The 40,899-nt window shown below is 44.0% G+C and carries 37 protein-coding genes and 3 tRNA genes (1 of these 40 running past the window's edge); 26 read left to right on the forward strand and 14 right to left on the reverse strand.

The features are described 5' to 3' along the window. The 7 genes from H0W44_03355 to H0W44_03385 all read left to right on the forward strand — a co-directional run. Positions 1-451, forward strand: partial view of a F0F1 ATP synthase subunit alpha gene (locus tag H0W44_03355; protein MBA3581473.1) — the 3' portion only. Its footprint begins 1,091 nt before the window's first position; the window shows 451 of its 1,542 coding nt (coding positions 1,092-1,542); its start codon lies off the left edge, out of view; the stop codon is at positions 449-451. Positions 452-479: 28 nt separating this feature from the next. After that, positions 480-1,346, forward strand: coding sequence for a F0F1 ATP synthase subunit gamma (gene atpG, locus H0W44_03360; protein MBA3581474.1), 867 nt, complete (start codon positions 480-482; stop codon positions 1,344-1,346). A gap of 91 nt (positions 1,347-1,437) precedes the next feature. Beyond that, complete coding sequence (gene atpD, locus H0W44_03365; GenBank protein MBA3581475.1) at positions 1,438-2,814, forward strand: F0F1 ATP synthase subunit beta; 1,377 nt, start codon at positions 1,438-1,440, stop codon at positions 2,812-2,814. Positions 2,815-2,883: 69 nt separating this feature from the next. Further along, on the forward strand, positions 2,884-3,303 hold the full coding sequence (locus H0W44_03370; protein ID MBA3581476.1) for a F0F1 ATP synthase subunit epsilon: 420 nt from the start codon (positions 2,884-2,886) through the stop codon (positions 3,301-3,303). A 145-nt stretch (positions 3,304-3,448) separates the two neighbouring features. Further along, entirely contained in the window at positions 3,449-4,834 is a 1,386-nt protein-coding gene (gene glmU, locus H0W44_03375) for a bifunctional UDP-N-acetylglucosamine diphosphorylase/glucosamine-1-phosphate N-acetyltransferase GlmU (GenBank protein ID MBA3581477.1), read from the forward strand. Positions 4,835-4,836: 2 nt separating this feature from the next. Beyond that, on the forward strand, positions 4,837-6,657 hold the full coding sequence (gene glmS / locus H0W44_03380) for a glutamine--fructose-6-phosphate transaminase (isomerizing) (protein ID MBA3581478.1): 1,821 nt from the start codon (positions 4,837-4,839) through the stop codon (positions 6,655-6,657). A gap of 55 nt (positions 6,658-6,712) precedes the next feature. After that, a complete protein-coding gene (locus H0W44_03385; protein MBA3581479.1) occupies positions 6,713-7,456 on the forward strand; it encodes a protein kinase in 744 nt (247 codons plus the stop codon). A 15-nt stretch (positions 7,457-7,471) separates the two neighbouring features. On the opposite strand, the gene H0W44_03390 is transcribed toward H0W44_03385, so the two are convergent. The 3 genes from H0W44_03390 to H0W44_03400 are packed head-to-tail and all read right to left on the reverse strand — an operon-like array spanning position 7,472 to position 10,749. Continuing rightward, entirely contained in the window at positions 7,472-8,272 is an 801-nt protein-coding gene (locus H0W44_03390; protein MBA3581480.1) for an arylamine N-acetyltransferase, read from the reverse strand. Positions 8,273-8,275: 3 nt separating this feature from the next. Beyond that, on the reverse strand, positions 8,276-9,577 hold the full coding sequence (locus tag H0W44_03395; GenBank protein ID MBA3581481.1) for a S41 family peptidase: 1,302 nt from the start codon (positions 9,575-9,577) through the stop codon (positions 8,276-8,278). Positions 9,578-9,591: 14 nt separating this feature from the next. Next, complete coding sequence (locus H0W44_03400) at positions 9,592-10,749, reverse strand: peptidoglycan DD-metalloendopeptidase family protein (protein MBA3581482.1); 1,158 nt, start codon at positions 10,747-10,749, stop codon at positions 9,592-9,594. Positions 10,750-10,958: 209 nt separating this feature from the next. On the opposite strand from H0W44_03400, the gene H0W44_03405 reads away from it, so the two are divergent. Genes H0W44_03405 through H0W44_03420 form a run of 4 tightly spaced genes read left to right on the forward strand, consistent with a single transcriptional unit; the run spans position 10,959 to position 13,198 of the window. Then, positions 10,959-11,378 (forward strand): rhodanese-like domain-containing protein, encoded by a 420-nt coding sequence (locus H0W44_03405; protein MBA3581483.1) that lies wholly within the window; start codon positions 10,959-10,961, stop codon positions 11,376-11,378. Positions 11,379-11,400: 22 nt separating this feature from the next. Further along, a complete protein-coding gene (gene grxC / locus H0W44_03410) occupies positions 11,401-11,667 on the forward strand; it encodes a glutaredoxin 3 (GenBank protein MBA3581484.1) in 267 nt (88 codons plus the stop codon). A gap of 34 nt (positions 11,668-11,701) precedes the next feature. Further along, a complete protein-coding gene (gene secB / locus H0W44_03415; protein MBA3581485.1) occupies positions 11,702-12,181 on the forward strand; it encodes a protein-export chaperone SecB in 480 nt (159 codons plus the stop codon). A 3-nt stretch (positions 12,182-12,184) separates the two neighbouring features. After that, positions 12,185-13,198 carry an NAD(P)-dependent glycerol-3-phosphate dehydrogenase gene (locus tag H0W44_03420; GenBank protein ID MBA3581486.1) on the forward strand — a complete coding sequence of 338 codons (1,014 nt, stop codon included), beginning with the start codon at positions 12,185-12,187 and terminating at the stop codon, positions 13,196-13,198. 77 nt (positions 13,199-13,275) lie between these two features. Here H0W44_03420 and H0W44_03425 read toward each other — a convergent pair whose 3' ends face one another. Beyond that, positions 13,276-14,442, reverse strand: a complete 1,167-nt coding sequence (locus H0W44_03425; protein ID MBA3581487.1) for an autotransporter outer membrane beta-barrel domain-containing protein — start codon at positions 14,440-14,442, stop codon at positions 13,276-13,278. 205 nt (positions 14,443-14,647) lie between these two features. On the opposite strand from H0W44_03425, the gene H0W44_03430 reads away from it, so the two are divergent. The 12 genes from H0W44_03430 (at position 14,648) to H0W44_03485 (ending at position 28,018) form a co-directional block, all read left to right on the forward strand. Then, positions 14,648-17,755 carry a cadherin domain-containing protein gene (locus H0W44_03430; protein ID MBA3581488.1) on the forward strand — a complete coding sequence of 1,036 codons (3,108 nt, stop codon included), beginning with the start codon at positions 14,648-14,650 and terminating at the stop codon, positions 17,753-17,755. 27 nt (positions 17,756-17,782) lie between these two features. After that, on the forward strand, positions 17,783-18,490 hold the full coding sequence (locus H0W44_03435; GenBank protein ID MBA3581489.1) for a FecR domain-containing protein: 708 nt from the start codon (positions 17,783-17,785) through the stop codon (positions 18,488-18,490). Between the two features lie 117 nt (positions 18,491-18,607). Further along, positions 18,608-18,681: transfer RNA gene (locus H0W44_03440), tRNA-Gly, on the forward strand. A 25-nt stretch (positions 18,682-18,706) separates the two neighbouring features. Beyond that, positions 18,707-18,835 (forward strand): entericidin, encoded by a 129-nt coding sequence (locus tag H0W44_03445; GenBank protein MBA3581490.1) that lies wholly within the window; start codon positions 18,707-18,709, stop codon positions 18,833-18,835. Positions 18,836-18,871: 36 nt separating this feature from the next. Next, entirely contained in the window at positions 18,872-19,942 is a 1,071-nt protein-coding gene (gene thiO, locus H0W44_03450) for a glycine oxidase ThiO (GenBank protein ID MBA3581491.1), read from the forward strand. Positions 19,943-20,002: 60 nt separating this feature from the next. Next, positions 20,003-20,078, forward strand: a tRNA-Thr gene (locus H0W44_03455). Positions 20,079-20,348: 270 nt separating this feature from the next. Further along, a complete protein-coding gene (locus H0W44_03460) occupies positions 20,349-20,912 on the forward strand; it encodes a GspH/FimT family pseudopilin (GenBank protein ID MBA3581492.1) in 564 nt (187 codons plus the stop codon). Continuing rightward, complete coding sequence (gene pilV, locus H0W44_03465) at positions 20,903-21,388, forward strand: type IV pilus modification protein PilV (GenBank protein MBA3581493.1); 486 nt, start codon at positions 20,903-20,905, stop codon at positions 21,386-21,388. Before H0W44_03460 ends, pilV begins: the two co-directional genes overlap by 10 nt. After that, positions 21,385-22,389, forward strand: coding sequence for a PilW family protein (locus tag H0W44_03470; GenBank protein MBA3581494.1), 1,005 nt, complete (start codon positions 21,385-21,387; stop codon positions 22,387-22,389). Before pilV ends, H0W44_03470 begins: the two co-directional genes overlap by 4 nt. Positions 22,390-22,413: 24 nt before the next feature. After that, a complete protein-coding gene (locus H0W44_03475; GenBank protein MBA3581495.1) occupies positions 22,414-22,953 on the forward strand; it encodes a hypothetical protein in 540 nt (179 codons plus the stop codon). A 20-nt stretch (positions 22,954-22,973) separates the two neighbouring features. Beyond that, positions 22,974-27,587: a hypothetical protein gene (locus H0W44_03480; protein ID MBA3581496.1), complete on the forward strand. Its 4,614-nt coding sequence runs from the start codon at positions 22,974-22,976 to the stop codon at positions 27,585-27,587. A 14-nt stretch (positions 27,588-27,601) separates the two neighbouring features. Further along, complete coding sequence (locus tag H0W44_03485; protein MBA3581497.1) at positions 27,602-28,018, forward strand: prepilin-type N-terminal cleavage/methylation domain-containing protein; 417 nt, start codon at positions 27,602-27,604, stop codon at positions 28,016-28,018. A gap of 11 nt (positions 28,019-28,029) precedes the next feature. Here H0W44_03485 and ispH read toward each other — a convergent pair whose 3' ends face one another. The 5 genes from ispH to murJ form a co-directional block, all read right to left on the reverse strand. Next, positions 28,030-28,974 carry a 4-hydroxy-3-methylbut-2-enyl diphosphate reductase gene (gene ispH, locus H0W44_03490; GenBank protein MBA3581498.1) on the reverse strand — a complete coding sequence of 315 codons (945 nt, stop codon included), beginning with the start codon at positions 28,972-28,974 and terminating at the stop codon, positions 28,030-28,032. A gap of 7 nt (positions 28,975-28,981) precedes the next feature. Next, on the reverse strand, positions 28,982-29,485 hold the full coding sequence (locus H0W44_03495) for a lipoprotein signal peptidase (protein MBA3581499.1): 504 nt from the start codon (positions 29,483-29,485) through the stop codon (positions 28,982-28,984). Continuing rightward, on the reverse strand, positions 29,478-32,321 hold the full coding sequence (gene ileS, locus H0W44_03500) for an isoleucine--tRNA ligase (GenBank protein MBA3581500.1): 2,844 nt from the start codon (positions 32,319-32,321) through the stop codon (positions 29,478-29,480). Before ileS ends, H0W44_03495 begins: the two co-directional genes overlap by 8 nt. Before the next feature lie 60 nt (positions 32,322-32,381). After that, positions 32,382-33,329 carry a bifunctional riboflavin kinase/FAD synthetase gene (gene ribF, locus H0W44_03505; protein ID MBA3581501.1) on the reverse strand — a complete coding sequence of 316 codons (948 nt, stop codon included), beginning with the start codon at positions 33,327-33,329 and terminating at the stop codon, positions 32,382-32,384. A 70-nt stretch (positions 33,330-33,399) separates the two neighbouring features. Next, entirely contained in the window at positions 33,400-34,962 is a 1,563-nt protein-coding gene (gene murJ / locus H0W44_03510) for a murein biosynthesis integral membrane protein MurJ (protein ID MBA3581502.1), read from the reverse strand. A 193-nt stretch (positions 34,963-35,155) separates the two neighbouring features. Between murJ and rpsT the strand changes: the two genes are divergently transcribed. After that, positions 35,156-35,419 carry a 30S ribosomal protein S20 gene (rpsT, locus tag H0W44_03515; GenBank protein MBA3581503.1) on the forward strand — a complete coding sequence of 88 codons (264 nt, stop codon included), beginning with the start codon at positions 35,156-35,158 and terminating at the stop codon, positions 35,417-35,419. A gap of 83 nt (positions 35,420-35,502) precedes the next feature. Here rpsT and H0W44_03520 read toward each other — a convergent pair whose 3' ends face one another. The 5 genes from H0W44_03520 to rplU all read right to left on the reverse strand — a co-directional run bounded on the left by H0W44_03520 (position 35,503) and on the right by rplU (position 38,688). Next, complete coding sequence (locus tag H0W44_03520; protein MBA3581504.1) at positions 35,503-35,790, reverse strand: hypothetical protein; 288 nt, start codon at positions 35,788-35,790, stop codon at positions 35,503-35,505. 69 nt (positions 35,791-35,859) lie between these two features. Beyond that, positions 35,860-36,993, reverse strand: coding sequence for a glutamate 5-kinase (locus tag H0W44_03525; GenBank protein MBA3581505.1), 1,134 nt, complete (start codon positions 36,991-36,993; stop codon positions 35,860-35,862). After that, the gene (obgE, locus tag H0W44_03530; protein MBA3581506.1) at positions 36,990-38,021 is read right to left on the reverse strand and encodes a GTPase ObgE; all 1,032 of its coding nucleotides are present in this window, start codon (positions 38,019-38,021) and stop codon (positions 36,990-36,992) included. The genes H0W44_03525 and obgE overlap by 4 nt, the downstream gene beginning before the upstream one ends. A gap of 76 nt (positions 38,022-38,097) precedes the next feature. Continuing rightward, entirely contained in the window at positions 38,098-38,361 is a 264-nt protein-coding gene (gene rpmA, locus H0W44_03535; protein MBA3581507.1) for a 50S ribosomal protein L27, read from the reverse strand. A gap of 15 nt (positions 38,362-38,376) precedes the next feature. Next, positions 38,377-38,688 carry a 50S ribosomal protein L21 gene (rplU, locus tag H0W44_03540; protein MBA3581508.1) on the reverse strand — a complete coding sequence of 104 codons (312 nt, stop codon included), beginning with the start codon at positions 38,686-38,688 and terminating at the stop codon, positions 38,377-38,379. A 208-nt stretch (positions 38,689-38,896) separates the two neighbouring features. Here rplU and ispB point away from each other — a divergent pair, with 208 nt between their 5' ends. Then, the gene (gene ispB, locus H0W44_03545) at positions 38,897-39,865 is read left to right on the forward strand and encodes an octaprenyl diphosphate synthase (GenBank protein ID MBA3581509.1); all 969 of its coding nucleotides are present in this window, start codon (positions 38,897-38,899) and stop codon (positions 39,863-39,865) included. A 49-nt stretch (positions 39,866-39,914) separates the two neighbouring features. Beyond that, positions 39,915-39,991, forward strand: a tRNA-Pro gene (locus tag H0W44_03550). The last annotated feature ends 908 nt before the right edge of the window (positions 39,992-40,899 follow it).

Genomic DNA, 40,899 nt, shown 5'->3' on the forward strand with positions numbered 1-40,899 from the left:
CCGTCCCGCTATTAACGCAGGTTTATCAGTATCACGCGTCGGCGGTGCTGCGCAAACCAAAATTATTAAAAAATTAGGCGGTGGTGTGCGTTTGGCATTAGCGCAATATCGTGAATTGGCTGCATTCTCACAATTCGCATCGGATCTTGATGAGTTTACGCGCAAGCAATTAGATCGCGGTCAACGCGTAATGGAATTGATGAAACAAAAACAATATGCGCCTTTATCTATTGCTGATATGGCTATTTCATTGTTTGCTGCGAACGAAGGTTTCTTAGACGACATCGAAGTGAAAAAAGTTGGCGCTTTTGAAAGCGCATTGCACAGTTATTTCCAAGCAAATGCTGCAGCATTGCGTACCAAGATAAATGATTCAGGCGATCTTAATGCGGAGATTGAAGGCGCATTGAAAAAGTTACTGACTGAATTTAAAGCCAATGGCGTTTACTAAAGTCCACGGAACTCGAGTGATTTAACGAATGGCAGCTGGTAAAGAAATTCGCGCAAAGATTGGCAGCGTAAAAAACACGCAGAAAATCACTAAAGCGATGGAGATGGTTGCGGCAAGCAAAATGCGCCGTGCGCAAGAACGTATGCAAGCGTCGCGTCCTTATGCACAAAAAATTCGTAATATTATTGGCCACATTGCGCATGCCACTCCGGAATATCGCCATCCCTATATGGAAGTGCGCAAAACCGTAAAAGCCGTTGGCTATATTGTTGTTTCTTCTGATAAAGGTTTGTGTGGCGGTTTAAACGTCAACGTCTTTAAAGCCCTTATTCAAGACATTAAAAAATGGCGCGACCAAGACGTTAACATTCAATTGTCTTTGGTTGGCCGCAAAGCCAATGCTTTTTTCCGTCGCGTCGGCGGCAAGGTTGTTTCTAGTGTTAGTGATTTAGGTGACGCGCCACGCTTGGAAGATGTAGTTGGCTCGGTAAAAGTTATGTTAGATGCTTATAAAAGCGGTGAAATTGATCGTTTGTTTATTGTGAATAGTCGTTTTATTAATACGATGACGCAGCGCCCCGAAGTAATGCAGTTATTGCCGTTGGCGTCTGATAACGAAGAAAAAGAATTGCAATATCACTGGGATTATATTTATGAACCTGATGCGCAAACAGTGCTCGAAGGTTTGTTAACCCGTTATATAGAATCACAAACCTATCAAGGCGTAGTAGAAAGCGTGGCGTCTGAAATGGCAGCACGCATGGTCGCTATGAAAAGCGCGAGTGATAATGCCGGTACACTTATTAAAGAATTGCAATTGATGTACAACAAACAGCGTCAAGCAGCGATTACCCAAGAGCTGTCAGAAATTGTGGCAGGCGCGGCAGCCGTTTAAATTAGGTTAAGTTAAACCACACCTTATTAATAATGCACGTGTGATGCGTGCAGAAGAAACAGATTAAATTTACTGGTAGAGGAATCAAGAAATGAATACCGGAACAGTTGTACAAATCATTGGCGCGGTGGTGGATGTTGAATTCCCTCGTAATGCAGTGCCTAAAATTTATGATGCATTAAAACTAGAAGAAAGTGGTTTGACTTTAGAAGTACAAGGTCAATTAGGCGATGGCGTAGTGCGCACTATTGCCATGGGTACTTCTGATGGTTTGCAGCGTGGATTAAAAGTTAAAAATACAGGCGCGCCGATTTCTGTGCCAGTAGGCAAAGGTACTTTAGGCCGCATCATGAATGTCTTGGGCGAGCCGATTGATCATGCCGGCCCAGTAGAAGCAAATGAGCATTGGGCGATTCATCGTAAAGCACCGAGCTACGATGAACAATCAGGCGCAACTGAAGTATTAGAAACTGGTATTAAAGTAATCGATTTATTATGCCCGTTTGCAAAAGGCGGCAAGGTTGGTTTGCTCGGCGGTGCTGGCGTAGGCAAAACCGTTAATATGATGGAATTAATTCGTAACATCGCGATTGAACACAGTGGTTATTCAGTGTTTGCGGGTGTTGGCGAACGTACTCGTGAAGGTAATGACTTCTATCACGAAATGAAAGATTCAAATGTACTCGACAAAGTAGCGCTCGTGTATGGTCAGATGAATGAACCGCCGGGCAATCGTTTGCGCGTCGCATTAACCGGTTTAACGATGGCGGAATTTTTCCGTGATGAAGGCCGTGACGTATTATTATTTATCGATAATATTTATCGTTACACCTTGGCAGGTACCGAAGTATCGGCATTGTTAGGTCGTATGCCTTCTGCTGTAGGTTATCAACCTACCCTCGCTGAAGAAATGGGCGTATTGCAAGAACGCATCACCTCGACCAAAAAAGGTTCTATTACTTCTATTCAAGCGGTTTATGTTCCCGCCGACGATTTGACCGATCCATCACCTGCAACGACTTTTGCGCACTTAGACGCAACCGTTGTATTGTCGCGTCAAATTGCTGAGTTGGGTATTTATCCGGCGGTAGATCCATTGGATTCTACGAGCCGCCAATTAGATCCTTTAATTGTTGGTGAAGAGCATTATCGTACGGCGCGTGATGTGCAAAATGTATTACAACGTTACAAAGAATTACGCGACATTATCGCTATTTTAGGTATGGATGAATTGTCGGAAGACGACAAACGTGCGGTTGCACGCGCCCGTAAAATTCAACGCTTCTTCTCACAACCGTTTTTCGTTGCGGAAGTATTCACCGGCAGCCCTGGCAAATACGTTGCACTGAAAGATACCATTCGCAGCTTCCGTGCCTTGGTTGATGGCGAATACGATCATTTACCGGAACAAGCCTTTTATATGGTTGGCGGTATTGATGAAGTGATTGAAAAAGCCAAACAAATGTAATGTGCAAAGGCTTGCTTGAGGCAAGCCTTGCAACATATAAAACATTCAGCAAAAGGTTCACAAAGTAATATGGCAAGCACATTTCATGTTGATATCGTAAGCGCAGAACAAGCCGTATTTTCTGGCGTGGTGGAAATGTTAGTTGCGCCTGCGATCAACGGTGAGTTGGGCATTATGCCGCGCCATAATCAGTTAATTGCGCAGCTCAAGCCGGGCGAAATTCGGCTTACCTTGCCTAATCAAACTGAAATTCAGTCTATCTATGTTTCGGGTGGCGTATTAGAAGTGCAGCCACATGTGGTCACAGTATTGTCCGATACGGCCGTGCGTGCGCATGATTTGGACGAAGCCGCCGCGAGCGAAGCAAAACGTCACGCGGAAGATGCGTTGAATAATAACAATGCGGATATTGATTATGCGAAAGCGCGCGCCGAATTGGCTGAAGCGGTAGCGCAATTGGATTTAATCAAGAAATTTCGCGGCAAATAAAAACGTCATCAAGATATCCCCTGCTCTTACGCCTCTGCTTGGCGGAATTCCCTGTTAGAATCGACTCGCGTAAAATTGATATATTAAATTTACAAAGAACCTGCTGACGACATAAGCTGGTCGTTAATCAGATGAGGATATTCATGTGAGTTTAGCCGTCGTAATTCTAGCTGCTGGCAAGGGCACGCGCATGCGTTCCCAGCAACCCAAAGTATTGCATAAACTGGCGGGTCAGCCATTATTGCGTCATGTGTTGACTACCGCGCAATTATTAAATCCTGAAAAAATCATTATTGTTATTGGTCATGGTGCTCCGCAGATTCGCGCAGCTTTTGCTGATGAGCCTAACATTCAATGGGTAGAACAAACTCAACAATTAGGTACTGGCCACGCGGTGCAACAAGCGTTGCCGTTTATTTACGAGAGTCAAAAAACTTTAGTGTTATACGGCGACGTACCTCTGACGAATGTTGAAACCCTAAAAGCCTTAGTCGCAGATTGTAGTGAAAAACATCTGGCCTTATTAACCGCGGTTTTAGATGATGCAACCGGTTATGGCCGCATCGTCCGAGATGCACAAAATCAAGTGCAACGTATTGTCGAACAAAAAGATGCGAGTGCCGCTGAATTAGAAATACGCGAAATTAACACGGGTATATTAGTAGCGGCATCTACTTTATTAAAGCAACAACTCCCTTTATTAAAAAACAATAACGCGCAAGGCGAATATTATTTAACCGATTTAATTGCTGCAGCCGTTGTGCAAAATGTTGATATTAAAACCACCTTTGCTAAACGCCCACAAGAAATTACCGGCGTAAATTCGCGCAGTCAATTGGCGGCTTTAGAGCGCGTGCATCAGCGCGAATTAGCAGAAGCTTTAATGGACGCGGGCGTGACTTTGGCAGATCCTAATCGCATCGATATTCGCGGCGCATTAAGCAGTGGTGAAGATAGTTTTATTGATGTTGATGTAGTGATTGAAGGTAACGTCACGTTAGGACGAAATGTTCGCATAGGGCCTTTTGTGCATCTTATTAATTGCAGTATTGCGGACAATAGCGAAATAAAATCGCACAGCGTAATCGAATCTGCCGTGATTAGTGAGCATTGTACGGTCGGACCTTTCGCGCGCCTGCGGCCAGGCACACGCTTAGCGGATCATGCAAAAATTGGAAATTTTGTTGAAACCAAACAAGCCAATATTGGCGAGCATTCTAAAATTAATCATTTAAGTTATGTCGGCGATGCGTTGGTAGGGCGTGATGTGAATATCGGTGCAGGCACGATTACGTGCAATTACGATGGCGCAAATAAACATCAAACCATTATTGAAGATGGGGTTTTTGTTGGCTCGGATACGCAACTCATTGCACCCGTAAAAATTGGCCGCAATAGCACGATAGGTGCAGGTTCAACGATCAATAAAGATACAGCAGAAAATAGTTTAACGTTATCTCGCGTCAAGCAACGTAGTATTGATGATTGGCAGCGTCCTCAAAAAAAACCTGACACAAACAAAAGCGATTAATTATGTGCGGCATTATTGGTGCAATAGCAGAACGTGACGTTACGCGAATCTTAATTGAAGGTTTAAAACGCCTTGAATATCGTGGTTATGATTCTGCGGGATTAGTCGTGTTAGATGACAGTAATCAATTACAGCGCTTGCGCGCCACCGGTAAAGTATCAGTGTTAGCAGATTTGCTCGCCAACAATCCGGTGCGCGGTTCTATTGGCATTGCACATACACGTTGGGCAACCCATGGTGCACCGGCAGATCGTAACGCGCACCCCCATATGTCTGCTGGCCGAGTTGCGGTTGTGCATAACGGCATTATCGAAAATCATGAAGTCTTACGCGAACGCTTAATTAAAGACGGTTTTGTTTTTGAATCAGAAACTGACACCGAAGTGATTGTGCATTTAATTGAACAGCAGTTACGACAATCGGTAGATCTAGTAACAGCGATTAGAAAAACCATAGTTGAATTAAAAGGCGCTTATGCGATTGGCGTAGTTTCTAGTTTATTTCCTGAGCAATTAATTGCCGCCCGTAAAGGCAGCCCGCTCGGCATTGGATTAGGTATAGGCGAACATTTTATCGCGTCCGATGTAAATGCTTTATTGCCCGTCACCCGCCGTTTTATTCATCTAGAAGACGGCGACATTGCGATTTTGACGCGCAATGAAATTCAAATCCAAAACACGCAAGGTCAGCGCGTTGAGCGACGTATTAATGAATCGAGCTTAAATAGTGACGCGGTTTCCAAAGGTGAATATCGTCACTTCATGGAAAAAGAAATTCACGAACAAGCAGAAGCGATTAGTTCTACGCTCGAAGGTCGTTTAGGTGAAACGCGAATCGATCCGGCTATTTTTGGTTTAAAAGCCAATGAATTACTTAAAGACGTGCAGCATGTCCACATAGTTGCATGCGGTACTAGTTATCACGCGGGCATGGTGGCTAAATATTGGATAGAAAAATTAGCTGGTTTGCCTTGCCAAGTAGAAGTCGCATCTGAATATCGTTACCGCGATGTGGTGGTGCCGAAAAATACTTTATACGTAACGATCTCGCAATCGGGTGAAACTGCGGACACATTGGCAGCTTTGCGCTTCGCAAAAACCTTAGGTTATCGCGCGCAGTTAGGTTTGTGTAATGTGCCGGAATCTTCCTTAATGCGCGAAGCAGACCTTAATTTATTAACGCGCGCCGGCCCGGAAATTGGCGTGGCTTCTACTAAAGCCTTTACTACACAGTTAACCGCCTTATTATTATTGACCTGTGTGTTAGCGGATAAAAATCCCAAAATACATGAAATTATCGAACAGCTACGTGAGTTGCCAAGTTTAATTAATGCCACCTTAGCAGTTAATAAAACCATCGAAAAAGTCGCGGAACGTTTCGTACAGAAAAATAACGCACTATTTTTAGGTCGCGGCGTCATGTATCCGATTGCGTTAGAAGGCGCATTAAAATTAAAAGAAATTTCCTATATTCATGCCGAAGCTTATCCCGCAGGCGAATTAAAACATGGACCACTAGCTCTGGTTGATGAAGAAATGCCGATAGTCGCCATTGCGCCGGCCGGTGATTTGTTGGAAAAATTAAAATCAAACTTACAAGAAGTTCGCGCACGTGGCGGTCAGTTATTCGTGTTTGTTGATAGTGAAAGCGATTGGAAGGCAACCGAAGGTATTGAACTAACGGTTATACCGCATTGCGGTGAATGGATAGCGCCGATTATTTATACCTTACCGTTACAGTTATTGTCGTACCACGTTGCGGTATTGCGCGGCACCGATGTGGATCAACCGAGGAACTTAGCAAAGTCAGTAACAGTTGAATAATTTTTACAGTGATAGCATTATGTTTTGATTGCATCAATCAACATTTAGGCTTTTTATGGCAAAAGCAATTCCTGCCCCTCATGTTTCAGTATTTAATCTCCGTCCCGGCCGAAAAATTGGCCGCATCTATGAAGTAGTGAATAAATTAGGCGCTGGCTGGGAAGGAGAAGTTTACAGAATTCGAGAAATCAATACCGGCATTGAGCGCGCCGCCAAATTATTTTATCCGCAACGCAATATTCGTAATAAAGCCTCGCGTTTTTACGCACAAAAACTTCATAAATTACGTCAATGCTCGATGTTGATTCAGTATCACACGGAAGAAGTATTTGCTTTTAAAGGGTTGCAAATCACAGCTTTAATATCCGAATATGTAGAAGGCGATTTATTGCTAGATTTTGTGCGTGCTGCGCCTGCGGGTCGTTTGTCAGCTTATCGAGGTTTGCATTTATTATATGCCATTGTTAAAGGCATTGAAGAAGTTCATGCAATGCATGAATATCACGGTGATTTACATCCTAAAAACATTATTGTTAGTCGATTTGGTTTACGGTTTCATTTAAAGCTGCTGGATTTTTATCATTGGCATGGCTCTACTAAAAGTAATCGCCAAGATGACATGATTGATGTGATACGAATTTTTTACGAAGCGATTGGCGGCAAACGCTATTATGCAAAACAGCCCGACGCGGTAAAAAATATTTGTTGTGGTTTAAAGCGCAGTTTAATCTTAAAAAAATTCCGTGACATTGCGCAGTTGCGTGAGCACTTAGAAATGTTGGAATGGGATACTTATTAGTATTTTTGACAGAATTTAAAGTGACATAAAGTCTGAATATTGTGCGTCTAAGCGGATCCCGAAATATTGTTGTAATGCTTGAATATAATCTTCTCCGGGCGGCAAGATAATATTCTCTATGTTGCCGTCACGATAAATAGTCAAATTGAAATTGATTAACGTAATACGCCCCCAGCTTTGTGCTAACGCTAACCAACGACGTTTTCTAAAAGGTGAGTCAGGCCAAGTGGAAGTGAAATGATTAGCCATAATAAAATCAACCGGCAAAGTTGTCTCATCGGCAAAAGTATATAAGTCTAGCCACTGACCGTGCGATTCTTTTTGTAATACCGTATTAACGCCGTCTTGCTGAAAACGAAAGCAGTCACCAAATTGTTCAAAAATTTGATCGACTATTAGAGGAATAGGTTTGCGCAAACCCGGACCACCAAAACCGACATCTGTTAACCAGCGCTGTCCGTCGATAGTGACAAATAAAATTTGATGCGTACGTGGACCAGAAGCACCCCATGGATTGTTATAAAGCACTCTGGCGATATGTCGCTGTACGATAAAACCAAAACTTTCTAATGCCAGTGCTAATAATTCATTGAGTTCAAAACAATAACCGCCGCGTACTTGATAAATCAATTTATTAAATAAACTAAGCGGGTCAGTTTTAATTTCTCGGCTTAAATGAATATCTAAATTTTCAAAAGGCAATTTATAAAGTTGACGTGTGTGCAGCGCAAACAAACGCTCATGAATGTCATCGGGCAATTCATCGAGACCAATCCGCGCTAAATAATCGATTTGTGGAAAAGAGACGGTGTTCATATTCTATGGGTTACGCGTATTAAGCGTCATGCCTTTAAGCACGGTAAGTGCTTGATATAAAGCAAAATCACTTTCTACCAAATCGGCATTAGTTTTAAGATCATCTTTAGATTTTTTATCGTCGAGATTCTCTAAATGCCGACTTAGATCGCCTTCATGCACAGAACCTAAGGTTTCATTCACTACAGAAACATTCAGCTGTTTTAATTCAATATCCGGTTCAATGCCGTGAGCTTGTATGGAAACACCGGCTGGCGTGTAATAACGCGCGGTGGTTAATTTTACCGCAGTACCATTTCCTAAGGCTTCGATGGTTTGTACGGAGCCTTTGCCAAACGTGCGTTGACCCATAATGACTGCGCGTTTATGATCTTTGAGCGCGCCGGCAACAATTTCCGATGCGGATGCCGAGCCTTCGTTGACTAATAAAACAATAGGCGCGCCGTTGAGTAAGTCGCCAGCATGGGCTTGGTATTCTTCAATATTTTTATTAATGTTCCGACCTTTTAAACTAACAATCATGCCTTTGTCTAAAAAGAAATCGGAAATATCAATGGCTGCTTGCAGCACGCCGCCAGGATTGCTGCGCATATCTAATATTAAGCCTTTAATGGGCTGTTTATTTTCTTTAATTAATTGCGTTAAACCTTTTTCTAAATCTGCAGCGGTGTGCGATTGAAACTGCGCAACACGCACATAAGCAAAATCTTTTTCTATTAATTTAGTACGCACACTGCGTGATTTGATAATGGCGCGCTCTAAGGAAATTTTCTTAGGCTCGTCGCTGTTGGTGCGCAGAATAGTCAACGTCACGGTGGAGCCAGGTTTGCCGCGCAGTAATTCAATCGCTTCATTAAAATTTAAACCTTTAATAGGTTTATCATCGATGCGAATAATAATATCGCCGGGAAGAATGCCGGCGCGTTTTGCAGGGGTATCATCAATCGGTGAAATAACTTTAATAAATCCGTCTTCCATACTGATTTCAATGCCGAGTCCGCCAAATTCACCGGTGGTTTCACTTTGTAATTCTTCAAAGTCTGCTTTATTAAGATACGCGGAGTGCGGATCTAAACCTGCCAACATGCCGGCGATCGCATTTTCTAATAATGTTTTACTATCAACTTCGTCAACGTAATTATTTTTTACTAGACTCATGATATTGGCAAAGTCTTGTACTGATTCATAAAGGCCGCTGTTGTTCTTAGTGGAAGCGACTGCTGCTGTATCCGCTAATACCATTTGCATACTGCCGACCAAAATAGTTATTAGCGCTAAACCAGAAATGAGTCGTGAATGTTTCATGCGGTACCTTTGCGTTAACGTTTTGTTTGACGATTAAGCCATTTAATAGGATCAGTGGGAACGCCATTGTGTCGGATCTCGAAATATAAAGCAGTTTGGTTTTGGCCGCCACTGTCGCCCACAGTGCCAACCGTTTCATTAACGTTGACCCAATCGCCACTTTGTTTTAACAGTTCACGGTTTTGTGCGTACAAAGACATATAACCATTTTGATGATCTAAAATCAGTAACAAACCAAAACCGGATAACCAATCTGCAAATACCACACGACCAGGAGAAACAGCGCGTACCGTTTCACCGGCCGGCGCGGCAATGCGTAAACCGCGCCAGCGTAAATCACCAATGCCTTTTGCTTCGCCAAAACGATTTAACAATGTGCCTTTTACTGGCCAGCCGAGTTGACCTTTTTGTTTGGTAAAGTCGATTGGCTTGGTGTTAATGCTCGCTTTAGGCGGAATATCGGCAAACAATTTTTTTAATGAGCCCAGTAATTTTTGTAATTGCTGTTCATCTTGACGAAGTCGCGCGAGTTGATTTTTAGAAGTATTAATTTCTTTGCTTAAAGCGCTAACCGCCTGGTTACGAATGGCTAATTGTTTTTCCAGCGCGAGCTTTTCTTTCTGTTGAGAAGTTTTGATGATAGTTAAATCAGCCAAAGTATGTTTAATCGCTAACTCATTATTACGCAATGCGATTAAATTAGTTTCAGTGGTTTTAATCGCGCTTAAGCGCGCATTACTCAAATAATTGTAATACGTTAGTACGCGATTAACGGAAGCAGGATCTTGTAAATTAAGCAGTAGTTTTAATTGCTCATCATGTCCCGCCATATACGCCATGCGCAGCATATCGCCGAGTTGATTTTGATGTTGTTGGCGGACAGCTTCTAATTGCCCACGTTCTTTCCGTAATTGTTGTAGTTTTTGTTCCGCGCGCTGGGATTGTTTTTCAAGGCCGCGTAGATTTTTACGAATGTTACTTAACGATAACTCCGTCGCGCGTACTTGTTTTGCTGCGTTGGAGCGTTGTGTTTGTTGTTGTGATAAATTTTGACTGAGCTGCTGAATTTCTTGCCGCACTTGTTTGAGCTTGGCTTGATCCGGTTCATTGGCTGCGTAAAGGGTGCTGCTAAATAACAGCATCATCGCTAAAACGCCCCCGAATTTTTGCATGGGCAAACAAAATGGCCTGCTAATATAACGGCGGCCATAATAAAGGAGTGACGTGCGTAGCATACGGCCGCCATCATACCGATCTGCTGCCAGAACAACGAGGGGATAAATCGCCTAGTCGTAAATTAGTCGTGATAGGATTTGCCAAGCCGCAGGCGGTTTCCTACACTGCCGGCCTGTTCGGTGTTGTTACTTTGCTATGAGGTTGTATGGAACATTTTCCTGAATTTGTAATAAATCATCCCTTTTTGTTTGGCGGCGCTGCTTTAGCGTTAACGTTTACCTTGGTGGCTGAGTTTCGTGCACGTCGTGGACCTAAACCCTTAAGTACCGGCGAAGCAGTTTTGTTAATGAATCACCAAAATGCCGTGGTGCTTGATGTGCGAGAAGCAAATGAATACAGCGCAGGCCACATATTAAATGCTATCAATGTGCCTTTTTCAGCGCTTAAAGAACGTATGCCGCAACTCGACAAATATAAAGACAAGCCGATTATTGTCTGTTGCAAAGGTGGAACCCAAGGCCTTACTGCCGCCGCGCAATTAAAAGATGCGGGATTTACCCAAGCGCGCTATTTAAAAAATGGTGTCTTCGCTTGGACCACTGATAATTTGCCTTTAGAGAAATAAGTTACTACGAGGATTGGCATTGATGGCACGGGTTATTGTGTATTACACGCCGAGTTGTCCGTATTGCATGCGTGCACGGCAATTGTTCGACGCAAAAGGTGTAAATTACGAAGGCATCCGAGTGGATACAGATCCTGCGCTGCGCCGCGAAATGCAGCAAAAATCCGGGCGTTATACTGTTCCGCAGATTTTTATCAATCAACAAGCGATTGGTGGTTGTGATGAATTGTATGATTTAGAAGCACAAGGCGAGCTGGATAATATGTTGGCCGCTAACACCCCTAATTAAACAAATTAAACATTGATAATTTCAAGGAATTTTCATGAGCGAACCAGCCAGCAGCCCGCAGTTTTCTTTACAAAAAATTTATCTTAAAGATGTATCGTTTGAGTCACCGAATCCATTAGAAAGTTTTCGTCTAGCCAATCAGCCGCCAGATGTTAATTTGAATATGAATACAGAAGCCAAACAACTCAAAGATGATTTGCATGAAGTCGTGTTAAATCTCACGATAACGGTTAAAGCAAAAGGTAGTGATACCGTATTATATTTAGCAGAAATAAAACAAGCGGGTTTATTTAGTTTGAGTAATTTTTCAGATCAAGAACGCGCCTATATGAGCAACGTGCAATGCTCCAATATTTTATTTCCCTTTGCGCGCGAAGAAATTGCAAGCTTAGTAGCGAAAGGTGGTTTTCCGCAGTTACTATTAGCGCCGCTAAATTTTGAAGCGCTCTACAATCAACACATGCGCAAAATGGCGGAAGCCGAGCGCAACAACCCCTCTACTGCAAAACATTAATTCATGAGCAACGCCTCACCGAACATTCTTGTATTAGGCGCGGGGTCGTGGGGCACGGCTCTTGCCAAGTTGTTAACAGAGAATAACGTTGAAACTTATTTGTGGACGCGCGATGCTGCGCAAGCAGCAGATATGCGCACGCAGCGACGCAATCTAAAATATTTACCTGAGATTGTTTTGCCTGATGCTTTGCACATTAGTGATGATTTAAATTCCGTTATTCAAACAAGCGATATCATTTTGTTTGCGTTACCGTGCGCGGCATTTCGTGATGTATTAACCCAACATGCACAAATCATAAAAAATAAAAAAGGTTTAGTGTGGGCCTGCAAAGGCTTAGAACAAAATAGTTTAAAACGTTTAGATGAAGTTGCGCGTGAAATATTAGGTGAGCAGATTCCGCTCGCGACTATTTCAGGGCCTAATTTTGCAGGCGAAGTAGCGCGGCGTGTGCCTACTGCAACAACAGTGGCGGCGTCCAGTTACGTATTCGCAGAACAAATAGTCAGTTATTTACATAACGATTGGTTTCGCGCTTACAGCACCGATGATTTAATTGGTGTGCAAATGGGCGGCGCTTTAAAAAATGCGTTGGCGATTGCAGTCGGTATTGCCGATGGTTTAGGTTTAGGCGCGAATACGCGCGCGGCTTTAATTACACGCGGCTTAGCTGAAATTGTGCGTTTGGGCGTGGCCATGGGTGGCCGCACGGAAACATTTTTAGGCTTAGCCGGCATGGGTGATTTAGTTTTAACCTGCACCGATGACCAATCACGCAATCGTCGTTTTGGTAAATTATTAGCGCAAGGTTATACCGTTGAGAAAGCTATACATGAAATTGGCCAAGCGGTGGAAGGATACAAAACTGCGCAGAGCGCGCATCTATTAGCAAAGCAATTACAGATTGATGCGCCGATTATAGAACAGACTTACCAAGTGTTATTTGAAAACAAACCCGCACAAAATGCTGTGCGAGCGTTGCTGACACGAGATCCAAAACCAGAACACCACCGGTAGTTAATTTTTATAAACTTTTGCACATAACTATTCTTAGCGCTGCTATTAAGCTGGAATGATCTCCTCTAACAAATTTTTTAAAAGGCTATTACTGCCCCGGCATTCACAGCGCTTTCTTCTAAATAAAGATGTTCTGATTTTTTTTCGTACTGAAAAAACAGTTGACTGTTGTTATTAAAAGCCAGCACAAGTGAAAATTCAGAATGATAAAAATCTCTATCGGGCGCATCTGTAGTCAAAGTAAAAGGCGCCTCATCTGGTAATAATATTAAATGCGCATCAATAGTTTGCGAGTCGTTTTTATTTTCTTGGACTTTTGAAAAACGCACAGAAGGGATGAGCGATACATTATCGAAGCCTATGATGTAACCAAGCTTAACCCCCGCGCTAGTAAGATCGGAATCATATTTTTGGTGACCATAACTTAGTTCTAGATCAGTGTCGCCATTTTCAGAGTAAGGATCAATATCTGTTTCAGATATGTCTTTAGCGATAAATACGCCTAGAATAAATTGAGCAATAGTTTTATCCCAATTGATAGAAAGACCTGCAATATCTTCTTCGCTGGTTGATGAGCTAGTGATTTCACCTTCTATATTGCTGCCAAAAGTAGCGTACTTTGTGGAATCGATAGAAGAACTTACACGGCCTTTATAAATATCAAAAGACAATTCGTTGATGGGTGTCCAGGTCGCATAGATAGTTTTGGAATCATTATCGCTTTTAGAAGAACCGATAATTTCAGTAAACTTTATGTCGTTTTCGGAATTACCTAGGGCGAAACCGATAATGAAACTGCTCGTAGGGCTGTAATCAAGTCCTAATATTAACGCGCTATCTTTTGCTCCATAAGCATTTTCAAATTCAGTTTCGGCGCGATCAGCTTCGCCATTGCTAGCAGCCAATAGGAGACCCCAGCTGCCGGTGGCGTCTTTTTCTCGTTGCTCTAAGTGTTTTTCGACTTCTTCTTTTTGATTGCCGCCAATAGAAGAGCTCAAACCTGCGGCACTGCTTGGATTGGTTGCGCTACTAAAACTAGCTGAACCATCATAGATGGAGCCGGGAAATGCTTTGTCACAAAATACAAATAATTCAGGATCAGTAATCGGTTCGGCTGAATACACGCAAATCTTTGCCATGTAATCTTCGAATTTTTCATTGGTGCGAGTGGCGCTCGCAGGGGACGTGATAATGCTGCCTGTGATTAAGCTCCCAATAAAAATTACCAGCCTATTGTTATTCATGACGCTATCCTTAGGTAATGAGTGTGATGGATGCCGCAAAGTCTATCATTAAGAACCCTTGACAGGAATGAGGCCATCTCTGATTATGCTTGCCAAGTAACGGGGCTATCTAGTAAAACTTTTTGATATTGGTTGTAGGCGCATATAGCGGATATAGCCAATGGGCTCTCGGAATAAATTTGAACTTATAATCACGGAGTGACGTATGACCATTCGACAAACTATTTTTGTTACTTTTATCAGTCTTTTTGCCATCAGTTTACCTGGATGCAATAAATTCGCAGATGAGCCCTCAAAAGGCAATTCGAATGTCGTTTCGTCTTTAATTGAAACGCATTTTGTAGCTGTTGAGGGCAATGCAGATGCCTTCACTGTAGAAATTAAAAATGTAAGTGGACGTTCTTTTGCGGGCCCCGTGGTATTAGAAGTCCAAAATCAAAAAGCACAGCTATCAAGCTATCTTTTATATAACAAAGATTTACTGATTAGCCCGGGCGCTAGTATTTCCTCATCTATTGTTATTAATACAAAAAAAGAAGCTATAGATCACTCACAAATGGATGTCGCATGGCGTTGTTTGTCATCTACGCGTTTAGATTGTCCTTTCTCGTTGGCAGCAGGCATTAAGGCAAAGTTTCAATATCGGATTAAAGGCCATATTCCTCCTTATGTGGTCGCGCCGCGTTCTTATCCCTATGCGGTAACAGGAAATAAATCGATCGAAGTGCTTTTTAAAGTGCAGATACTAGATTCACTGAATGCCAGTGAGTCAATAGAACTAATGGAAACGTCCGCTATTACTCGCGTTGCCGCAACTAAAGTAGAGTGCGGCGCTAATCAATCTTGTCGCGTTTTTGACGTTGCTAACAAAACACCTGTTAAAACCTATGAATTAAATGATCTTGGTAAAGATGGCGATCTTAAGAAAGGAGATGGGTTTTATGCGGGCAATATCAGAATAGATGCGTCTAAATTAAATGATAATCAATGTCTGGTTTATCGTAGTAAAACTTCTTATAAAAAAGAAACAATAGTTTCTTTGCCATACCTGCTTTGTAAAACGCCTTTTCCGTTAGAGATGGCAAAAACTAATTCGACAATTAGTAATTTAGTCACTACCAAAGACGGCGTTAAAATCATTGCTGACGAAGTTTTGGTAAGAATGAAAGGAAATAGCGCTGTTCAAGATGTATCTACATTAACGCAAGCTGTGAATGCTCGGGTCGTTGGCAGCATTTTACCATTAGATTTGTATCAATTTCGTTTCTCTTCCGCAATGACATTAGAAAAGTTACAAGCACTAGTTGCGCAATTGAAAGCGGATCCGACAGTTGATGGTGCGTATTTAAATACGGTTGGCGAATTAAGTTCCATACCCAATGACACGGATTTTAGTTTGCAGCACGGATTAACGCGTGTGAAAGCAAATGACGTATGGGATATTTCTGCAACGGGCACTGGTCAAACAGTTATTGCTTTGGATACAGGTATAAATCGAGTTCATCCTGATTTTATTAATGCTGATACAACATGCCAATTAATTGGTGGATGCGCATCAGGTAATAATGATACTGCTAATCATGGTACTGCAATTGCTGGAATAATAGCGGCGGCGACTGATAACGCGTTAGGTGTTGCGGGTATTGCACCGAAATCACAAATTCAATCTATCGTGATGACTACAGACGCTGCAGTAGATATGACAGAAATGGTGCAAGGTTTTCAAAATGCAGCGAGTACGGGTGTTGGTGATATTGTAAATGCTAGCTTTGGACAGACACTGGCGCCAGCAGGTTCTGATTTCCCCGGCATCAATGATCAATTTGATCTTTGTCGAGCGATTAATAATTTAGTTGTTGATGGTATGGGCAATCCAATTGGTTTAGTGGTGCATGCTGCAGGAAATAGTAATAGTACCGGCAACCATTATCCAGGCCGCTGCAATGACAGCACACAAACCGCACACGCTGAATTAACCCGCAAAGATCTATTGATCGTAGTCGGCAATAGTGTGTCTTGTACTACAGGCTGCACTAATGATATTCGCTATGACAATGCAACAGAAGGTAGCAATTTTGGAAACTGGTTAGATGTGTTTGCGCCTGGTACCAACATGCGAGTTCTCAATAATGCTGGTGGTTATAGTGATCGTACTGGTACGTCATTGTCGAGTCCAATGGTGGCGGGTGCGGCAGCGGTGTTGCGTTCGTGCGGTGTGCCGCTTGATCAAATAGAATCTACATTAGTTAGCAGTGCGCCAGTGAGTGTTGCATTTACGGGCGGCAGCAAAGGCCGTATTGATGTTCATGCTGCATTACAATCGCGCAATATTGCGCCGACAGATGTGAGTTTGTCAGCAACAAGCATTGCGGAAAATACGAATACAACAGCGGGCACGGTTATCGGTACTTTGGTTGCGGTGGATGTTAATACCTGCGACAAGCATACGTTTAGTATTAATGGCGGTGCTGATGCATCATTTTTCTCGATTTCGGGTGCTGCGAATAATCAACTAACGTTAACAAACGGCATTTTAAATTTTGAAACCAAACCTAGTTATGCGGTTACGGTTAGAGTGACTGATTTTTTTGGTCAAACATTTGATAGATCACTGGTCATTAATGTGATTAATCAAAATGAAACTCCTGTTATCAGCAATCAAACGTTTACTATTAATGAGAATGCAGCGAACGGCAGCAGTGTCGGCACAGTAACAGCGGCTGATCCTGATGGCGATAGTTTAAATTTTTCGATTACTGCTGGTAACACAGGCAGTGCGTTTGCAATTAATTCTGCTACCGGTCAGGTGACGGTTAATAACAGTGCTGCTGTTGATTTTGAAACCACACCTACTTTTGCGCTGACCGTGCAAGTTGCGGATGCTGCGTTGAATGCAAGTGCGACAATCACGGTTAATCTAAATGATGTAGCCGAAGGCATTCCTAATCCTATTATCGCGTTTGTAAATCCGGTGCCGTTTGAAACGTACACGGATGCATTTGGTGGTTTGTATGATCGTTATCGTTTTGAAGTGACGAATCGCAGCGCGTACCCGAGCAATTTCTTTGATGCCGCGCCTGCATTGCCCGCTTGTGGGTTAAATACGAATGCTGCGCGTACTTGGGTGCATATTTACAGAGCGGCAGACAACAGTTACATCTACGGTTTCTGCGCATTGGGTACGCCGAACAATCTGGGTCAACTATGGTTTGCAGTACCGGCAGGTACAACGCCGCCCGCTGCGTTTTATATAAAACTCATTGATCGTCAAACGTCGATTGAATACACGTCGAATACATTAACGATACCTTAAAGTGATGCAACAACAAGGATGATAGCGATGATGCGTAAAAAAAGTTTATGGATGTTGCTTGCGTGTTTAGTGATGACACCGATGGCGTATGCCGCGGAGTCAGCCGGCACGATTGAAAATATTTCTGGCAAAGCATGGGCGCAGCTCGGCAATGATAAATATCAGCGTATTTACAAAGGCGCTGCAATATATGATGGCACGCGTGTCTTAACAGATAAAAAAGCTGAATTAACGATTCGTTTTGCTGACCAATCAGAATTTTCATTGGGTAATAATACGTCAATCGTGATTGAGAAATTTAATTATACGGCGAATGCCGACAATAATAATTTTGTGACAAGAATTACTAATGGCACGTTTCGATTTGTATCAGGTTTAATTGCGCATAAAAAATCAACGGCTATGACGGTGAAGATGGGTACAGTTGCAACGATTGGTGTACGCGGAACAGATGTCACAGGTGAAGTGACAGAGCGTGTTGAAAAAGACGGTAAAGTGGTTGAAGAATCCGCGCGCGTGGTGTTAATGGAGCCGGCAGAAGAAAATAAAAAAACCGCCATCGAAGTGTCTAATCAATTTGGTAGTGTTGTGATTGATGAACCTGGTTATGGCACAGAAATTCCCGATGAACATAGTGCGCCAACTGCGGTAAGAAAAATGCAAATTCGCACCATCAATAACGTAATGCGTGCGGTGCGATCTGCTACACCCCGAGCGCAGCCTCGAATGCGCTAATTGCCATATCAAAAACAAGTTTTCTACAAACATTGCCAAGCCGGCATCCCATCGACATAATTTGCTCGCGTTGATAAACACGTGCTTTATAAAGCACGTGTATTGATCAGACGTTTTGCGGGTGTAGTTCAATGGTAGAACTTTAGCTTCCCAAGCTGATAGCGTGGGTTCGATTCCCATCACCCGCTCCATATGTGGTAGAGAGGGTCGTGTATGTTGCAGAAAATCATTTTAACTTTCGTGTTGGCAATGGCTGTGGTCACTTTAGCCAGTTGTGAAACGACACGTGGGTTTGGCAAAGATTTAAAAATATTAGGCGAGAAAATTGAAGGCAGTCCTGCTTAATGCACCTCTTTCTGATTACTCCTTAGCTATAGCAGTATGAAACAAGCACTTATCATTGGCGCCGGCGCGGTTGGTTTGCTGACGGCCTATTGTTTAAGGCAATACGGTTGGCAAGTGACGGTGCTCGATCAACATACCACTGGCAGCGAAGCTTCGTGGGCCGGCGGGGGTATTCTTTCGCCTTTATATCCATGGCGGCAATCTGCCGAGATTAACCAGTTGGCGCATTATTCGGCGGGGCTCTATGCCGAATGGGAAAAGAGCTGGCGAACCGATGGATATGGGGATATTGAATATTTAAGATCGGGCATGTTGGTGTTAGATGCTGCGAATGAGCAGGCATTAGTTGAGAACTGGGCAGTGCAGTATCAGCAAGCAATTACTTGGCATAGCCACCCTGAGACACAGTGGCCAGGTGTGGCATTAATGAATCAGCCTGCATTGTATTTACCGCAGGTAAGCCAAATTCGCCCGCCGCGTTTATTAAAAACCTTGGTTAATGTTTTGCGTGCGCAGGGAGTGGATATTCAAGAGCATCAAACCGTTCGCCGCTTGAAAACTAGCGCGCACGGTTGCGAAGTTATGATGGCCGATGGCACGCAAAAAACGGCGGATGTGGTGATCGTGGCTGCCGGTGCATGGACAGGATCGTTGTTAGCCACTATCGGCATTGAAATACCCATTAAACCGGTTTATGGCGAAATGTTGTGCCTACAAAGCCCCGTAAAAGTACCCTGCATGATGATGCGGGACGGTTTTTACCTGATTCCACGCCAAGACGGCAGCGTGTTAGTCGGCAGCACGTTGGAAGATCGAGGTTTTGATAAAACTCTTAGCGATGATGGCGAACAACAATTGCGCCGCGCCGCGCAAAATATCTTGCCCGCATTAAAGCAAGCTGTAACCGAACACCATTGGGCAGGACTTCGGCCGAGTTCCCCTAGCGGCATACCCTGGATAGGCGCAGTAGCCGGCGTGTCAGGTCTCTATATAAATAGTGGGCATTTCCGTAATGGTCTAGTGATGGCTGCAGGCAGCGCGTCTTTATTGGCGGATCAACTTGAAGGCAAGCAGCCAGCTTTATCTTTGGATCATTATCATTGGTAAAGATTATTGGGGCATACATGGGCAAGAACTAAAAGCTTGCCTATAATGCCCACCCTCCACGCCGGAGTAGCTCAGTCGGTAGAGCAACTGATTCGTAATCAGTAGGTCGGGTGTTCGATTCACCTCTCCGGCACCATTTTTGTAATGCCACCCATCGGCTTATTTGCAGAGTTGTATTTGAAGCCATTTTTTTCGGCTTTTCTGCTAAAAATGACGACATGTCGACAATTCGTCACTTATCTGACAAACCTTTCCGTTCGTACTTTGGTTTGCTGCTGGTAGTGATCCCCCCTTGCTATAGTCGCGTTCCACTAAAAGAACAGCTGAATGCGGGTAACCCAAAGCTCGGACAAACAACACGTTCCGTCCTATGTCGCTAGCGCAATGACAGAGCAATGCTAAAACTATGAATATGAAACGAGAATCTGGATTTACTATTATTGAACTCATGATCGCTATCGCAGTTGGTGGCGTGTTATTAGCTTTAGCCGTACCAAGTTTTATGACGATGATACAAAACAATCGCATGACAAGTTCGCTTAATGGTTTTGTTGGCGCTATCCATGTCGCTCGCTCCGAATCTATTCGTCGCGGCAGTAATATCGTAATTTGCAAAAGCTCAAGTGGCACCGCGTGTACAGCAGGGTCGCAGTGGGAAGCTGGTTGGCTGGTGTTTGCAGATACGAATGCTAATAGTTCATTTGATGTAGGCGAAGATATTATTTTAATTGGCGAAGCATTAGATCAAACACTCACCTTGCGCGAAGCGCCTACTCTCACTCAAGTTATATATTCTGGTCGTGGATTTGCGGTGGGCTTAGCGCCAACAACGTTTACGATATGTGATGCTCGAGGATCTAATGATGCTAAAGGTTTGGTGTTGTCTAGTGTGGGTCGTTTAAGCCGCACAGAAGATACCAATGGCGATACACAAGAAGATGTCGGCGGAGTTAATTTAGTATGTCCATAAAACGCCAAAAACAAGAATATGGTTTTACCTTAATAGAAGCGTTAATTACCTTATTGGTATTTTCGGTTGGTCTATTGGGTATTGCCGCTTTGCAATTAAGTGCTATGCGCGGCGCCGCAAATGCTTATGACAATACCCGAGCAGTTGCTTTGTCGTATGACATTATTGATCGGATGCGCGCAAACCCAGATGCATTGCTCAGCGGCGAATATGACGATGTTGATACTACCGCTGCTCCTACTGCACCGGACTGTACTGCCGGTTGCGCAGCGAACGAATTAGCTAAATTAAATATTAGTGAGTGGGCTGCTGCAGTCGCACAATTACCATCGGGTCAAGGCCAAATTAAAGGTGATAATGGAAGTTTTGTTGTAACGGTGCTGTGGGATGACGCGCACACGGGTGCAACAGGTACTGATTGCAATCCTACATCGTCTAGTTCTTTGACCTGCTTCCGGCTCGAGGTGGATATATGATGAAGCAGTTTAAACACCAATCCGGTTTTTCACTTATCGAAATGATGGTGGGATTAGTTTTAAGTTTATTTTTAATTGGCGGCGTTATTCAGGTTTATATTGCTAATAAAGATAAATATCGTTTTGTAGAAGCTGCTGCACGCGTACAGGAAAATTTACGATTTGCTGTAGAAACTATCACCCGAGATGCTCGGCAAGCGCGCTTTTATGGCTGCATCAATAATCCAGGGAAAGTCGAAATCCATTTAGATCCAGCAGGAGCCGGTTATAACCCTGTTATACATGCTTTTCAGCATGGTGTAATTGGCGAAGATGCTACAGGATTAAATGGCGCCGATGGCATTACGCTCCAAGGAGCATTTCAACATCGCTTACCTTTACTCTCGGTAGTGAGCCCCGGTGTTTTAATGACATCGCCTGATCATGGCATTATGGCCGGTAGTTTTTTTGCGATATCTAATTGTAATGCTTTTGCAAAAAAATCAAGAGAAATTTTTCAAGCAACCGCGGGTGATCAAGCTTCCGGACAAATCGATTTTGGTATTGGCGCAGGTATGCCTGGCAATAAAACTAATACTCCCATAGCTAATGCTTATAACAACAAAGGTGACGCTTCTGTTTATCCGCTCTCCACAATTACTTATAGCATTGCGCTTTCTACACAAACGAATGAACCATCTTTGTTTCGTCAAGCGGATGAATTAGCCGCCGGTATTGAAAACATGCAAATTCTATATGGCATTTATAGAGACACTGGCGTTTATGAATATAAAACAGCCACAGAACTTCTAGCGGCGAGTGCTTTGGCGAATCCAGCCGAAGAATTTAATAATGTAGTCAGTATAAAGCTTTCGATTTTGGCCGTTTCTCAAATGCAAAATGTACTAGAGGAACCTCAGAAGTATGAATTTAATGGCGCGCAATTAACCGCGCCTGACAGACGCTTGCGCCACGTGATTGAGACGGTTATAGCCGTTAGAAATCGGTTATCGACAAATTGATAAGACAACAGACAGATGAGACTCATGAAAAAAATACCTATTAAAAATCATTCTTCCGAAGGCGGTGCTGCGCTCGTCATCGGATTGATTATTTTATTGGTAATGACGATGCTTAGTTTGTCTTCTATGACAACAAGCCGTATGGAATACAAAATGGCGGGTAATAATCGTGATGTATATGTGTCGTTTCAAATGTCTGAAGCTGCACTAATAGCCGCCGAGAAATCTTTAAAGGCAACACCTACTATTGATTTATTAGGCCGGTTAGGCGTTGTGACGGGTTATAGCGACACGTCCAATACACCGCAAGCTGATTTATATTTAGATCAAAATGCAGCATGGTGGCAAACCGTTGGAGTTGAATATGTTCCTCCGACAACAGCGTCCAATGGTGTAGAAACAGCCAGTAATCCACGCTATTACTACGAATACATTCGAGAAGTAAAAGGCTCGAATGCTATGGGAGATCTCCATGTTATCGATATGTATAGAGTCACAGTATATGCCGAAGGCCAGACCACTAACTCTGCAACTATTCTGCAGAGCGTTTATGGCACCATGTAAAAATGAAAGAGGACATTGTCATGTTTAGAAAAATACGTGTTTGGTTAAAAACAGCGGCTATAGCTGCTTTTATTAGCATGGTTTTTAATCCGGTAGCGATGGCTGCTGAAATTGCCCAGGTGCCTTTGTTCTTATCAAAAACAGCTGATCCGTTGGTGATGTTACAGCTATCACGAGATCATCAGTTATTTTATAAAGCTTATAATGATTACAGTGATATTGATGATGATGGTATTGCTGAAACAACTTATAAACATGATTTCGAATATTATGGTTATTTCGATTCTTTAACGTGCTACACCTACACAGGCGGCGTATTTGTAGCGTCTTCCGATGCTTCGGCCAATGAATATCTGGTCGACGGAGTCACTAAAAATCCAGATTTTAAATATTGCAATCTCGGCGCAGCCTCGGGCGAATGGAGTGGTAACTTTTTAAATTGGTTGTCGATGTCACGAATGGATGTCGTACGTAAAGTATTGTATGGCGGCTATCGCAGTACCGATACTGCTTCTCAAACAGTTCTTGAGCGCACCTCTCTTCCGAACGATGCGCATAGTTGGGCAAAATATTACAAAGGCGCTGATGTTGCTAAATTAACGCCGTTTGGCTCTAGCGTAACGCTTACAGACAATGATTTGAAAAAAAACGGACTTACTTTTTGTAATACCACGTTCGCGCCTAATGCTGATAGATCACAAAGTACCACGCAGCCACCCTTAATTCGTGTCGCTAAAGGTAACTATTCTTTATGGGCTTCCAATGAGCGTTGGCAGTGTTTGTGGCAAGAAGAAATTGGAGGCAAGAGCGCGGGTGGCGGTGGCAACTCAAATACAGCCGCATCTGGTATTGATGCTTATAATTCCAGCCCTAATAATGCGGGTGCGCAAAACAAATCTCTTGGTGCAGCTAATTACTACGCGCGCGTAGCAGTCTGCAAACAAAAAGCCGCCAATCAATTTTATGGCGGAGAAGCCGCTTCATGTTTTCGTTATGAGTATGAAGTAGCGGGAACCCCATATGAAAGCTTTAAGCCGCACGGCTTGTTGCAGCAATATGCAAGTACAGTACGTTTTGGTTTGCTAACCGGTAGTTATAATAAAAATATTTCAGGTGGTGTGTTGCATAAAAATATTTCGTTAATGGGTAATGAAATCAATGCTAACGGCACGTTCAATAAATCAGGCTCTAGTTTAATTGGCGCCATCGACGCTTTGCGGATGTATGGTTATAACTATGGAAATGGTACTTATATCGGCGGTGGTACAGTCGATGATTGTAATTTCCAACAAACAAGCTTTGTCCAAGGAAAATGCAGAAGTTGGGGCAATCCATTATCGGAAATGTTTTTAGAAACCATTCGTTATTTTGCGAACAAAGGGACTACTGTTGCTACGCCAGCATTTGATACGGATGACTCGACCGTTTTCCCTGGTTTAAAAGTAACGGCGTGGAATGCACCATTAAATACAGATAATTATTGCGCGTCCTTAAATACAATTGTGTTTAATGCGAGTGTAAGTTCTTATGACGGTGACCAATTGGGCGGTTTTTCAGCGTTACCTGATCAAGATGGCAAAGATTTAAATGCGTGGGTTAATCTTATTGGCGAGACAGAAGGCATTAATGGTAAGTCAGTATTTATAGGACAAATCCCCGCTACACCTGTGGATGAAATTTCTTGCTCTCCTAAGACATTAGCGTTTCTTTCAGATGCCAAAGGCGTATGTCCTGAAGCACCGACGTCGGAAGGAACTTATAATGTTGCAGGCTTAGCTTATTATGCGCGCGTTCGTGATTTGCGTGATGATTTGGCTGATAAACAACAATTAAATACTTATGCTGTTGCTTTATCTCCTGCAGTGCCCCGTATCGATGTGGTCGTTGCGCGAGATGCTAGTAATAAACCTACCAAAGTCGTTTCCATATTACCTTCTTATGTTTTAAAAGTAGGCGGACAAATTGGTGCGGGCACCTTGGTTGATTTCAAAGTTATTTCCCAAACGGCAACTACCGGCACCTACTATATAAATTGGGAAGACAGTGAGCAGGGCGGTGACTATGACCAAGATATTTGGGGCGTATTAAAGTGGACTTTAATTGGCACCGCAGGTAATTACACCGGCATTAAAATAGAGACAGATGCTATTGCCGAATCCACGGTTAATCCACAAGGTTTTGGGTATGTCATTTCAGGTACTACGAAAGATGGTTTTCATGCGCATTCGGGTATTGAGGGTTATAACTTCATAGATGCTACCGGTGCTTTAGGTTGTAATAACTGCCAGGTAGGCAATGCGATGACGGCCTATACCTATGATATTGGCGCTAACACAACAGCGTTGCTAATGGAGCAGCCGTTATATTACGCCGCTAAATTTGGTGGTTTTATTGATGCCAATGGCAATAACAAACCAGAACCTGTAGGTGATCCGATTGCTGCACAGGAATGGGATAAAGATAAAAATACTATTCCTGATAATTACTTTTATGTTACCGATCCTAGCAAATTAGTCAGTGAATTAAGTAAAGTATTAAATAGCATTGCTAAACAACGTGCTTCTGCGGCGTCGGTAGCGGCTAACTCAGTTTCCTTGGGTACTGAAACTACTATTTATCAAGCTGTATTTAACAGCGGTGTCTGGGAAGGCGATTTGATGGCGCTGAATATAGATCCCACCACTGGCGCAGTCGGCGTTGTAAAATGGCAAGCGGCGACAAAGCTAAATAGTAAAACTTGGTCGACTCGGCAAATTGTGACTTATGATCCTATCAATAATAAAGGCATCCCTTTTGAGTGGTCAGCATTAAATGCCGTACAACAAGCGGCGATGAATATTAACCCGGATAACTTAGCCACTGATGGTCGTGGTGAAGATAGGGTGAATCATTTACGCGGTGATACTTCCAACGAATTAAGACAAGGCTCTCAAAACGCGGTGTTTCGTAGTCGTGATTCTTTGCTAGGTGATATCGTGGGTTCTACACCGGTTTATGTAGGTAATAAGGCTTCACGATATCGTTTTAACGGCATACGCCCTGCGGATTATTATGCTTTTGCTGCAGGTTATGCTGGTCGTCAATCGGTTGTTTATGCAGGTGCAAATGACGGTATGTTGCATGCATTTGATGCTGCGACGGGCGAAGAACTTTTTGCTTACGTTCCTAGCCAAATATTTAACAAATTAAATGAATTAACCTCAAATGCTTATGCTCACCAATTTTATGTGGATGGTGATGCCGTAGCCGCAGATGCGTATGTCGATCAATTAGGTGGTTGGGCGACAGTGTTGGTGGGTTCGTTACGCGGCGGTGGTAAAGGTTTTTACGCATTAAATATCACCAACCCCGCGCAGTTTACTACTGGGAATGCCGCGAGTGCGGTGATGTGGGAAGTGAATGCGGATACAGATCCTGATATGGGTTATAGCTATAGCAGACCGAATATCGTAAGACTGGAAAATGGTAAATGGGGCGCAGTCTTTAGCAATGGATATAAGAGCGTCTCGGGTAAAGCCGTCCTTTATATATTAGATATCGGAGACGGCAGTATTATCAAGAAAATCACCGTTCCTTCTACAGGTACGAATGGTTTATCCAGTCCCGTACTCGTTGATATAGATGATGACGGTATTGCAGATACTGCATATGCAGGAGATCTGCGCGGTAATTTGTGGAAATTTAATTTAAGTTCGAGTAATGCTACTGATTGGACTGCCGTTAGTCATAATGGCACGGTAAACGAACCATTCTTCGTGGCGAAAGATGCTGCGGGTAATCGTCAGCCGATTACATCCAGACCGACAGCGGGTGGTGATAAAGTATTATTTGGTACAGGTAAATATTATGAAGAGGGTGACGATGCTGATGCATCTCCGCAAACGCAAACTTTTTATGGCGTCACAACGTATAATTCTTCAGTGCCTACCAGCACCATCACGCGGGATGCTTTAGTAGCACAAACCATTACGACTCAAGAAATGGCCACTATTGAAGGTTTGGACGCAGACGGTAAAGAAACCAGCGTTACTCAAGAAGTGCGCCTGATCAGTAATAATACGGTTGGCTCATCAAGTATGGGCTGGTATATGGATTTAGTGTATCCAGCGGGTTCTGCTTCAGTGGGCGAAAGAGTAGTAACCAATCCGCAATATTTCTTTGGTCGGATTATGTTCGCTACGCTAATACCCTCTGTTCAACCTTGTGAAGCCGGCGGTACAGGTTGGTTAATGACCTTAGATGCAGAAACCGGTAAAGAAGTACCAGGTGGTGCACTAGACTCTAATGGCGATGGATTAATTAATTCACGCGATAAGTATAAAGGTCAGTATGTTGGCGGTAGTTTCTCGCCAAATGGTATACCACAACCACCAACCATCATTGTGGATACAAAAACCAATACGATTAAATTATATTCTGTCGCATCGGATGGTAGTTTGATTGCTCTCCCAATTGATCCTTCGAATAATCCAGCGCCGGATCCACTCTGTGATACAAATGGCGATGGCGTCTGTGACTGTAAAGATACTAATACATGCCCTCCTGGCGGTGGCGGTGGCGGTGGTTCAGTTGTTCCACCCACAGGCAAAGGCCCAGCTGGCTTAGGTCGAAATATGTGGCATCAAGTACGCTAATAGAGGCATGTGTTATGAAAAGAAGTGAGCAAAAAGGTTTTACGTTAATTGAGTTGATGATCGCTGTCGCTATTGTGGGATTGTTAACCGCGATTGCGTTGCCTGCTTATGATGAGCAAATGCGCAAAACGCGGCGTGCTGATGGTAAGGCCGCGTTGTCAAATGTTGCGCAACGCTTGGAAAAGTGTGCAGCGGTTTACGGTGTTTACAATAATGCTAATTGTGGTGTGACGCTGCCTGTAAATTCTGACGAAGGTTATTACGAAGTTAGTAGCACAGCATTGACCGCCTCTACTTATACAATACAGGTTCAACCTCGTGCAGCGGCCGCGCAAAAAAATGATACGGCCTGTTGGACAATGGCATTAAATAATCTTGGCCAGAAAACAGCAACAGATGATGGCGGTGCTGCGGCTCCTAAGTGTTGGTAAACGCTAAGCGGTTATTTCTGTAACGCTTTCGGCAATGTAAACACTACATGTTCTTCACGCCCGCGCAATTCGCGGGCGTTTTTGTATCCGCTAACTTGTAATGCTTCGATTACTTCTTTAACTAAAGTTTCAGGCGCAGATGCGCCGGCAGTTACGCCGATGCGAGTTTTATTGTTGAGCCATTCGGTTTGAATATCTTTTGCGCCGTCAATTAAATAAGCATCACAACCATCATGTTGTGCGGCAATTTCACGTAAGCGATTTGAATTTGAACTATTATTTGAACCGACGACTAAAACCAAATCGCATTGTTTGGCGAGATCTTTGACGGCATCTTGACGATTTTGCGTAGCGTAGCAAATATCATTTTTACGTGGGCCGGAAATATCAGGGAAGCGTTCATTTAATATATCAATAATCGCTTTAGTATCATCCACAGACAAAGTAGTTTGAGTAACAAACGCCAAGTGTTTTGGATTACGTACATGTAAATTTTTCGCATCATTGATTGATTCGATCAGATACATATCGCCGGTTTGTCCGCCTAATTTGCGATATTGACCCATGGTGCCTTCAACTTCAGGATGGCCTGCATGACCGATCAGAATAACTTCGCGACCATCACTGCTGTAACGCGCTACTTCCATATGTACTTTAGTCACCAATGGACACGTTGCATCAAACACACGTAGGCCGCGACGATCCGCTTCTTCACGAACCGCAATAGATACACCGTGCGCACTAAATACAACCGTTGCGCCATCAGGAACTTCATGCAGTTCTTCAACAAATACCGCGCCTTTATTTCGCAGGCCGTCGACTACAAAACGGTTATGCACAACTTCATGACGCACATAAATAGGTGCGCCAAATAATTCTAATGCGCGATCCACAATGTCGATAGCACGATCAACACCTGCGCAAAAACCCCGTGGGTTTGCTAATAAAATTTCCATACTAACCTCAACTAGCAGTAGTCTGCGGTGATTTCATGAAGATGCTTTGACTAATTAGAATAACAGCACCGATGGTAATAGCGGAATCGGCGATATTAAAAGTAGGCCAGTGATAGCGGCCATAATACACATCAAGAAAATCGATGACATGACCATACGCTAGACGATCAATAAAGTTGCCAATTGCGCCGCCTAAAATAAGACTAAAAGCGGCGCCTTCCCAATACGCTTTGGCAGATAATCTGCGAATCCAAATAATTAAACCAATGCTAATAACGGTAGTTAAAATAATAAAAAACCAACGTTGCCAACCACCTGCTTGGCTGAGAAAACTAAAAGCAGCGCCGCTGTTATAAGCAAGCACTAAATTAAAATGTGGAAAAATTTCTAGTGCGGAATAACGCGCTAAATAATGCTCAGCTGCTATTTTGGTGAGTTGATCCAACATAATAACCAACGCGCTTAGCCAAAACCAAATATTGGGATGTTTAAAAATGGATGTGTTAAACATAAAAACGTTGCTCACCTTTACCGCTAATGTTTTCGATGCAGCGTCCGCAAAGTTCTACGTGCGCAGTGTGTTGACCTACGTCGTTACGATGATGCCAACAGCGTACACATTTAGCATGTTTGCTGGCAGCGAGATTTAGCCATAATTTACCGAGATTGTTGTCTAGTGTAATAGCGATACTGTTTTCAGGCGGTGCGTTGGTTTTGTACAGGCGCGCATCCGACGTTAATAAAGCAAAACGCAATTCATTCGTCATTAAAGACAGCTGATTATATAAAGGCGCGTCACAATAAATATCAATTTCCGCATCTAAACTACTGCCGATAGTTTTGGCACTGCGTAAAATTTCTAGTTGATTATTAATAGCGTTGCGCACTATTTGGATCATTGAAAAATAATTCTGCAAATTAACTTGTTGTGCACCGATTTCAGTTGGGCATATCATGCTTGGCAATTCATACCATGTGGTAGTGAACACAGATTCATTGCGTGCATCTGCACTATGTCCGGGAATGTGCTCCCAAATCTCATCCGCAGTAAAACTTAAAATGGGCGTAATCCACCGCGTCATCGCTTCAACGATATGATACAAAGCCGTTTGTGTAGAGCGACGTGCAAGACTATTGTGCGCAGTTGTGTATTGACGATCTTTAATAACATCTAAATAAAAACCGCCCATTTCAACGGCGCAAAAATTATGCACCCAATGATAAATCTGATGGAATTTATATTCACCATACGCGGATTGAATTTTTTTCTGTAATTCATTGGCGTGCTCAATTGCCCAACGATCTATCCACAACATATCAGCAGGCGCGACTTGATCACGGGTTGGGTCAAAGCCATCAAGATTCGCTAATAAGAAGCGGCTAGTATTACGAATGCGACGATAGCTGTCTGACATACGATTGAGAATTTCGGTAGAAACACTCATCTCGGTACTGTAGTCGGTTGCAGATACCCATAAACGCAAAATATCTGCGCCTAAGGTTTTAAATATTTGCTGTGGCGCAATTACATTGCCTAAGGATTTAGACATTTTCCGACCTTGCGCATCCACAGTGAAACCATGCGTTAACACCGCTTTGTAAGGCGCGGTATTGCGAACGGCCACACTGGTTAACAAAGAAGATTGAAACCAGCCGCGATGTTGATCAGAACCTTCTAGATATAAATCGGCAGGTTGTTGCAAGTCTGCGCGCTTTTCTAAAACGGCAGTATGCGTCACGCCTGAATCAAACCACACATCTAGAGTGTCAGTAACTTTTGTATAATTTTGCGCATCTGCGCCTAAAAATTCTGCCGTATCTAATTCAAACCACGCATCAATGCCGCGTTGTTCAATTCGTTGCGCAATTTTTTCAATGAGCGCGGGTGTATTGGGATGCAGTTCTTCCGTTTCTTTATGAATAAATAAAGCAATCGGCGCGCCCCACGTGCGCTGTCTAGAAATACACCAATCCGGTCGATTGCGAATCATGCCATCAATACGTGCTTCGCCCCAGCTTGGCATCCATGTAACTGATTTAATAGATTGCAACGCATGCTCACGCAACGCATGCTGATCCATGCTAATAAACCATTGTGGTGTTGCGCGAAAAATAATTGGTGTTTTGTGGCGCCAGCAATGCGGATAACTATGTCGCAAAGTATTAACAGCTAATAAACTGCCGTTGTCGCGCATTAAATCAATTAACAAGGTATTCGCTTTGTTGACGTGTTCGCCGCCCACAATTTCCGTGTCGCGTAAAAAAACGCCACTGCCATCCACTGGATTATAAACTGGCAAGTTGTAACGCAAGCCAACCGCATAATCTTCTTGGCCATGACCCGGCGCGGTGTGCACAGCACCAGTACCTGCTTCGGTCGTGACATGATCGCCGAGAATGATCGGCACTTGGCGCATATAAAAAGGATGTTGTAATAATAAGCCTTCTAAAATTTTGCCCGTGGTGCGCGCAATGATTTTAGTGTGTTCAAAGTTATAACGTTGTAATGCGCTATCGGCCAAGGCTTCCGCTAATAACAAACATTGATCACCAACATCAACCAACACGTAATCTAAATTTGCATTAAGCGCTACCGCTTGATTCGCAGGCAACGTCCACGGCGTGGTTGTCCAAATGACGACAGCGCAGGGTTTGGTTTGTTGAATATTTAAACGTTGATTAAATAAATTATTATCGATGACATTAAAGCGCACATCAATTTGTGAAGAAGTTTTGTCTTCGTATTCAACTTCAGCTTCGGCTAATGCTGAGCCGCAATCCATGCACCAGTGCACGGGTTTATAACCTTTTAGCAAATGTCCATTGGCGATAATGCGTCCAAGTGTGCGCAGAATATCCGCTTCAAATTTAGGCGCCATCGTTAGATAAGGATTTTGCCAATCACCGAGCACGCCTAAACGAATAAAATCTTCGCGTTGTTTATCAACTTGTTGCGCTGCATAGTCGCGACAGGCTTGACGAAATGCAGGCGCATCAACTTTCACTCCCGCTTTGCCAATTTTTTTCTCAACGTTTAATTCGATCGGCAAGCCATGACAATCCCAGCCAGGTACATAAGGCGCATCAAAACCATCCAGTGTTTTGCTTTTAACAATAATATCTTTAAGAATTTTATTAACCGCATGACCAATATGAATATCGCCATTTGCATAAGGAGGGCCATCATGCAGAATAAATTTTTCTTGCCCAGCGCGCGCCGCACGAATTTTTTGATAAAGATCTTCTGCTTGCCATTGCGCTAAACGTTCGGGTTCGCGTTGCGCCAAATTCGCCTTCATCGGGAAATTGGTATTAGGAAGATTCAAGGTGTCTTTATAATCGGTCACAGTTGGCCTATAGAAGATTTAAATTTTTTAAATAGATGTGTTTTCGCTTTAGCTGCATGGTTACTGCGTCCGCGTTAATAAATGTTGTTGATGAAAAGCGCGTGCTTGACGACTGTCTTCATCCATTTGCGTGATTAATGCAGGAATCGAAGCAAAATATTGTTCATCACGTAATTTGTGTAAAAAATGTACTTCCACATGGCGCCCATAAATATCGCGCTGAAAATCAAATAAATGCACTTCTAATAAACATTGGCCACCACCAAAAGTAGGGCGTACTCCAATGCTCGCAACACCCGGCAAAGCTTGCGCATCAATACCACTAACAGTGACAGCAAAAATACCCATCACGGGTGTTTGCCGTCTTTTTAAATGAATATTTGCGGTTGGATAACCTAATTCGCGGCCGCGTTTATCGCCGTGTGCTACGCGTCCTGCCATATGATAGGGACGTCCTAACAAATGCGCCGCCGCATCCATTTCACCATTTTGTAAATGTTCACGAATGCGCGTGCTGCTAATGCGTAACACATCATCTGTTAACGTTTGCGTGTTTTGCACACTGAAGCCATGGATCGCGCCCATGTTTTGTAACAACTGAAAATCACCGGCGCGTTTATGGCCAAAGCGCGTATCGTCGCCGACGATTAAATGTTTTACGCCTAAACCGTTCACTAAAATGCGTTCAACAAAATCTTGCGCGGGCATATTCGCTAAGCGCGCATTAAAACGTTGGCAATAAACTTGTTCAATGCCTAACTGTTTAAATAAAACTAATTTTTCGCGAAAACGCGTGAGTCGTGGTGGCGCTTTGTCGGGCATAAAATATTCGTTAGACAAAGGTTCTGAAGTAATGACAGTGGCGGGCAAGCCGCGCATTTTTGCGTTTTCCAACAAACTTTTTAATACCGCTTGATGACCTAAATGCACGCCATCAAAATTCCCCAAGGTTGCAACGCAAGCAGGTTGAGCAGTCGTCAAATTATGTTGATCACGAATAATATTCACGGTCGCGATTATACGGCACGTGCTGATTGCCGTGGCATTTCCTCGTCTAATTAGGCCTAAATTAGCAAATTTAATGACGTAAATGGCGTGGGCGTACACCTAAAGCAAACAGCGTAATCGTGAACGCAGCAGCACCGATGCTGATAGTGAACAATAAACCTACACCGCGTTCGAGGATGGAGAGTGTTTGCCATTGCTTCGACATCACCAGCCATAACACCACGCCCATAATTGTCGAAGCCGTTAGCACTTTTAAAAGCCACGTGCGCGCATCAGCATGTGGCTGGTGAATACCTTGTTTACGTAAACCACGCCATAACAAGCCCGCTTGTAACCAGGCGGCTAAACTAGTGCCGAAGGCTAAGGCGGCATGAGCCGCGTGAAAACCCGCTAAAAATAGGGGTATGGCTAACACCAAGCTACAAACGATATTGGCGGCAATCGCGTACATACCAATTTTGACGGGCGTGCGTGTATCTTGTCGTGCATAAAAACCGGGCGCGAGTACTTTCAGCAAAATGAAGGCAGGCAGACCGATGCTATACGCTATTAATGCCCACGCGGACATAGTGGCGTCTTCCGCGCTAAATTGGCCGTGTTGAAAAAGGCTGATCACAATAGGTTCTGCCAACATAATTAAACCCACCGTGGCCGGCAATGCAATTAACCACGCGAGTTTTAAAGCCCACGCTAAGGTAGTCGCAAAAGAATCCATGGATTGGCTGGCATGCTGACGCGATAAACGCGGCAAAATAATGCTACCTAAGGCCACGCCAAAAATACCTAAGGGAAATTCTACTAATCGGTCCCCGTAGTACAACCACGTCACGCTGCCGGGCCGCATAAACGAAGCAATGATGGTGTCTACTAACAAATTAACTTGTACTACGGCTGCGCCGAATAAGGCCGGCACCATCAGGCTAATTATTTTTTGTACGCCGGTATCGCGCCAACCCCAGCGGGGCCAGCTTAATAATTCGAGTTTGGCTAAAAAAGGTAATTGAAAAAGTAATTGCACCACACCCGCGACAAATACACCCCACGCCAAGGCTAAAATCGGTGGATCAAAAAATTGTGTGCAATAAATGGCGGCTACTAACATGGAGATATTCAGCAACACTGGCGTAAACGCGGTCACACCAAAGCGATCAAAAGAATTTAAAACGCCGCTGGCGAGCGCGGTGAGTGAAATTAATAATAAATAAGGAAAAGTAATGCGCAGCATATCGCTGGCTAAATCAAAACGGCTGGGATCACCAATAAAACCTGGCGCAAAAACACTAATGACTAAAGGCGCCGCGAGCATAAAAACGATGGATAACAGACATAACACGCCACCTAAGGTGCCGGCTGTGCGAGCGACTAAGAGCCGTAATTTGGTGCGATCTTCTTGAGTTTGGTATTCGCCAAAAATGGGTACAAAAGCCTGTGAAAAAGCACCTTCTGCAAATAAACGCCGGAAAAAATTGGGGATTTTAAAGGCCACAAAAAAGGCATCAGAAGCCGCACTGGCACCAAATATATTGGCAATGACCACGTCACGAACAAATCCCATGACCCGTGAAAGTAAGGTAAACACGCTAAAAATCAGGCCTGAACGCAATAAACCGGGTCTTTTAGGATTATTGCTGATGTTAAGTGGCGCGGTAGTCACAGCGGATTAATTCCTACGAAATAAGGCGCGCAGTCTAACGGGTTCGCGGACATCCTGCAGCTGGTCTGAATCTCATCCGAATGAACCGTATTGTTAGTTTGACGAATTGACTTCGGCCCGCCAGTTTGCCAGAATCGCGTCCCCTTAAATCCAGATAGGCACGAGGTATTCCGTGGCTAATACAGTACAAGCTAGAAAACGCGCACAACAGGCTGAAGTTCGCCGCCAACACAATACGAGTTTACGTTCACGTTTTCGTACCTCTATTAAGCGTGTCTTAAAAGCGGTTCGCGCTGGTGACAAAAGTGCAGCTCAAATTGCTTTTAACGAAGCGCGTCCCATCATTGATGGCATGGTTAATAAAGGCTTAGTGCATCGCAACCAAGTTGCGCGACATAAAAGTCGTTTAAATGACCGCGTTCGTGCGATGGTTTAATTAATAAAATAGTGCGAATTAATTTTGCATAATAAAAAAACCGGCTTACGCCGGTTTTTTTATGTCTGGTATTTCATAAATCTTTAAGAATGTGCGGCGTGAGGCTTGCTGAAGTGATGCGTGAATAAACTCAGCGGCCAAATGACCACGGGTGAATACAATAGGCTGTAACTTAACCACGTCCATTCTGTTAGTCCTGAAGAATGAATCGCCACGCGCAATAAAATACCTAAGCCTAATAAACCGCCGCCTACCGCGATAATGAATAAACCCTGTAAGAGTCGACGTAAATGGCGACGCGGTTTGGCATTAAAAAATAACGCGAAGTGCGCGATGATGACAATGATGAGTACAGTAGCGACGATATTCATATGATGTTCCCTCTAGCCTTTGCAGCAGCATAAGCAATAGACGCGCAATCCTTGCTGGTTTTAAAAATACTATACGTCTGAAGATAGCACTAAATTATCGCGATGTATTAATTCGGGTTCGTCGATATAGTTTAATAATGCTTCTATCTGATGTGAGGCATGACCTTTAATACGAGCGGCTTCATCGGCATCGTAGTTAACTAAACCGCGCGCAATTTCTTGGCCATTTTTATCTACACAACGCACTAAATCACCGCGTTGAAAATCACCTTCAATCTCAATTACGCCGACTGGCAATAAACTTTTGCCGGCTTGGGTTAATACTTTAATTGCGCCATCGTCTAACACTAAAGATCCACGTGGCGTTAAACCGCTTGCTAACCAACGTTTGCGTGCATTTAAAGGCGCTTGTCCTGCTTGTAACCACGTACCGATATTTTCACCCGCGAATAAACGCGGTAACACATTTGATTCTCGGCCACTTGCAATTAAAGTGTCAGCGCCGGAGCGCGCAGCGATACGGGATGCGCGAATTTTAGTCAACATACCACCACGACCTAAAGCGCCGCCGCTAGAGCCTGCCATGGTTTGTAATTGCGGATCACTCACTTGCGCTTCGCTAATGAGCGTTGCATCACTGTGTTGACGCGGATCTTTATTAAATAAGCCTTGTTGATCGGTCAGAATAACTAAAGTATCCGCTTCAATTAAATTCGCAACCAATGCCGCCAGTGTGTCGTTATCACCAAATCGAATTTCTTCGGTGGCCACTGTGTCATTTTCATTAATGATCGGAATGGTTTTTAACGCGAGCAAGGTTTTCAAAGTACTGCGCGCATTTAAATAACGTTGCCGATCCGATAAATCTGAATGCGTTAATAAAATTTGTGCGGTTGCTAAGCCAAATTGTTTAAACGACGTTTCATAACATTGGATTAAACCCATTTGTCCAACAGCGGCTGCGGCTTGTAATTCATGCAAGGCATGCGGTCTTTGCTTCCAACCTAAACGCGCCATACCTTCTGCTACTGCGCCGGATGAAACTAAAACAATTTCACGTGGCGTTTGCGCAAGTTCTGCTAACTGACGCGCCCAATCGGCCATGAGTTCAACCGCTAAACCTTGGCCATCGCGCGTAATTAAAGAGCTTCCAATTTTAATTACTAAACGACGTCGTTGAGTCAGTGTAGCGCGTGTGTTCATAAGCTTGATTGTTTACGTTTTTGTTCTTCAAGATAATCCATGATGCGACCGCATAACTCACGCGTGCCGTTAGCTTTAATCGCTGAGATATCAAATACCGGTCCTTGCCAATTTAACGCTTTTAACAATGCAGCTTTGCGTGCAGCGGTTTCTTCGGCAGGTAATAAATCAGTTTTATTTAATACTAACCAACGCGGTTGAGCGGCTAAATCCGCATCAAACTTTTCTAGCTCGTGGGCAATAATATTAATGTCATCCAAAGGATTATGTTCTTCGTCAAAAGGCGCAAGATCCACCACGTGTAACAATAACTGCGTACGCGAAACATGCTTTAAAAATTGTATACCTAAACCTGCGCCTTCTGCGGCACCTTCAATTAAACCAGGAATATCCGCGATCACAAAACTGCGCAAGGCATCAACCATCACTACGCCCAGTTGGGGATGCAACGTTGTGAAAGGATAATCAGCTACTTTAGGGCGCGCGGCTGAGACCGCACGAATTAAGGTCGACTTACCTGCGTTTGGCATGCCGAGCAAACCGACGTCTGCCAACACTTTTAATTCCAAATGCAATTCACGGCGTTCGCCGGGCGTGCCGGCCGTAAATTGACGTGGCGCGCGATTGGTCGACGTTTTAAAACGTGCGTTACCAATCCCGTGAAAACCACCTTGCGCGACTAACAGACGTTGACCATCTTCAGTAAGGTCGCCAATAAGTTCTTCAGTGTCGGCGTCATACACTAAAGTACCTTGGGGCACACGCACTTCGCGATCTGCGCCACCTCGGCCGGTGCAATCAGCACTCCCGCCGCCTTCACCGTTTTGTGCTTGAAAAAAGCGTTCATGCCGAAAGTCGACCAAGGTATTTAAGTTAACGTCCGCAACCAAATAAACGCTGCCGCCATTACCGCCATCGCCGCCATTGGGGCCGCCAAAAGGAATATATTTTTCACGACGAAAGCTGGCAATGCCGTTACCGCCATTACCTGCTTGCACAATGATGTTGGATTCGTCGATAAATTTCATGATGATATTCTGCTCATACAAAAAAGCCTCGTCCAGGGACGAGGCTTTGATTCATTCCTGGCGAACATGCTACTGCTTAAGCAGCAGCAGGGACAACATTCACGAAGGTACGCTTGTGGGGACCTTTAATTGTGAATTCTACGCGGCCTTCGCTGGTCGCGAACAAGGTGTGGTCTTTACCCAAACCTACATTCAAACCAGGATGAAACTGCGTACCGCGTTGGCGCACAATAATATTGCCCGCTTTAACGACTTGGCCGCCGAAACGCTTAACACCCAAACGCTTGGAATGGGAATCGCGACCATTACGAGTACTACCGCCTGCTTTCTTATGTGCCATTTTATAAGGCTCCTGTTAACCGCTGATGCCGGTAATGTGCACTTCAGTATAGTGCTGGCGATGACCAGCCTGTTTACGATAATGCTTACGGCGACGGAATTTGATGATGTCGATTTTTTTGCCACGGCCATGAGCGGTGACATTGGCGGTGACTTTGCCGCCATTGATAAAAGGTGCGCCTACTTTGACTGTGTCGCCGTCTGCGATCAACAAAACATCATCAAAATCAATGCTTTCGCCTTCATTGGCGAGCAATTTTTCGATGCGAATGGTATCGCCTTCAGAGACTTTGTATTGTTTGCCACCGGTTTTGATTACTGCGTACATGGGATTTTGCCTAGGCTGTAGTTCATCACTAAAAAGGGTCGCGATTCTATAATTTCGCTGAGCTAAGGTCAAATGCTGCTTTCGCCCAACGGCTTTAAGCTGTGGATTGCTTGACAGTTGCTCACCCCCTTTCTAGGATGCCCGGCCGCATTTATTAGTAAAAATGCCATTAAATTCCGCGAGCAAGGTAACCCGTAAGCATGCTGCTATGACATTGGATGAAATCCGCGCCTTGACGGCTAACGACATGGCCGCAGTGAATGTATTGATCACAGAACGGCTGCATTCAGAAGTCGCGTTGGTTGACCAATTGGCCAGCTACATAATCCACAGCGGCGGCAAACGACTGCGTCCCCTGTTGGTGCTGCTAGCAGCGCGTGCGTGCGGTTACCAAGGCCAACAACACATTCAAGCCGCCGCCATTATTGAATTCATTCACACCGCCACTTTATTGCATGATGACGTTGTCGATGCTTCCGATCTACGTCGCGGCCGTGATACCGCCAATGCCTTATGGGGCAATGAAGCGGCAGTATTAGTTGGTGATTTTTTATACTCGCGCGCATTTGAAATGATGGTCGAACTCGACCGCATGAAAATCATGGGTATCCTCGCACACGCGACCAACATCATCGCCGAAGGCGAAGTTTTGCAATTGATGAATATTCATAATGCAGATACTAGCGAACAAGATTACCTAACCGTCATACGCAGCAAAACCGCCAAACTATTTGAAGCCGGTACTCAATTAGGCGCCGTATTAACAGAGCAAGCTATTGAAACCGAACGCGCATTAGCCGCCTATGGTTGTCATCTAGGAACCGCGTTTCAATTGATTGATGACGTCTTGGATTACAGCGCGACGGTAGAAAGCATCGGCAAAAATGTGGGTGATGATTTAGCCGAAGGCAAACCAACCTTACCGTTGATATATGCTTTGCGCCAAGGTGACAGCACGCAAATCAAAACAATTCGTGAAGCCATTGAACAAGGTGGCCGTGAACGTATCACCACTGTATTAGCAGCAATCCAAGCAACCGGCGCATTGCAATACACGCAAAAAATGGCGCAACAAGAAGCGCAACTAGCACGCGATGCGTTAACCGTATTACCCGACAGCGAATATAAACAAGCTTTGCTGATGTTAGCGGCGTACGCAGTCGATCGTCAGCAATAAGTTAAACTCGCCTGTTCTAATAACGCGGCGTTATAATGCGCAACAGTATCGGAGTGTAGCTCAGTCTGGTAGAGCACTGCCTTCGGGAGGCAGGGGCCGTAGGTTCGAATCCTATCACTCCGACCATTTATAATTTGGGCGTCTGTTTGTAAATATCCGCATAAAGTAATACGCAATGTGTTGTGCTTATTGCACTGTATGTTTTAGTTTAATTAAAAACTAAAGCGTTTCGCTCGTCGCTACGCGACTACAGCGAGTGACTTTTTGTCGTAACAAAAAGTCACCAAAAAATACTCCCCTGATGTCTCGCTGCGCGTAAATATTACGCGCAGTTCCCTCTCGGTTGATCTGTTGTTACGGGTCGTCCCGACGCGACATCCCTGTCGCGGCGTGACTAAAACAAACTTCCTGTTTGTTTTCCCCGAGCACAACTCAAACACTCGGCGAGCCATAGGGGCATGTTCTTGGTTCTATTTTAGAAATAAATTAATTCACAGAAGGGTTGTAAGTTTTCAGAAATACTAAGCGAAGGGACAGCGCCCGTTATGATGTGCCGAGAAGTGTTTAAGGGATAGCGACACATGAACAGGGATGTTCATGTGAGCCGATCGCAACAGGATGTTGCGTTGAGGAGGCGCGTAAGCCCTTAAACACGACGAGGGGATACTTTAATGGAATGTTATTCCATTAAAGTACACAACAGCCGGGCAAGTATTTGATGAACAGGATGTTCGAATGCCGCGATTGCAGGGATGCAATAAAGCAGCGTTGGTGACTTTTTGTTACGACAGCAGATTTTTGCTCCTGCAAAATCTGCATTCATGCCATCCATGGCAATCAAAAGTTACTCGCTGTAGTCGCGTAGCGACGAGCGAAACGCTTTTGTTCTGTTGTTAAAATCAAATCTCATTTCTTGAATGTACGTAACATCATAGTGGAGTAGAGATTCAATGGGGGGGGGGGGGGGGGGGGGGGGGGGGGGGGGGGGGGGGGGGGGGGGGGGGGGGGGGGGGGGGGGGGGGGGGGGGGGGGGG

It is taken from the genome of Gammaproteobacteria bacterium (assembly GCA_013817245.1).
GTDB lineage: Bacteria > Pseudomonadota > Gammaproteobacteria > HTCC5015 > HTCC5015 > JACDDA01.

Coding starts and splice junctions, on each gene's coding strand:
- atpG (MBA3581474.1), top strand. CDS start 480: ATGGCAGCTGGTAAAGAAATTCGCGCAAAGATTGGCAGCGTAAAAAAC.
- atpD (MBA3581475.1), top strand. CDS start 1,438: ATGAATACCGGAACAGTTGTACAAATCATTGGCGCGGTGGTGGATGTT.
- H0W44_03370 (MBA3581476.1), top strand. CDS start 2,884: ATGGCAAGCACATTTCATGTTGATATCGTAAGCGCAGAACAAGCCGTA.
- glmS (MBA3581478.1), top strand. CDS start 4,837: ATGTGCGGCATTATTGGTGCAATAGCAGAACGTGACGTTACGCGAATC.
- H0W44_03385 (MBA3581479.1), top strand. CDS start 6,713: ATGGCAAAAGCAATTCCTGCCCCTCATGTTTCAGTATTTAATCTCCGT.
- H0W44_03390 (MBA3581480.1), bottom strand. CDS start 8,272: ATGAACACCGTCTCTTTTCCACAAATCGATTATTTAGCGCGGATTGGT.
- H0W44_03395 (MBA3581481.1), bottom strand. CDS start 9,577: ATGAAACATTCACGACTCATTTCTGGTTTAGCGCTAATAACTATTTTG.
- H0W44_03400 (MBA3581482.1), bottom strand. CDS start 10,749: ATGCAAAAATTCGGGGGCGTTTTAGCGATGATGCTGTTATTTAGCAGC.
- H0W44_03405 (MBA3581483.1), top strand. CDS start 10,959: ATGGAACATTTTCCTGAATTTGTAATAAATCATCCCTTTTTGTTTGGC.
- grxC (MBA3581484.1), top strand. CDS start 11,401: ATGGCACGGGTTATTGTGTATTACACGCCGAGTTGTCCGTATTGCATG.
- secB (MBA3581485.1), top strand. CDS start 11,702: ATGAGCGAACCAGCCAGCAGCCCGCAGTTTTCTTTACAAAAAATTTAT.
- H0W44_03420 (MBA3581486.1), top strand. CDS start 12,185: ATGAGCAACGCCTCACCGAACATTCTTGTATTAGGCGCGGGGTCGTGG.
- H0W44_03425 (MBA3581487.1), bottom strand. CDS start 14,442: ATGAATAACAATAGGCTGGTAATTTTTATTGGGAGCTTAATCACAGGC.
- H0W44_03430 (MBA3581488.1), top strand. CDS start 14,648: ATGACCATTCGACAAACTATTTTTGTTACTTTTATCAGTCTTTTTGCC.
- H0W44_03435 (MBA3581489.1), top strand. CDS start 17,783: ATGATGCGTAAAAAAAGTTTATGGATGTTGCTTGCGTGTTTAGTGATG.
- thiO (MBA3581491.1), top strand. CDS start 18,872: ATGAAACAAGCACTTATCATTGGCGCCGGCGCGGTTGGTTTGCTGACG.
- H0W44_03460 (MBA3581492.1), top strand. CDS start 20,349: ATGAATATGAAACGAGAATCTGGATTTACTATTATTGAACTCATGATC.
- pilV (MBA3581493.1), top strand. CDS start 20,903: ATGTCCATAAAACGCCAAAAACAAGAATATGGTTTTACCTTAATAGAA.
- H0W44_03470 (MBA3581494.1), top strand. CDS start 21,385: ATGATGAAGCAGTTTAAACACCAATCCGGTTTTTCACTTATCGAAATG.
- H0W44_03475 (MBA3581495.1), top strand. CDS start 22,414: ATGAAAAAAATACCTATTAAAAATCATTCTTCCGAAGGCGGTGCTGCG.
- H0W44_03480 (MBA3581496.1), top strand. CDS start 22,974: ATGTTTAGAAAAATACGTGTTTGGTTAAAAACAGCGGCTATAGCTGCT.
- H0W44_03485 (MBA3581497.1), top strand. CDS start 27,602: ATGAAAAGAAGTGAGCAAAAAGGTTTTACGTTAATTGAGTTGATGATC.
- ispH (MBA3581498.1), bottom strand. CDS start 28,974: ATGGAAATTTTATTAGCAAACCCACGGGGTTTTTGCGCAGGTGTTGAT.
- H0W44_03495 (MBA3581499.1), bottom strand. CDS start 29,485: ATGTTTAACACATCCATTTTTAAACATCCCAATATTTGGTTTTGGCTA.
- H0W44_03520 (MBA3581504.1), bottom strand. CDS start 35,790: ATGAATATCGTCGCTACTGTACTCATCATTGTCATCATCGCGCACTTC.
- H0W44_03525 (MBA3581505.1), bottom strand. CDS start 36,993: ATGAACACACGCGCTACACTGACTCAACGACGTCGTTTAGTAATTAAA.
- obgE (MBA3581506.1), bottom strand. CDS start 38,021: ATGAAATTTATCGACGAATCCAACATCATTGTGCAAGCAGGTAATGGC.
- rpmA (MBA3581507.1), bottom strand. CDS start 38,361: ATGGCACATAAGAAAGCAGGCGGTAGTACTCGTAATGGTCGCGATTCC.
- rplU (MBA3581508.1), bottom strand. CDS start 38,688: ATGTACGCAGTAATCAAAACCGGTGGCAAACAATACAAAGTCTCTGAA.
- ispB (MBA3581509.1), top strand. CDS start 38,897: ATGACATTGGATGAAATCCGCGCCTTGACGGCTAACGACATGGCCGCA.